This window comes from Microcoleus sp. CAWBG58 (genome assembly GCF_020883045.1).
Classification (GTDB): domain Bacteria; phylum Cyanobacteriota; class Cyanobacteriia; order Cyanobacteriales; family Microcoleaceae; genus Microcoleus.
In genome coordinates, this window is the sequence record NZ_JAHRFA010000039.1 from 13,124 (window position 1) to 59,084 (window position 45,961).

A 45,961-nucleotide genomic window follows, 5' to 3' on the forward strand; every position below is an offset into this window, starting at 1 on the left:
AAGAGCGCTGAAGCGCAACTACATACCTCAATGCTAAGAGCGCTGAAGCGCAACTACATACCTCAATGCTAAGAGCGCTGAAGCGCAACTACATACCTCAATGCTAAGAGCGCTGAAGCGCAACTACGTACCTAAGAGCGCTGAAGCGCAACTACGTACCTATTGAACGGGCGGGTTCTCCGGCCCGTTCCTAAAAACCTTATCGCGAGATAAAATGCGCCCAAATATTGCCATCTGGCCCCGCAACTTGATTGATATAGCCATACGGATACATCAACTTTCTTCCCTCAGTATCTCTGTAACCCGTGAGTGCATCTCCCCAAGGATCTTGCACGATATAACCCTCAGAATTGTAGCCAATTAAGGTGATAATGTGACCGGCCGCCGTAAAATCACCCGCCAAAACGATCGGCCGCCGGTTCAGCAATTCCGATCGCACATCAGCCCATTTCCGAGTCGTGTCAAAACTCGTCTTAAATCCGTAAGCCTTAATCAGCGCCGAAAGCACGTTGTGATCGGTTTGAGAACCCTGGCCGGCATAGTCGAAACACCACTGCAACAACTCATCCTCCAACTGTCCCCCATACTTAGAACGAACGCCGTAATAATACAATATCATCGCGATCGCAGTTACATTGCAAGTAGACCAGTCAAAACGCGGATTGTCCCGCTGTGAAAAATACGGCACGTTCAATTCCACATTGTTCGGAACTGGATCGAAAATTTTATCTCCCCGCTTGAACTGCACAAAACTCGGAAAAACATAACCTGTATTGCCAAAATTCGGCAATTCTTCAGTCAGGGAAACTTTCAGGTGATCCGTTTCCAAACCGTAGCTTTCCACGCCGTAAACTCGACCTAAAGGCAGCGTAGTTCTCTCGGTAGCCGTTAGCTTGGCAGCATCTACGGGGCGTTTTTTAAACACAGTTGGTTGCAGCATTGTCATCGTCAAAGCATCCGGATCAAAGGGAACTTCTTTGCCATTTTTCTTGATTTGAACAGATTGCCAATAGATAAATCCCACATTGCCAAAACCGGGAATAGCTTCGGCGAAAGTTACTCTGAAATGACCCAAGATGCAGGCATAACCAGTGATTGCATAGCTACTGCCTAAAGTTAGTTCGGCAATTTGCTTGGCAGGGAGTTTTGATGATTCTTTTGGTTGACCTTTAATCAGAGTTGTTTGAATTACCAACAGTTGAGCGTTACTGTTGCTATTGGGTACGTCTGCTAGGTCAAATTTCAGGACTTTTGTACCTTTGGCAAGCTGAACGTCTGGTTCGTAAAAATAGCCAAAAGTGCCGATCGGCGAAATTGTCGAATCCAGAACCACCTTGAGATGCCCGTCAATAAATCCGTACTTGCTAAGGGCCAAAGTCTGACCTGCTTTGACAAGAACTTTTTGCTGGTTGTTGAGGCGGGAACCATCTACCGGGGCTACCTTAAACCACGTGTCGGAAACTATCTTTAAGCTCAAATCTTTTCCGACAGTCAGCGGATCTGAACTTACGGTAATATAAATTATTTGGCTGGCGGTAACGTTTCCTTTGCTGTCAGTTGCCCGCAATCTCAGCCAGCGAGCTCCCGGTACGCTAAATCCTTTAGGCAAATTCACTTGCCAAGTGCTTGCTTGTTGGTTGAGTGTGACGGTTAGCGGATATTTATCCTCGGCTATTACCTCAACTTTTGCTGCTTCTTGTTTGTCAAAAGTGCCTGAAAGTGCGATCGCCTGATTGACCAAAACTTCTGTCGGGCCTTGATAAGTTAAATTCGGGGCCGGATTGAAAGATTTGCCACCTTTGGCAAATTGCACGAAATCGGGATAAACAAAACCCGTATTCCCAAAGGGCGGCAAATTTTCAGTCAGCGAGACTTTAATGTGTCCTTGTTCGATCGAGAATCCGGAAATTCCGTAAATCATTCCCGCCGGTAAAGTGATTTTTTCTGGGGGTTGCAGCTTGACAGCATCCACCGGCAGCTTTTTAAACGCAGTAGTCTTGACAACAGTCATGGTAACTGCATTTCTGTCAAAGGCAATCCCCTTGCCGTTTTGCAAAATCTGGACGTGTTGCGAGTACATAAATCCCGAATTGCCGAAGTTGGGAATTGGGCGATCGAGAGTGACTCGAAAATGATTTTCCACGCAAGCGTAGCCGAAGATGTTGAAAGTTTCTCCCTGGTCAAATCGGACTTTCTGAGTCGGGCTTAAAATGGTCGAATCTGCGGGGTTGCGCTTTAACCAGGTTTTTTTGTTCACCCACAGCAACTGCATTCCAGGCTGCGGGTTAGGTAGATCGGCGCGATCGAAGATCAGGATTTTTGCGCCTTTGGTGATGACTGCGTGCTTTTCATCAAAAAAGCCTGATTTTCCCACCGGAGAAATTGGATTATTTAGTTGAACATTCAGGTGTCCGTCTTCTAACTCGTAGTCACTAATTTGATAACTTTTACCTGCTGGTATGTCCGCTTTTTGCAGAGAGTTAAGACTGCCAGAAGGCACTGTTCCGGCTTTTAATTGGGTATCTTGGAGCGTAATTAACGTAAAAGAGCGATCGGGTGTGTTAGAAGCAGGATTAACTTTGATGTTAATTGTTTGTTCGCCGATAACTTTGCCTGTTTTATCAGTGGCTTTTACCTGCACCGTGCGAGTACCAGGGCGATCGAATCCTTTCTCTAAACTAATGTTCCAAATGCCTGTCGATAAATTTATCTCGGCCTTCAGGGCATTTGAGCCTTCTGCTGCTGAGATTGCCACCACTTGATTTTTATCAAAACTGCCAACTAAGACAGAGGCTCGATTAGCCTCAACTTCTTGTGGGCCTAAGTAACTCAAAATAGTCTTAGTGCTTGTCATTATGTATCCGCCTACCTACTTAATTATTCAGCTACAGCAAGGATAACTTCTCATTTTATCAAACACAACGATCCGATCCCGGACGAAATCGCTCCAAGACTGAATCTAGGGGCCGTTAATGCGTTTTATACCATTGATTTTTTATTGTTGGCGAGATTTTTGCCAGAAATCTAACACTCCAGCTAGCGCGCACCTGACGAGAATATACCGCTGGTTGAGAGAATTTGTGGCGCAATTTTTGCGATCAAAAATTTAATCGAGTAGGTTATTACCCCCTATACCTTTCACCCCTCACTTAGCTCATTTCAGATTTTAGATTGAGGGATTTTGGCTGTAGGGTGTGTCGCCACGAAAAATTTCAACTACATATCGACAATTTTATAGCGACGCACCCGATCGCAATATTTTTATAAACAAATCGATTGCCATAACAAAAACCGTTCGTAGTGTGGACTTTAGTCCGCAAAATACTGCGGACTAAAGTCCACACTACGAACATTATTACAAAAATAATCCGGTTTCTACGAGAAAATTGCGTATAGCAACGAGATATCTCGGAAGAAACCGGATTTTTAGCGCTTTAGTGCATTCAGGAATGTTAGACTGACGGTGGCTAAACTATGGTGACAAGAATATCTTGAGCGTGAGAGTCAACTTTCATAGTTTCCCCTTCATAAACCTGAATAATTTTGCCAGTACCGTCGATGACAAAAGTAACGCGCTTGGCGTAATCGCCTTTCTCGACATCGTAGGCTTTGGTAATCGCGCCATCAACATCTGCTAATAGCTGGAAAGGCAAACCGTACTTCTCCGTGAACTTTTGGTGCGATTCTTCGTTGTCGCGGCTGACACCGAGAACAACTATATCTTTGCCCTTGTATTCTTCATGGGCTGCTTTGAAGCTTTGAGCTTGTCTGGTGCAGCCGGGGGTGTCGTCTTTGGGGTAGAAATACAAGATGACGGTTTTACCCGTGAAGTCGGAGAGGGAGACGGTTTTGCCGTTTGTGTCTTTGGCGGTGAATTGAGGAGCCGCGCACCCAACTGGTAATGTCATAGTTTTGTGTTTCTGGAGATTTATGATTGTATTTTAATTCATTGTGGGCTGCTGGCGTCAATATTTTGAATTCAAGGTTGGCGGTTGACTGTGGGAAACGGAAAATTCGCGCTTTGAAATAGTTCGGCTGGGTTATTTTATGCCTTGACTTGCGGGCGATCGCGTGTTAGATTGTCGCTGTGTTGTTTTAATATTCATACATCCAAAAATAGAACCGTTTTTATGAAGCTAGACATTTTTAAATATATATACAATCAAGGCTTGCCCAATGAATGGCGAGTAGAAGAATGTCGGTTAAGTCAAATCAACTTAATTGTCGGCAAAAATGCCAGCGGTAAATCCAGAATTGCCAAAGCAATACATCTACTATCTCAGCTATTATCAGTAGGCGATACTCTTGATGCGCGAAACGATGAATGGCATTTATTTTTTGATATCGATCGACCAGAATCCAAAACAGAATATATATTAAAAATAGAGAAAGGTCTTGTCGTCCAAGAAAAGCTAATTATGTATGGTGAGGATAATGAACCGCTTTTGCTAGAACGAGATAGATCGGGTGAAGGTACTATCTTCGCCAAGGAACTCAACCAAAAAATCAAGTTTCAAACTCCTAAAGCAGAACTTACAGCAGTGAAGCGCAGAGACTATATTCAGCATCCCTTTTTAGAAAAATTATATCAGTGGTCTAACTCCCTAAGATTTTATGAGTTTGGAACACCACTAGGTAAGAATTTCATGACTTTGATGTCATACCCTAAGATAAAATTATCAGACAATAAAATGGAACTAAAAAGCTATAACTCGGTAGTTAGTATTTTTCAGGTTGGCAAACAGGAAATTGGGGATATCTTTATCCAAGAAATTATCAGTGACATGAAAGAAATAGGTTATAATTTATCAGAGATAGGTACGAAAATACCATCAGCAATAGAAAGAAATTTTTCCACTTATAACACTCTAGATGGTGAAGGTCTGCCAGAATTTATATATATCAAAGAAGAAGATTTGAATTTTGTCACAGAACAATCAGACATATCGCAAGGAATGTTCCGGGCTTTATCATTGTTTATTCAAATCAATTACTCTTTACTAGCGAGTAAACCTAGTTGTATTGTGATTGATGATATTGGAGAAGGGCTAGATTATCAACGCTCTTCCTCTATAATTAAAATTCTAATAGACAAAGCTCAAACAGGATTAATTCAACTTGTGATGACTACCAATGATGAGTTTATCATGAATGGTGTTCCGATAGAGTATTGGTCATTGATTGAACGAACTCCTGGCAGTGCAAAATTACATAATATTTATAATTCACGCGATAAGATTGAAGAGTTTAAGTTTATTGGACTTAATAACTTTGACTTGTTTACCAGTGAGTTGCTGTTACAAAAAGAAGGTGATGAAGAGGCAGCATAAATTATGACACAAAAGAAAATTGCTTGTTTTGTGGAAGGACAAACAGAACAGATTTTTGTTGAAAAGTTATTTCAAGAAATTGCTGGATATAAAAAAATATCTATTGAAACTTATAAATTTCAAGGCGGTAAAACTAAGCGTACAATTCAACCACTTAAACCGAGTATAGTCGAGGATGCTCGTTTTTTTGTCCTTTTATATGATTGCGGCTGTGATTCTCAGGTAGCTTCTGATATCAGAAAACAGCACGAAAGTCTAACGAAGAATGGTTATGAAAAAATTTTAGGACTTAGGGATTTATACCCAATATCTTTAACTCGAAAGGGAGAAACAGAAAGAGGAATCAGAGGATTTTTGAAGCCTTTGCAGAAAACAGGGATTCCAATTTCTATAAATTTAGCCGTTATGGAAGTAGAAGCATGGTTTTTAGCAGAATGGCATTATTTGTCTCAATTAGATAATCGCTTAAACCCTGATTTTATTCTGCAATAATTAGGCTTAGATTTAAGAAATATTGATGTTGAACAAAGGCCACATCCCAGTCAAGATTTAGATAATATTTATCAGTTAATAGGTTGTAAGTATGACAAAAGTGAAAAAATATCTCAAGAAATTATCAACTATCTAGATTATGAGTTTTTGTACTTGGAGTTAGTTAGTTGTGTCAAACAACTCAAAAGTTTTATTGGTGAGATAGATAGTTTCTTGGTTGAGTAAATCAAGCATGACTTATGTAGGATCTGTATATACAGGTGTACCGAAGTGCACTTATACTATAATTCGTGCCGTGCGTTGAACCACTTTTTAAGTCAGTCCTGATTGAATTGAACTCATTTCACAATTTTGCTAGATGTTTCATAACTCCACTTTGACTGTAAATCTGTAACAATAAAAAATACAGTACCTATTTCCAGTTTCTCTCAATGACTTTTATCCCATCGGAAGCTTTTAAATCTATTAGTTATCCCAGTCGCACTGTCAAAAGAGCCGATCGCGCGATCCGGTGCGCTCCTTTTCAATTACACTTCTTCCAGACCATCCGCGATAACAGCGTTTTCCTAAGCGCGATCGCCTCAAATGCAGGTGTCGAAAGCGGCTACACCCGATCGCCCGTAGCCGAACTAACAGCCGAAAACTCTCTGCTGTGGCTGATTCAAGTCGGCGTGTTGCGGCGCGAAGTAGATGGACAAGGGATTACCGATAGTTTTCGCCTCACGCCGCTGGGCCGCCAACTCGTGGAAAAATGGGAACGGGAAGGAAATCAAGTGCCGGATGCTTCATTGTGCGATCGCCTGGGAAATACAGTTAGCCGAGGATTCGGACTATTTTCGTAAGAGCGTTAAGGCGGTAAGGTGCGCGCCGCGCACCTGCATAATTAGATTTTGATGAGGACTGAAGTCCTCACTACAAACCTCAATTTCTCTCCCCGAATTTTCAGGCAATTAGCCCTGATTCAAAAAGCGGCTAGCCATCGACATGGCGTCAGTAATATCTACGTCGCCGTCTCCATCTCCATCTAAAAACGCATTCAAAACGGGATTTGCGCCCTGGGTTGGATTTTGGGCGTTGCCGCCGCTTTGCAGCAAATTGAGTACCAAGGGCAGTAAAACAGGGATCATCCCTTGCACTGTCTCGTTATTCAAGCCGGTTCTTTGGGCGATATCGGTCACTATTTGCGTCAGTTGGCCGCCTCCAAACAAACTCTGTACCGCTTGTGCATTGGGGTTTGTGCCGCTAAATTGGTTGACAACTTCTTGAGCTTGTGCGTCTCCAGATTGCGATCGCACGTCTTGCAATGCCGATCGCACGTATCCACCCAAAACCGACATCGCTAGCTGAGTCGTACCCGCATCGACGCCGTGGTTGCCGCTCAACTGCTCTACGGCACCCAGAATGTTGCCCAACTGATTGGGACTTGCTTGTTGGTTGGGATTGTCGATCGCGCTCAAAATTTGGTCAAAGAGTCCCATAAATTTCGCTCCGTACAGTGGTTGCTCAACTTTGAATTATAGCAAAGCCTGTTTTTCAAGATTACCGAAAATAGTTTTGAATTGGGTATTTTCACTCATCATACTATTTTTTTTTTATTAGGACGCTCGTTCTTATCCTGCACGAGCAACTTAGTTTATCGTTTCCGTTATCGGATATTTTAGGATGCACTTATACGATTACGATTTTAGATGTTAGATTGAAAAATTGGGAATGACTGATTCCGTAAGGATTTGGAAAACTGGCAAATCAGTTGCATTCTTTTTGGCAACTGGTATGACGTTAATAAACCGTGTTTCTAGGTACTTAAGATATATTTGTTTAAAAAACTATATAGTTCAACTCGCGATCGAATAAATAGGTAGGTAGGTATCAGTAAACCGACAAAGGCGTTCGGGCGGGTGAGTGGAACAATAAATTGTCTGCTAAGCTACAATTGCAGCCTCGGGCGCGATCGCCATGTTTTAGTTGCATCCGCTGGCACTCAAACCCACACTGCATCGAACCCGGAGGACAAGCCGAATCGGAATTTACGCGCGCAGCAGTACGATCGGGCGCTTCAACAGTTCCGAGTTCTGACGAAAATGTAAAAATCAAAACATAACCCTTTTACTTGCCCCTGCCCCATGCCTTTGCCGCGCCTGCTAACATTAATTGCCGCTTTCTGCCTCACCCTGGGGTTGATTATTGGGCTGGTGAGTTCCTTAACTGGGCTTTACAGTCAAGTTGCGTTCTCTGCTTCTCCGCTACTGGCTAATTTGCTAATTTTCCTGATCCTTGTACTTTTAGCAACGCTAATTTTTGCGCTGTTTTATTATCTTAGGCTGCTGCAACGTCCGGGAAAAGTTAAGGGAAAACGGGCGATCGATCCGAAGATTCCTGTTGTCAAAAGCGAAGCTGCTTCGGAAAATCTCAAAGCAATCAGACAGCAAGTCGATCGCATTCAAGACGAAGTAGCACGGCAAGCTTTGCTGTTGAGAGCCCGCGAAATAGAAGCTAGCATGGCCCTCGGCAATGTTCGGATCGTGGTTTTCGGTACCGGTTCTGCGGGCAAAACTTCGGCTGTAAATGCCCTGGTGGGGCGGATGGCGGGACAGGTGGGGGCACCGATGGGAACTACCGAAGTTGGAGAAACTTACACTCTGAAATTGAAAGGAGTCGATCGAGAATTAGCAATTACTGATACCCCAGGCATCTTGGAAGCGGGAGTAGCGGGGACTTACAGAGAGGAATTGGCGCGGCAGTTGGCGGCCCGGGCTGATTTGATCTTATTTGTGTTGGACGGCGATTTACGCAAATCTGAGTATGAACCGCTGCGGACTTTGGCCCAAATTGGCAAAAGGTCGATCGTAGTTTTTAATAAAGTAGACCTTTATCCCGACAGCGACAGAGACGAAATTCTCGATCGACTGCGACAGCGAGTTAAAGGTTTAGTATCAGCAATGGATGTAGTTGCCATTAGCGCCAACCCGCAAAAAGTTGTACTAGAAAGCGGGACAATATTTCAGCCAGACCCCGATATGATGCCATTAATTCGGCGAATCGCAGCAATTTTGCGAGCCGAAGGCGAAGACTTAATTGCAGACAACATTTTGCTACAATCTCAGCATTTAGGAGACCAAGCACGCAAGTTAATTGACGCTCAAAGACGGCGCGCTGCTGATAAAGTAGTAGAGCGCTTTCAGTGGATTGGAGCCGGAGTAATTGCCGTCACGCCTTTGCCAGTTGTAGATTTGTTAGCGACAGCAGCAGTTAACGCTCAAATGGTAGTAGAAATTGCCAAGATTTACGGCTGCGAATTAAATATCGATCGCGCCAAAGAACTAGCCCTGTCTCTCGCCAAAACCCTAGCCAGCTTAGGAATAGTTGAAGGCGTAATTCAAGTAGTCTCAAGGGCGTTGCAGTTAAGTGTAGCCGGATTTGTACTTGGCAAAGCAATTCAAGCAGTCAGCGCCGCCTATTTAACCAGAATTGCCGGGAAAAGTTTTATTGAATATTTCCGACACGACCAAGATTGGGGTGACGGCGGCATCGCCGAAGTCGTGCAAAGGCAGTTTCAGTTAAATCGGAAAGACGAATTTGTCAAAGCTTTTGTCAAAGACGCGATCGCCCGCGTTGTCGAACCTCTAAACATCTACCAGCAAGAAGAATCGGAACCAGAATTAGAAATGTCAGCAGAATTGGAACCCGAACCCTTGTATCAGCACCCAGGCGACGATTGGGAAACCCACAGCAACAAGCGAAACGATGAATGGTAATATTATGTCCCGTCAATGACAGTAATAAAAAACGGTTCGGTTCGTAGTGAGGACTTTAGTCCGCATCCACTAGGCTTGACTAAAGTCCTCACTACAAACCTATCTTATACCAATTTTTAAAATTAATGCAACAGTATATGTCAATACAGTTGACTTAAGAAAAATCTGACTTGCCAAAAATGGCTATATTGCCAGAAAATCGTCAGATGAAATTCATCAAAAGCATTAAGTAAACGGTATTGAAATACAATCCACTCCATCAAGAGAAGAGTTTTGAACCACAGAGGGCGCAGAGGGAAGAGTATTGCGAGGGTTTTGGATGTCGTAAAAAAACCTTTTATCCCTCCCCTCTCTGTGTTCTCTGTGTTCTCTGCGGTAAAATCTTCTTAATATCTACTTCACCTCTTTATAATCCAAAAATCGTCAGATGAAATTCATGAAAAGCGTTAAGTAAACCGTATTGCAGTATATGTAGGGTGTGGAGCCATCGACAATCTCTAAAAAAGAGTGAAAATCTAATAGCGACGAACCTTACACATTGGGTGAACGAAACAAACCCAACAATTTTATTGTAGCAACATTTTTTATAAATGGTATTATTATGGTCATTCACTGTGCATATGTGAAGTCAGACAGGAGTTTTAGCCCCTATCTGACTGCTGCTTTGATATCGGAAAACAGCTTTATTTGAAATTAGTCGATCGCGTCTACCGCTCTTTCAGCAGCTCGTTGAGTTCTGTCAATATCTCGATTTACTTTCGCGCGAACCTTGTCCGAGGCATCTTCAGCGTTGTATTTTACATTTCGCGCTGCATCTTTGACATTTTCTTTGCCTTCGCTGACATTATATCTCAGCGACTCAGTACCCTCAGCAGCTCTTTCTTTTGCTCCCTCGGTGGCTTCTTTAACAATCCCTTTTGCTCCCTTCAAGCCTTCGCGAGTATTTTCCTTAAGATTAGCAAAGCCTTGTTTTGTTTTGTCACCAAACTCATCAGCTTTCTGCTGAGCGGTACGAACATTGTCATTCATCTTCTCGCCAATTTGGTCGAGTTTGTTCGGCGCGTCATCTGCTACCCGCCGGATATTTTCACGCACATTGCTACTAGATTTGGTTTCGATGCGGCCCTGGGCTTCCTCTTTAAGAAGCTTAGCTTTTGCTTCTACTCCTTTAACCATTGGGTTTCTGGGATCGTCATCGCTGTATTGATTCTGGCCGCCTTTGTATACGGAAGTTACAGCCTCTGAAGGCACTTCTTTTCTAATTTGGTCGGCAGTTTTTCCGGCTATGACATCAGATCCCTTGCAGGCAGTGCTCACAAATACTAAAATGCCGGCGAGAAACACTGTTAAAATTTGTACAGCTCGAATTTTTTTCAGAAATGCAGTTAGTCTGTTCATAAAAATGCTCCTTTCTATGGTGACTTATTTTTGGGAATATGTTTAAATGCCTGGTGGTTCTATAGGTGGCTACCATTACAAACATTAAGCACTCAAACACTTGTTTAAATATACGAAGACAAACAGAAGTTTTTCATCTATCTGAAGTTACATTCCTTAAGTCATACTAGAAGCAATAACAAAAGCTTTAGTTATAGTCGCCAGAGCAGCTAAATGGGAGCATCTCATTTTTTCAAACAGCATTTTTCTTTCAGTGCGATCTTAAGAGCTCGCACTACAAATGCAAAACTGAGATGCTCCCAGCTAAATGATAGTAAAAAGCTTTTTTTACCCAAAAGAATTGGTTGAAAGCCTCTCCCTTTAAGGGAGAAATTAAAATCATACTATTGATTGCTCCAATCCTCTGACTTAAGGGTATAGGTTGCTCTCAAACTGTCAACTAAGAGGGCTATAACGGGGACAGTACCCCTACAACTGTCAACTGTTCAAGAGTTCTATTACCGCCGCAAGTCATCTATACATATAGCGGCGATCGCGACAGGAATACTGTAGTTGAACTGTTTTGCGCTTTGGGAGCTAAAAAAACCTTCCGGTCAGGAACCAGAAGGAAATGGGTGTACGATCTCAAGTACAACAAGGTCTTTAATGGCAATTGTCGCCGCACGTGCCGATCGCCCACATCTGTCTAATGGCGGAAAGTATCTGCACAGTTACTAATCATTTTGAATAGCTGTTTTTAGACTCTTGCAGAATTCGCCGATCGCCTCTAAACCCTCTTCTGGAGTTCCTTGGGCCAAGCGTTTGACAAAAGCACTACCAACAATCGCAGCATCTGCACCCCATTCTTTGACTTGACGGGCGTGTTCGGGTTTCGAGATACCAAAGCCGACGCCGATGGGTTTGTCGGTGATGCTGCGGATTTCTTGCAGCAACTCTTTTGCTCGCGTATCTAAGCCTTCCCGCACTCCTGTCACCCCCATCACGCTGACTAAGTAAATAAATCCTTGAGACGCGCGAGCGATCGCTTCTATCCGACTTTTGGGACTTGTGGGAGCAACTAATAAGGTGAGTTCAATCCCTAATTTGTTGGCAGGTTGGATGAGGCTGTCAGCTTCTTCTAAGGGCAAGTCTGGTACAAGCAATCCCTGAACTCCAGCACTTTTGATTTCCTGCAAGAAGGTTTCGATACCTCGGTACAAAATCGGGTTGTAGTATGCGAAAAGAATGATGGGCGATCGCAAATTCGGACTAACTCTCGCTACCATTTCCAGCACCGAATCTAACCGCGTCCCCCGCTGTAGCGCCCTCGTAGCAGCAGCTTGAATCACCGGCCCGTCAGCTAGGGGATCGGAATAAGGTACGCCAAGCTCGATCGCATCTGCACCGTTATCATCCAAAACTTGTAGCGCTTTAGCCGTTGTCTCCAAATCTGGATCGCCAGCAGTAATAAAAGGAATTAATCCACACTGGTTGCTTTTTCGCAACGTTTCAAAACAATGAGAAATAGTCATTAGGCAGTTGGCAGTTGGTTGTTGGCGGTTGATTCTTCGCAGTTGATTCTTCGCAGTTGATTCTTCGCAGTTGATTCTTGGTAGTTGGTTGTTGGCAGTTGATTCTTCGCAGTTGATTCTTCGCAGTTGATTCTTGGTAGTTGGTTGTTGGCAGTTGATTCTTGGCAGTTGGTATTAGCTAATAACAACTAATATCATGTCCGATTGATTAACCATAATATCCCGGTCGGGGCAGGTTTTTGAGATTGTCAATTATTGGCTGGTATTGTTGGCTCACGGGCCCCTACAAAAATCGAGGTCGCTCGACCGGACATGATATGACAACTAACAACTAACAACTAACAACTAACAACTAACCACTGATACCAATTTAATATGAAGTTGCACATATCTCGATCCCCCTCGCATCCCCCGAATCGTTGCGGGGACTTTGATAGGAATCTTGTCCCCCCCTTATCAAGGGGGGTTAGGGGGGATCCGAATTTGGGAGCAGCCTTATAAAAAATTGGTATGACAACTGACAACTGACAACTAACCACTGACTAACTATCTTTTTCCTGCTCAATTTCGGCTTGAAGTTTGGCTAACTCTTCAGGAGTGAGTTCATCGAGGCGCTTCTGCAAAACAGCCTCTTTGTACTCTTGCAGTTGCTGACTGTAAGTCATCTTTTGAGTAAGCGCTCGAAACAAATAAGTCACCAGCCAGCCAATCAAGCCAGCTATCAAAAATAACTGACTCCAAATCCCAGCATTCATGCTGTCGAGTCCGGCGAATTGTAGCACCAAGTAGGCCAACCCACCTGCTACAAAAAAGCCTAGACTGATTCCAATTACGTCAATACGTCGCATTTAGGCTTCTATCTGCCGCCGTTTGGGGCGAAAATTCAAAAAAGGAGCGAGGAGAAACATACCAGGGAAAAAGAAGAACATCAAGAAGTACATGAAGCCACGCTCAAAAGAGGAGGCCACGTACCAGCGACTGTTCAGGTAAGCGTAGGTGCCCGCGGGTACTACCAGGAGGTAAGCTCCTCCCAAGACGGCGTAAAGCAGCAAGGTAATATACATAGATTTGCTTTAAGGGAATAATAACAGGGTAAGTCGGTTGACACGCTCAGCTAGCTGGTTAACTATTGTACCGCTTGGGGAGATACAGCGCGACTTTTGAGAATTTTTCAATTAGGGGTTGCGCTATTTAGGGTTTTGCGTGTAGAATAAAAGGCTGTTGTTGTCAGTGGGTCAAAACCACAGCAGCAGCTTCACGAAAGGGGGTGTGGCGGAATGGTAGACGCTACGGACTTAAAATCCGTTGACCCGAAACGGTCGTGTGGGTTCAAGTCCCTCCACCCCCATTAAATTTAAGTTGAGAAAGCGCGATCGAACCCTCCGGAGCGAACGAGTGCTGTCCCCGCGATCGAGCCTTCGGGAGCAAACAAACACGACGGCGCCACGTGCAATATTAGGCTGCAACTGGCAAAGTAATCACAAATTCCGTACCGTCTCCTATTTGAGAATTCATCTCAATTTTGCCTTGATGCTTGGCAACGATTTGATAGGAAATAGCCAATCCCAATCCAGTGCCTTTGCCGATCGACTTTGTAGTAAAAAACGGGTCAAATATCTGTTGGGCAGTGGCTGCGGTAATTCCCGGCCCATTATCCCGAATCTTGACAGTGATAGCATTATCTGCCGTAACTTCCGTGCAGATCCAAATCGTTGGTGAAAACGCTCTGTCTGCCTTTTTTAGCTCCTCCAGCGCATCAATTGCATTGCCGAGTACGTTCATAAATACTTGATTCAGTTGCGCTCCATAGCACTCAACCGGAGGCAAATTAGCGTATTCTTTAATAACTTCGATACCTTGTTTGAGTCGGTGATTGAGAATTATCAGGGTGCTGTCTATTCCTTCGTGAATGTCCGCAGGTTTCATGTAACCGTCGTCTAAACGGGAAAAGTTACGCATGGATACAACAATTTCGCGAATGCGATCGGCTCCCATTTTCATCGAAGCAAGCGTTTTTGGCAAATCTTTGCTGAGAAAGTCCAATTCAATGTCTTCGATGCAGTCTTTAATTTCATCCGGTGGGTTGGGATAGTATGCTTGATAGAGAGCTACCAAGTCTGCCAAATCTTGGATGTATCTATTAGCATGGTCAATGTTACCACCGATGAAGTTGACGGGATTGTTGATTTCGTGGGCGATCCCTGCCACCATTTGACCGAGAGACGACATTTTTTCAGTCTGAATTAATTGGGATTGAGTTTCTTTTAGTTCTTGTGTATAATCGCTAACTCGCTGAATCAATTCATTGAAAGAAGCCGCTAAAACTCCGATTTCGTCTTCAGTTGTGACTGGTACTTGCAGGTTAAAATTAGATTCGCGGGCTACTTGCTGGGCTACGTTAGTCACGCTTTCGAGGGGTTGGGCAATGGCGCGGCTCGTTTTGTCCGCCAGTAACACGGCGAGGAGTCCGGAAATTACCATACTCCCGAGAATAATTCGGTTTCGCAAACTTTCAGCTTCTTCTAATGCTTCTACCCCTTGCAGTTTTTGAATTTCTACGGTAGCAATTAATTGGGTTAAATGGTCGGAAAGTGTATCTAGTACGATCGCCTCTTCGCCGCTGCGATTTCTCAACAATTGTAGCTGTGCCGACTCGATGCGGTTAGCTTCCAAATGCCACACTTCGGCTTCTTTTAATTGCAGTTTAGTTAGCCGATCGTAATAATCGATCACCATCGCATACCTTGGCAATATTGACTGCAAATCTTTCTCTTGTCTTGCTAGCCAGTCGGGATTTTCGATCGCAAAAACTTGTAATTCCGCAATCAGAATTTTCGCCTGATTGATTTGCTGGACAAACCGATCGTGTTCGTATTGCAGCCACACCGTGTTTCCCAAAACTGCCGGGAATCTCGCTGCGTGCGATCGGGCTTCAAATATGCTATTTTGCAAATTTTGCAACAGTTGCTGTTGTTGTTGAGCAACATTTACCTGAATTAAAGCTTGCTTGCGAAAGTAGTCTCCCACTTTCAGGCCCGCACCCGTTCCCAAAATCGCTATGCCGATAGCCAAAGCATAGCCATAGCTGATTTTTTGGCCGATCCGCAAATGGTTGAATCGTTCCCTTAGCCAGTTTAAATTAATAAATCTATGGTGTAACAATTTTTTCTGAGCAGAGTTTGCTGGCTCTACTTTGCTATCTTGGGGCTGAGTGTCGGTCAATAATAACATCGAAAGTTCCTCCCAAACAAATCAGGAGTAGTTGACATCCTGCACAATTTTTTGCAATATCGAGAAACAGCATAAACCTGTATTTCTCAGTTAATCAGTAGATTTGTTGAAAAATTATAATACTTCGTATTCTACTCCTAAAAAAACGATAGGGAGATACGATAATTTTTCGGATTTTTAACTTTTTCGTTTTCTAGGCTGACAGTTAGTTGAGTACAAAATGTCAAACTAATCTTTCTATTGAATTTGCCAGATCAATTGCTATTTGAGCTGCCAGCCGACGCGATTTACCCCATAACGCCTTAATTATCTCTGTTCTTAGACAAAAGTGTTTGTGATCTGTATCAACAATTTATGTGATTATACGCAACTTTACAAAAATCATAAAAAAAGCTACAGTATTTTCACTTACTTAGTTAAGGATACAAGCTCTAACTACGGGTTCTTCCGGTTTTTTTTGCCAGTTCTAGGTGGGATTTCAGCAATTTTGCGAAAATATCGTCGCTGTCAGTAAATCCATAAGCTTGCATTACATTGGCGATCGACCTTAAAATACAGTTTATAAAGTTAGCTAGTTGTTTCTTCAAAAAACTTATTATAAAATTGAGTAATTCCCCACTGTTTTGGCAACTTTTTTTACTTCGGTACTATAAAATAGTAAAATCGAAACACCATCGCATTTCTCATCCCTAAACATTTTCTCTTTTAATCGTGGAGCACGTGTAATCATGGTAAAGTCTCAGTATGAGGGATATTCCGTCGGCAAAAAACACACTTTCGCACTCAGGGAAAACTTCGGGAATGCCAAAGTGTATGCACAAAATGCACAATCAGTGCTTAACAAAGCTACTGGATTTATCAGTGCTTACGATTTCACGCTAAATCCTTATCGGGGCTGTCAGTACGGATGCAGCTATTGTTATGCTGCTGCTTTCAGCCCGAATTCACAGATGCGAGATGATTGGGGAAATTGGGTAATTATCAAGCAAAATGCAGTGGCAATTATTAAGAAAGAGTTAGAACGTTGGCACAAGAAAAACCCCGATCGCCCACCGACAATTTACATGAGTAGTGTCACAGATCCGTATCAGCCAATTGAATCGAAAGAACAACTAACTCGGCATTTGTTAGAAGTCATGGTTCCCTATCAGCCGACGCTGGTTATCCAAACTCGCAGTCCTATGATAACTAGAGATATCGATATTTTACAGCAATTCCAGCGATTGCGAATCAACATGAGCATTCCAACTGGTAGCGAAAAAGTGCGGAAAGATTTTGAACCAAAATCGCCGAGTATTCCTGCAAGACTTAAAGCTATTGCCAAACTGAAATACAGCTTTCCTTATCAAGAAAATTGCGAAGTCAGATTTTCTATAACTGTGACCCCACTACTACCTACCCTACCAGAAGATGAAGGTAATTTTATTAGCAAGCTAGAAGTTGTCGATCGGGTAGTGATTCAAGATTTTCATGCCAGCAACGAGCGATCGCTAATTGCGTCAACGCGCTCAGAAGCATTAGCTCTTAAACAAAAGTACGCTTGGTGGTACAATAGCGAACAGCAGAGTTATCGCAAGTTTAAAAATAAACTCAAGGCGATGCTCCCGGATGTTGAAATCATGGAAGGCAAAGAGGGATTTGGCTATGAATAATTTGGTAGCTAACTGGTGGCGTTCTCAAAAGTTTAACCAAGCCGTTAAGAGTCAAAATAATCGACTTGCCCAAAAACTGTTAAAAGAAATACAAAATTCAGGGGCAAAATTATCGTGGCAGGAGAAACTATATAAAGAATGGCTACAGCTTGAAAAATTACTGCAACAAAAAAATAACCGCCTCCAAGAAGGCGATCGGCGTTTAGCAGAGTTAGAAATGGAACTGGGGTTCGGAAAAATTGATGCCTTTCCCGGAGATATTGATGACTTAAGCTTATTGACTCCGGATACACAATTTATTGAAGTTATTTCACAAAGTTTCAAGCTTAAAGAATGCGATGCCAGCATGATTCAATGCACAGGGATTTATGAAAAAGTATTTGATAAGTTTGAACAACATTTAGCTGGATTTATCAAAAATGATCTGAATAATTTGAGTCGGCAAAAAACAAATTTTGATTCTTTACTTCAACAAGCTATTGACGATATACAAAAACTCAAAGAAGGACAAGATCCTCAATACAGTTTTGAGCTAAGTCCTCACATCTATTTAATGAGGTATTTCCTAGAGAACGTCTATTGTGCATATCTAGCTTGGTTTCTCATTTACAAAGCAGGATTATTACCAACTAAAGTCAATATCCTTGATATTGCCGCAGGGCCGGGGACAGTTGCCTACGGATTAGGTTTGTTCCTGCAAACTATTAACGACTTTTGTTTAATACCGCCAATGCACATATCCTATTACTCTTTGGAACAGCAAAAAGCTTTTCAATATCGCGGACTCCAATTTTGGCGGCAATATATGGAACCCCACGCGATCAATGCTTACTTTCGGTTTGACACTTCTAGTATCTTTGATGGTGAAAGTCAATCTAAAAAAATTCCTCAAAACTTTTTTGAGTTTATTGTAATTTCTCACTGTTTTTTTAACGATGAGGATAGAAGAGAAAAATCCCATCGAATTTATAAGGATATATTTACGAACTGCCTGACAGATTCTGGTTATGTTTTGCTAATTATTCAAGAAAAAAAGTTGATTAAACCTTACAATATTCGTCAAATTGATGATGACGGACAGGAGTTAAGCGTAGTAAAACAATTTGTTGACGATCTGGGGTTGAACTTAGTTTGGTATAAATATTTAAGTGCAACTGATAGCAGGAAATCCCTTCCTAACTTTGCAAAATTTGCTAGAGAAAGTTTACCTCTCCAGCAATTTATCAGTCCGCTTTTTCGCCAGCATTTTAAGTTACATTATGACTTAAATTATAAACTTGACGACTATGTGATATTGGCAAAAAATAATTTTAAATAAAGAAAACAAGTCTCACAAATCTTGACCAAATAAGTTTCAATTTTAATTTAAATTAGAAAAATCTGTGCTTCTAAATTCGACTGACAAACCTACAAATAAATTTCAAAATGGTTGGCACGGCTGCCTCAATTTAGCCTACGCAAACCGCTCCGGCGCCACTCAAATTATTCACAATCAAATGCAAGCGCCCCTCAAGGTGCAGCGTCCGTTTTATCCTGAAGGGAAAGAGGTTTGTCACAGCGTAATTTTGCACACGGCTGGGGGAGTTGTCGGGGGCGATCGCCTTTCGCTCAATTTCCACCTCCAAGAAAACGCCAAAGCCTTAATCACCACCGCTGCGGCTGGTAAAATTTATCGCAGCAGCGGACAGTTAGCGCAACAAGATATTGACATTCAACTAGATACTGGCGCTCATTTGGAATGGCTTCCCCAGGAAACCATCGTTTTTGACGGCGCAATTTACCGACAAGATTTACGGGTAGAATTAGCACCGCAAGCCAGTATTTTGCTGTGGGAAATTACGCGGTTCGGACGCAGTGCTAGGGGCGAAAAGTTCTTGTCTGGAGAATGGCGATCGCACACCGAAATCTGGCAAAAAAACAGCCCTCTGTGGATTGACAGACAATGGCTCAAAGGTGGGGGCGAAATGCTCGAAAGCGCTCACGGCTTAGCAGGAAAACCCGTAGTTGCTACCCTCGCTTGGATCGGCGAACCAGTCACAGCCCAGATGCTGGAAAAAGTGCGAGCTTTGCGGTGCGAAGATACAATTTATTCCGGATCTGTAGCCGTTAATTCTGCTGCCGGCGTTACTCGCATTCCCAACGGTTTGCTGTGCCGATATCGCGGTTCGTCCACCGCTGCCGCCAGAGACTGGTTTGTCGCCATTTGGCAATTGCTGCGCTTGTCTTTTTCAGGACGCCCTTGCTGTTTGCCCAGAGTTTGGATAAAATAGCATTCTATTTTAGTTTCACCTAGTTTCTGTTTCCGCTGCAACACATCAAATGCAATACCCGCCCCCAGTACCCGACAGACAAATTCTTGCGATTGACATTCGTCATGACAAATATAGCCGATTTAAGTCAGAAATATGCGATCGGCAAAAAGTCGTTTTCGGTTCTTTGCTAAAGTCCAAAAACAAAAGGATAAATCACCTTGACACAAACCAGATGTTAACACTATCTTGAGTCATGGGATGTAATTACCGATGATTTGCCACCGCTGATAGTTGAACTTGAATAAATAATGCGATCGCACTTAAAAGAATAAAAATGCAACTCACCCCCCAAGAAAAAGACAAACTGCTGATTTTCACCGCCGCCCTGCTAGCAGAGCGTCGCAAACAAAGAGGTTTAAAATTAAACTATCCAGAAGCCCTAGCCTACATTTCCGCAGCGATCTTAGAAGGAGCAAGAGATGGTCTCACCGTCGCCGATTTAATGAGTTACGGTACAACTCTCCTGACGCGGGAAGATGTGATGGAAGGCATACCGGAAATGGTGCATGAGGTGCAAGTTGAGGCGACTTTTCCCGACGGAACTAAGTTGGTGACAGTGCACGATCCAATTCGTTAAATAATATTTAAACCCACAGACTCGCAGGAGACAGATATGATTCCGGGAGAAATGATTGTTTCAGACGGTGAAATTGAGCTAAATGCCGATCGCCCAACAGTGCGGTTGCTGGTTGCAAATACGGGTGACAGGCCCATTCAAGTTGGTTCTCACTATCACTTTTACGAAGCGAACGAAGCCTTAGAATTTGAACGAGAACAAGCAAAAGGAATGCGGTTGGATATCCCCGCAGGTACAGCAGTGAGATTTGAGCCGGGAGATGAAAGAGAAATTCAATTAGTACCGTTTGTGGGTAGCCGTCAAGTCTACGGCTTTAATGGAAAAGTGAACGGTCATCTGGAAGGTTAAGTATGAAAGCAGAAAATCGTTTGCAAGTGTTGAATGTTGAATTGGGAATTTGTTAACTTAAAACTCATCCCAGTTAAAATAATGCAACTTTAACCTCGCAATCCCAACCAGGATCGCGCTCGGTCATCCTATGGAAAAGCTAAAATCAAAATGGTATCACTTACCAGAAAGAATTGGTTGAAAGCCTCTCCCCGATCGGGAGAAATTAAAATCAGACTATTCATTACTCCAATTCTCTTCCTTCTAGGTAGAGGTCGCTCTCCTTCGGTCAACTGTCAACTGCCAACTGTCAACTGTTGAACAGCACTACCCCTGGAGAGTGACAAAGCAATGTCAAAAAAATTCTCTGCATAAGTGTATAAATGCCTTTCTTTTGTTAGTGAAACCTCAGACTTTTGAGCGAGTTAAAATCGGCAGTTTGCGATCGATATTGGTATTCAAAACCGCAAACATACACAGCAAAAGCGCATGATGAATCCAAAATTAGTTGACCAGATCAAACAGATGTTGAAGCAGAGTTTGCTTGCAACGTCGAGGCGTATCTGGAGAACCCCGTTAGATCGGCGTACCAGCATCAAATTATTAGATAACAGCATCGTTTACAAACAGCAGCACGAACCTGTCAACATACCTGCATTAACTTCAGTAAATGGAGTACCTTCTCGGTTTTTTACCACAGAAAAAACCGTGTCTTTTGACCCGGATTATGTGTGGAAAATTTCCGTGAATAAACAAGTAGAGGCTCTAACTATTTGTACGTCTGGAAACACGCTGCTAAATCACAAATTGCTGTTAGACCTAGATTTTCGGATTAGCGGCGCGGGTATTCTGGAATGGCCTTATAAACCCCACCAAATTACGTATCCGCTGGTAGTTGCTCCTTGGTCGCATTTGTGGTGCAGTTATTACGATTATGTAATTTTTGTACTGGCAAAACTTTGTAGGATTGAGGAGGCTTTAGGTAAGGAAATTTGGCAAGAAGCCAAAATTTGTTATCCTTTGCGTTATACAGATTTTGAATTAGATTTTCTGACAAAACTCGGTATTCCTAAAAGCTCGCTAATCGACTCTCGGGCTGGAGATACAGCATATCATGCAGAAAGTTTAGTATTAGGAAACAATCAAGATTGGTATTTCCCCAGTCCTTACGATATAGAGCTTTTGCGGAATAAATTCTGTATTAAGGAAAATGTCAAGCCTTACAGAAAATTGTATCTTTCTAGAAGCGGGCGGCGCCAGGTTAAAAATGAGGCACAAGTACGAGAGGTGTTGAAAGAGTTTGATTTTGAAATTTTGGAAGATATCTCGCGCACTGTGGATGAACAAATTCGCCTGTTTGCAGAAGCAGCGGTGGTTGTTGGCCCTCACGGCGCTGGTTTTACAAATTTGTTGTGGTGTCAGCCTGGAACGAAAGTATTGGAATGCTTTTATGGCGGGTACACGCCGCCGTTTTTCTATTACATTTCCCAGATATTGGGATTAGAATACTCCCGTATGGTTGATAACAGCGACGATTCGGAAGATTGGAGTTTAATTAGCGTGGATATGACGGTGGATGTGGAGGTTTTGAGAAGGGAAGTCAAGAAAATGCTGGAATGAATTTACAAATCGACAAATGGGGCGATCGCACAAATATTGTAAATATTTGCTAACTTAGATTGAGTAACTCTGGGCATAGTATAATTTAAGCGAGCCTCAACTGCCAACTAAAAAATTATTTATATTAGGAGAAAGCATGAGTTACAGAATGGATCGTCGCGCTTACGCGGAAACCTTCGGGCCGACAACGGGCGATCGCGTGCGGTTAGCTGATACTGAGTTATTCATAGAAGTTGAGCAAGATTTCACAACCTACGGGGATGAAGTTAAGTTTGGCGGCGGTAAAGTCATTCGCGATGGCATGGGACAGTCGCCTATTTCTAATGCTGATGGTGCTGTTGATACGGTAATTACTAATGCCTTGATATTGGATTGGTGGGGTATTGTCAAGGCAGATATTGGGATTAAAGATGGCAAAATTTTTAAAATTGGGAAAGCCGGAAATCCTTACATTCAAGATAGGATAGATATTATTATCGGGCCCGGAACGGAAGTAATTGCTGGTGAGGGAATGATTCTGACGGCGGGGGGAGTTGATACTCACATTCATTTTATTTGCCCGCAACAAATCGAAGTGGCGATCGCCTCTGGAGTCACTACCATGATCGGCGGCGGCACTGGCCCAGCAACGGGTACAAACGCTACAACTTGCACTCCGGGGCCTTGGCATATGTACAGAATGCTGCAAGCCGCCGATGCTTTCCCGGTGAATCTGGGATTTTTAGGTAAGGGAAATAGCAGTCAACCTCAAGGTTTAGTCGAGCAAGTTTTGGCCGGTGCAATGGGTTTGAAGCTTCATGAAGATTGGGGAACTACGCCAGCAACGATCGACAATTGTTTGAATGTAGCTGAGGAGTACGACGTGCAGGTGGCAATTCACACAGATACTCTGAATGAAGCGGGATTTGTGGAAGCTACAATTGCTGCGTTTAAAAATCGGGCTATTCACACTTACCACACAGAAGGTGCTGGCGGCGGACACGCACCGGATATTATTAAAGTGTGCGGCCAAGCTAATGTTTTGCCTTCGTCTACTAATCCGACTCGCCCTTATACTGTCAACACTTTGGAAGAACATTTAGATATGTTGATGGTTTGCCACCATTTGGATCGGGGGATTCCTGAGGATGTGGCTTTTGCTGAGTCGAGAATTAGAAGGGAAACTATTGCTGCTGAGGATATTTTGCACGATTTGGGTGCTTTTAGTATGATTTCTTCTGATTCTCAGGCCATGGGAAGAGTTGGAGAAGTGATTATTCGGACTTGGCAAACGGCGCATAAGATGAAGGTGCAAAGGGGGAATTTACCCCCCCTAGCCCCCCCTTACCAAGGGGGGAATTTACCCCCCCTAACCCCCCCTTACCAAGGGGGGGGAATAGAGGGAGGAAATGATAATTTTCGGGCGAAGCGGTATATTGCAAAATATACAATTAATCCGGCGATTACTCACGGAATTAGTCAGTATGTGGGTTCGGTGGAAGAGGGTAAGTTGGCGGATTTGTGTTTGTGGCGGCCGGCGTTTTTTGGGGTGAAACCGGAGTTGGTAATTAAGGGTGGTGCGATCGCCTACGGGCAGATGGGAGACGCTAATGCGAGCATTCCGACGCCGCAGCCGGTGCATATGCGGCCGATGTTTGGCAGCTTTGGGGGGGCAATTGGGGCGACTTGTTTGACGTTTGTTTCGCAGGTGGCGCGCGATCGAGACATTGCAGCACAGCTCGGTTTACAAAAGCCAACTGTAGCAGTTTCCGGGACACGGCAGATTAGTAAAAGAGATATGAAACTCAACGATTATTTGCCGCACGTGGAAGTCGATCCAGAAACCTATGAAGTGAGGGCGGATGGACAATTGTTGACTTGCGAACCGGCAACTGTTTTGCCAATGGCGCAGAGATATTTTCTGTTTTGATTGGTTGTCCAGCCTCATCAAAACAATTCCAAAATCCCGTAGGGGCGGCTTCACCAACCATCTATGAAATCCACAAACAATCTCATAAACCCGCCCCAGCCCCGCGATTATTTACATGAACATTTCGCAATAAATGATGGTAGATTTGTATTGTGGGTGGCGCGGGGGCGGGTTTATGAAATTATTCATTTTTACCGTAAATTGTTGGTGAACCCGCCCCTACAAATTTGGTTTCAATAGCCTCATCAAAACAATTCCAAAATCCCGTAGGGGCGGCTTCACCAACCATCTATGAAATCCACAAACAATCTCATAAACCCGCCCCATCCCCGCGATTATTTAGATGAACATTTCGCAATAAATGATGGTAGATTTGTATTGTGGGTGGCGCGGGGGCGGGTTTATGAAATTATTCATTTTTACCGTAAATTGTTGGTGAACCCGCCCCTACAAATTTGGTTTAATAAGATAACAAATTGTTCTAACACGGCAAATTATGAATTACCAATTACAATTACCAATTACCAATTAAGCTTATGCTATATTTAGCCCAAATACAAAAAAAGGAAATTTCAGATGAGATAAGTCTGCAATTGCTGGCTTGTCAAAATTCTGATGAGACATGGGCTATGGTTTTTCAAGAAGCTGTCTTGACGCTACCGCCAGATTGCGATCGCAATGTTTTAAATGAAGGGATGCTAGTATTAGCAGATATTGGCGAAAATAGCAAGATTTTGTTGCATATTCAAACGGCTACAAACTGGGTGCTAGAATTAGTTCAGAAGTATTTAACAACAGGCTTTACTCCCGATTTTTTGCAACAAGAAGCCCAGAAGGCGGAAGGGTGGCGGCAATCTCTCACCTTGCAAAGTCAAGAGTTGTCTCGCCGCTTTATCGAAGTTGAAGCCCGCCGCGAACAAATTCAAAATTTAGAGGCCAAACTACAACAGGAAAAGGAATTGCTCGAAAGTACGATCGCCCAATTGAAGGCAGACAATTGAACACAAAATTTGAAAATTAGAGCCCGCCGAATATAATTCGGGGCTATACAAACAAAGTCCGCCTACGCGGACTAAGATCGAAGGAATATGATTGAGCTAAAGCACTTTGGACTTGATCCAAGCGGCGGGGAGACACAGCAGTTTCTGAGAATTGGTAACGTAGGCCCGCTTCTGAAACACATCATACTGATTGCGCTCGATCGCATTTAAGATCTTACTGTACAGCATTGTCGCAGCCCAAACTGTCCAGCGGATATCGGGACTCAGCACTTTAATTCCCGGTTCGGCGCTGGCGTATAATTTGCGAGCTCGCTGAATTTGAAAGCGCATCAATTCCCGCCAGCGGTTGTCAATTACACCGTTGAATAAGTCTTCCTCAGTGTAGTTAAACAGCGCTAAGTCTTCTAAGGGAATGTAAATGCGGCCGCGGCGGGCGTCTTCTCCCACATCGCGCAGAATATTCGTCAACTGCTTGGCTATACCGAGGGCGACGGCTTCTTCTTTGGGAATTCTATTCCCCCAGTGCCAATTCCAATTAGCAGCGGAGTTGGATTCGTCTACGCCCATCACAGACATCGACATCAGCCCGACAGTGCCGGCTACTCGGTAACAGTAAAGATTGAGCTCTTCAAAAGTTTCGTAGCGACTGCGGTACAAGTCCATTTGCTGGCCCGCAATCATCTCTCGAAACGGCTGAATGTCGATCGGGAAACGAGACAGCGTATCCACCAAAGCCACGTCATAATCATCGTGGGGATGGCCCGCAAACACAGATTCTAGGCGTTTTTCCCACAAATTTAGCGTTTCAGGGGTCGTAGCCTCAGAACCAGGCCCGTCTACGAGTTCGTCGGTGCGGCGGCACCAGACGTAAATCGCCCAGATTGCCCGACGCTTGGCTTCGGGCATGAGTTGAGTGCCTAAATAAAAATTTTTGGCATAACTCGCTGTGACTTGGCGGCACAGTTCGTAGGATTCATCCAAAGAGGCCAGAGTTCTCATGCACTGGAGTTTTGACAGTTGCAGCATCCGAGAATAAGAAATTTAAAGATTAGAACTGACATTCCCCCGTTGAGACAACAGGAGATTCTTTTACGTCTTGAGGACTTACGCATCTGAACAAAGAAACTGGGTTTTTGAACCGAGATTGAGGGTTTTAAGCAAATATTTTGGCTAAAAACCCGGTTTCTGGTCGCCCGTGCGTCAGCCCCAGTCTTTATGAAAAATTCTTAATTTTTCATTTTTTATTGGCAGTTGAAATAGCCTGCGCTGTCAGCTTACCAGAAAGCACGGCACCTTCCATACTCGCAAGATAACGCTGCATTGTATAATCCCCCGTTAGATAGAAATTGCTAATCGGAGTTGTTTGCGAGGGACGGCATTCCTGGCGTCCGGGGGTGGCTTTGTAGACGGAACGTGGGGTTTTGACTACGTGATATTTGAGCACCTTGGCGGGTTCTGGGATTTGGTCGGGAAAGAGTTTTTCTAACTCGACCATTGTGGCTGCGACGATATCTTCGTCGGATTTGCCTATCCAGTCCTTTGCCGGTGCGAGTACCAATTCCAGCATGGATTTGTCTGGGTTGGCATATTCGCGGCAGGTGTTGCTCATGTCGGCGTAGACGCTCAGCAAGGGCGATCGCGAGAACAGCAAATGGTCGATATCTGTCAGCTTGCGATCGAACCACAAGTGTACATTAATCACCGGTACTCCCTCCAAACCTTCGAGCTTTTTGAAATAAGCCATTTCGCCCCAAGGTTTTGGCATCATCAGCTTCAGCGGGTCAACCGGCATCGCCGAAACGTAAGTATCGGCCGTCAGAATTTCTGACTGTGCCCCCTTGACGCCGCCAATCTGGAAACCGCGCACCGTGTTGTCATCATTGAGCAAAAACTCTCTGATGGGTGCATTCAGCCGGACTTCGCCACCGCGTTCAGTTATGTAGTCTACCATCGGCTGGCACAACCTCTCCGTAGGGGAACCGTCTAAAAAGGCCATTTTCGAGCCTTTTGTCTCTTGCAAGAAGCGGTTGAGGGCTGTCAGCAGAATGGTTGCAGATATTTCGTGGGGATCGATGAAGTTGAGCGCCTTGGACATGGCGATGAATACTTCTTTTTCGACTCTGGGGGGGACATTTTGCTTTTTCAGCCAGTCTGAAAAAGAGTATTTGTCCATTTCTTCGACGTATTTCTGGCCTTGAAGTATCGCCGGAATCAAACCAATGCCGAAACTGATTTTTTCGGCCCAGGTGAGCATATCGTTGTTTCTGAGGATAGCCACAAGGCCATTCAACGGAGCCGGAATATTGGGAAAATCAAAGCGAGAATAGGTTCCGGGAGTTTCTGGCTGATTGAAAATCATGGAATGTTCTTTCCATTGCAGCCTGTCTTCAATGTCAAGTTCTTTGAAGAGTTTCAGCATATTTGGGTATGCACCGAAGAAGATGTGGAGGCCGGTTTCGTACCAGTCGCCGTCTGCATCTTTCCAGGCGGCTACTTTACCGCCGAGTACGTCCCGACTTTCTAGGAGGATGGGGGTGTGACCCGCATCGGTAAGATATTTAGCGCAGGAAAGTCCTGCTAAGCCTGCTCCGGCGATCGCAACTCGCATTTGATACTACTTGGCCTCTGTGTTCGCTTCGTTTTCATTATACTTTACAACTCGTTACAATATTTTGGGGAAATCTATAGGGAAACGGCACTGCCGTGTCCGGTGCGGGGACTCAGAAACCGGGTTTTTGCCAGAAAACTTGGTAACACAATCCAAAAACCCCAAACAACCCGGTTTCTTTGGTATGTGTGCGTAATTCGCGATCGACGAAAATTTAGTAAGTTTTGTTATTATAAACTAAGAATGAATTTTGATAAATCAATTAAGTTTATGGTACAAACAATTCAAGCTCGAAATGTCACGATGTACGACTTGAGAACAAAATTTGGAATTAAATTAGTCAGAGATGACCAATTCTTTCGCGAGTGGCAGGATAATTTGCCAGAAATCTCAGAAGCTGAGAAACAGCGATTAGACAGAGTGCAAGCCAGTTACACAAATTTGCTAGAATATCCCCCGCTTCTAGAAAATACAGTCAAAATGGTAGTATTGTCTCCATTATTAGACTTGGCTGATTTTTATCTTGCTCCTTTTCACGTTACTTCAGAAAAGTCTGTAGAAATTATTGACGAAGATGAAGGAATGATTGTCAGGGGACAGTTGGATGTTTTAGCCTTGTTTCAGGAGTTTTGGGTAGTAGTTATCGAGTCCAAGAAAGCCGCGTTCTCTTTGGAAGTAGGGATTCCGCAGTTGCTAGCTTATATGTTAGCTAATCTGAAGAGCGATCGACCTACTTACGGATTGTTAATGAATGGGGCAGATTTTCTATTTGTCAAATTAGTTAAGGGGGAAACACCGCAGTACGCTTTTTCTCGGAAGTTTTGCCTTTTAAATCCAGGGAACGAGTTGTACACCGTGCTGAGTATTTTGAAGCGCCTCGGCGAGTTGAATGTGGGTAATCTGGCTTAGTCGGGGAATCAGAAACCGGGTTTTTTTCCGAAAGTCTTTGGTTTTCACCCACAGATTCAGTAAAAAACCCGGTTTCTTTGGTTGGAGTGCATAAGTCTTGAAATGGATGATTTCAGGAGGTTCCCCAGTTATACCGCAAAGGTGCGATAGGCCGCTAATGCTGCATCTTTCACGGTTTCTGGCACAATGGGAAAAGTAGTCAAAATATACGCAAATTCGGCTTCGGTTAATCCGTAAAGGTGGGCGATGATGCCATCTAATTCCGCTCGCAATTGATAGCGTTTTGTTTCATCGGTAACACCTTCTCGGTGGGAGTTTAAGCCGACTTCTCGGGCTAATTCGTCAAATTCTGGGGTGGTGCAGATCAGTTTGGCGGCGCGCTGTACGATGTCGGTGAAGTATTTGTCACCTGATGTTAATCTTGGGACAGGCATTTGATAAATGAAGAAAAAGGTAAGATTTGTCGTTACTCGCTGTCTAAAAGCACAATCAATTACATAGCTATTCATCACTGACATAAAAAATAGTTCAGCTTGACAATCAGGTTGTAACTGTTCGCTATATCTGATGACCGCTGTTGGCAACTTATGATTGCAAAAAACTTCTCTTGGCAACATAGTCATAATCATTGTTCGAGAATCGGTGTTTCTAGCAATATCTCTAAATGCCAGACGATAAGTTTGATAATCTAGCTTTTGTCCTATGTCTGTTTCATTACGTTTCAATAATGCTTTGCGTCCTTCATCCTCATCTATCCAATACTTAGGTTTACCCCATAGATGAGTAAACTGATGAATCATCTTACCTTCATAAAGTGGCAGTCTCCCTTTCCCTGGTTCTTGCTTGAATAAATGACTGTCATTAGTCATGTGAAATTCGGCAGTTAACCGCAGATTCCATTTCCCCTCAATCTGTTCGCCAAGTAACGGGAATTGGAGCATTTTCTCAGCAATCCGAATATCTCCCTCATTTTTAAACTCCATCACCGACAGAGAATCAGGAGATAATTTCCGCACTAATTCAATACTAATTTGCAAGCTATCACCACTAGGAAACCTTTGCAGTTCATCCACATCAAGTCGCATAAAAGCAGACGGAAACTCAGTGGTTATCCCATCCTTCTCAAAAGTAAGGACAACTATTTTGAAACTCTTATGAACTCCTTCAAAAATTGTTTTACGATTTTCTAAACAAAATAACCCCGTGACTTGTGTTTGACTAAATAACATTTCCCGCAGTTGCTTCGTACCCAAGTCAGTGTAAATGCCGCTGGGAATCACAATCCCGCACTCGCCACCTCTGCGTAAGAGATTAAAACATTGCTCTACAAAAAGTTTGTAGAGATTAATATCCGTACCTGCTTTTTTACCATTGACAATTGAAATCTGATTTTTATACTGTTCTGCTGAACGATAGTAAGCACTAATGTGGGGAAAATTGCTCTGATATTCCAACCAAGCATTAGCAACTTCAGAATCTTGCAAGAGTTTCTTTTGCTCTTTTTCAAAGCTCTTAATATCCATCTTCTTTTTCGTTACTAAATTGCTATGATTAGCAAAAAACTCCTTAGCATCTGGCTTGAAAATTTCCCAAGGTGGATTAGCAATAATCGCATCAAAACCTCCCCGTTCTAAAATTCTATCGAAGTGATATCCCCAGTGAAACGGTTGCAATTTTGCAATATCATCAATACTTAAAACTCGTTTCTGCGGTTTCCCCGCTAACTGCACTTCTTCATACTTAATTTTCAGCCTGGTAAACTCATCAAACAATAACTGATTTAACTTGACTTGCGACTCCTGGTTTAACTTTTCAATATGCTGCCGCAAATTCAATAATCGCGATTCTTGAGAAGTTCCTTCCTGTTTCCCGGACTGAAAAGCGTGTTTTTTATACAAATCAATCGACTTATTCTTGTCTGCTAAAATTTTTTTGTAATTAGCAGAAGCTAAAATTTGCAGCAAATTACCTTGGCGCGAATTTCCTACAGAATCAAATCGTTCTTCATCCACCCGAATCAATCCAATTAATGAATTCCCCGCCATGATGTTAAAATCAATATTCGGCAATGGTTCCAATTCGCTAACATCGTGGGCGGCCGAAACTAAGGCTAAAAATAGTCGCAATTTCGCAATTTCCACTGCTTCGGGCATGATATCCACGCCGTAGAGATTGTCGCTAATAATCCGTTTTTTGATATAATAGTTGAGTGATGAATGCTCTGTTTCGATGGTTTTGAGTAAATCATTGAGATAATGGTCGGTTAAAAACTTGCTTGTACCGATGATAGTTGAATAGATGTAAATCAGCGTTTTCATCGCTGCGACTAAAAACGCGCCGGAACCGCAGGCTGGGTCTAATAATGTGAGGTTTGGGAGGATTTCTTCTAGCAGGCGGCGGCAGAGATTTGCGTCGAGATTGGTGAGGAGTTCGGTGATGGTTTCAAATTTATGAGAAGAACCCCCCCGGCCCCCCTTGCTAAGGGGGGAGAAAGAGGGGGAGGGGGAGGAAGAGTTGGAGGAGTTGAGGGATTGGTTGACTTTATCGAGGATTAGTTTGTTGATAGTGCGATCGCACAAATACTCTGTAATCTCCGGCCTGGTATAATAAGCACCAAAGGCTTTTTGGTTAATGTATTTCTCAAAGATGTATCCCAAAACCGCCGGATTAATCTCGTTTTCCTTCCCGCCCACCGTATCGTCGAGATTCCAAGAATAGCGCGCAAATAAATCTAAGATTTTCTCAAAAGCAACATCAGGTATAGAAATATTCGGATAATTCTGTTCGATAGAATGTTCCAGAAACAGTCCGCCATTCAAGTATTTAACATCGCCGATTAATTCTGTAACGCCTTCCGCCCGTAAATCCAGAGGCTTAGCAAATCCCTCAAAAAACAGTGTTGTCAAGAATTTCGAGTAAAATAAATCCGTTCCCCGCTGCTTGCTTTCGGCTAACTTTTCCTGCAAATACATCAATCTGTCATTGTCGATAAACCCTTTGCGCTGCAAAAAATAAACAAACATCAAACGGTTGAGTAAAACCGAAGTATACCAGCGCCTATCTGTTTCTTTGTCAATGCCGCGAATCGCATTCAAAAATTCAACGTGTTGCTGTTTAAACTCTTCAAAAAACTTCTTAGTAACTCCTTCGACATCCAAGCCAACCTGCAATCTTTGGAGGACACCAGTCAACCGCAGCGTTTCTAATTCTGCTAAATCAACTTTTAAAGCTGTCACCTTACTCAACAACAAATCGCAAGGTTCCCGTTTCACATATACATGATCGCGAGGATAAAGTTTTGTACCTTCGCGCTTCACCCAATACCAGAGAGATTTAGTGCGGTTTTGGTCAATAAAAATTAATAAGTTTTCGGCAGAGATTTGGACAATTTCGCGATAAATTGTCAGTCTTTTGGCTGCATTGGGAATGTTACCGATAGCGGTGGTAATTTCATATACAACTACTCCTAAAAGTTGGGCGATTTGTTTTCGGGAATAAGTCTCGCCTTCTATTTCTGCGGGTATGGTTTTGGGGGATGATGGATTATCCCAACCGAGTTTTTGGACGAATAGTTTGTTGAATTCAAAGTCTTGGAGAAGTTGACGGGATTGTTCGAGTGTTTGTGGCATGGTTAAGAAAGTTCGGCAACGGATTTTGTAGCGGATGTAACGGATGTTATGGGAATTGGGGGCGGGTGGTTAGAAACCGGGTTTTTGCGAGAATACTGGTTTATAATCCTTAATCTCGGAAAAAACCCGGTTTCTTGGCGTAGTCGATAAATCAGAAAGACGGAATTAATTAACTTGTAAAAAACTAAAAATATCTTCAACTCGTAATTGCCAATCGCCTAACACATTCAGAACTGGTATAATATCAGTGTCATATTTCACTTCTGGTAACTGATTTGGTTGAAATACCATCACAGAACGATCGTTAGGATCTATAAATAAACCTAATTTAGTTTGGTGCTGAATCGAAAAAATAATCTTATTAATTACACGATTAGGAGACTGTTCTGGTGACAAGATTTCAATCACCCAATCGGGATGACTTTCAAATCGATTTGCAATTTCTCCATTTTCATCAACAGGGATGCGAGGCCATTCAAAAACAGCAATGTCTGGTACTAAGGAACGTCCTCCAAATGTGCAGCGTAACTCAGTCAAAGCTAAGGCTAGTTTTCTGGGTTTACCCTGTTGATTAATCGTTGAGGCAAATTCAGTTTGAATCAGACTATGTTTTCCTTGAGGCATCGGTTTTTGATAAATTTGACCGTTGATGTATTCACTCGCAGGTTCGGTTTCTGATAAATTCAAGAATGCTGCCAGAGAAAGCTTGGATTTAGGCTCAATTGATAGCGTCATAATTTTAAAATAAAGCTATTATTCATTGTACATCTTATTTGTTCTGGAACAGGTGGTATGGTGCGTCGCTCGATAATATTTGTCAGCAGCGAGAATTGTTCCCGGCGACGCACCCTACTTTAATTATATCTCCTGAAACAAGCCTAAAGAACAAATAATCATCGGTTCCCGTTTGTCTCCATCTTCACTAACTATACAAAAACGGTCATCCATTCTCAATCCTACAACTAATTCTGCTAATGCCCGATCGCCTATACCGCTTTTTAACTGCCGGTTCAACGTGTCAATTGCCGACTGACGCAGGGGATAGCGGTAAATTTCATCGATCGCTTTTGACAACTCATCCGATGCGAATATTGTACCACGCATGGACTGCGCGTAATTTTTTAAACGTTCGTAGGTTCGGAACCGAGCACCGGAGGATCTCCCTAATTGTCCGCCCGCAGTTAATTCTTCTTCTGCTATCAACTCAGCACCTTTTTTGACTAATTCGTGATGCTGTTTGTCTCTCGGAATCGCCGGAGTCGCTTCGTCGCAGGCGGCAATTCTTAATATGGCGAGTTGCGATTGCGTGACGCTGTTTCCATTGCGATCGACCCAAATCAACGAATCATTCCCCTCGGTGGTTTTCATGTACAATAAAACTCCTTCTGGCTGCAATGGTGCGGGTGTATGAGCGCGAGTTGAGTAAACTACATTTGGCATTGACTCAATGGTTTTCTTCAAAGTCGGATTATTGTCAGTCGCATTTTTCCAAATTTGAAAAGCTTCGGATGTTAGGTCAACTTCGGCATCTTCTTCGCCATCTAAAATCCCGGATTTTTCATTGTAAATATCCAGAATGACTTGCGGTGAATCATCCTCAAAAAAAGTCTCGTCGGTGCCGACAACTTCGGCATTTTCCTGTAATCGCCGGCGCAGTCTTTCCCGCAGGTTGATAATCCGTTCCACTCCTTCCTCTGGCAAAAATGAATAGCACAAAATGCGATCGGCTGTTTGCCCGATTCTATCTACTCTGCCCGCCCGCTGAATCAACCGAATGATTGCCCAAGGTAAGTCATAATTAATGATAATTGCACTATCTTGTAAGTTATGACCTTCACTCAGAATATCAGTGGTAATTAAAACCCGCAATTCTTGTTCTGGTGAGATTTTATCCCGCTTACCGTTGCTAGTTGGACTAAACCGAAATGTGAGTTCTGTGGGGTCTTTTGATTTGCCTGTTACCGATGCAACGCCTGCAATTTCGAGCTTGGTTAAGTTGTCAGTTATATAACGGACTGTATCGGCAAATTGAGTAAAAATTAGTATCTTCTCATGCGGATGAGTTTCTGCAATCAATGTCACCAAAGCTGCTAACTTTTGATCTGGTTGAGAATGCCATACACTACAAGTTTGCAATACTTCAATTAAAGAACGGGCATCGGCTAGCAAATCCCGTTTTAGCTTCTTGCTATCAAAAAAGTCTGACTTCAGCCATTTAAACCTGCGCTGGTAGCGTGTTTGATATTCTCCATAAACTACTTCTGCGCGCTGTTTAAAACTTTTTTCGCCTAACAGCAATTCCGCTTCGATATCTAAAAGTTCTCCCGAATCATCTTCGGTTTCTTCGGTATCAAAACTGCTCATTACAACTGAATCAGCATCTTCATCGCTGTTGCGGGTATCCAACAATTCTGCATCCTGAGTGCCGATCGGGATATCGGAGTTTTGCCCGATCGCATATAAGTAGATAAAATTCCGCAGGATGTGCCGTTCGATCGACTGAATAAAGGCACTGCCGCTGCTTTCTAGCCGTTTAAACAGATTTGTCCGCGAAAATCCCATCAACCGACGACCGCCACGAAATAGGGCATTTAACTGTCGCTGTTCTGCTTCAGTCGGCTGTTGTTTGGGCTTTTTGGCGATGTAATTTCCCAGCCCGTAACGGGGCAGATTTAGGGCGTTGATGACTTCGACAATTTCCGGGAAGTCAAGCTGGGCATTGGTTGTGGAAGTTTCGGATGAAAATTTAATGGTTCTGGGAAGGCGATCGGGAAAATAGGAACGAGTGCGATTGGCAAATTCTAGATATTTGCGATCGTTTTCTGCATCATTTTCCGCATAATTTTCTTTAATAAACGAGCGAGTTCGCCTCACCATATAGCGCTTCATTAAATCTCGCCAATCATCCGGATGTTCGCTCTTTTCAAAAGCAGCTAAAGAGCGCACTGAACATTGATGTCGCTTCATAAATTCTAACTCTCCTTGACTGCCGCCACCCAATTGATTGAGCAAAGCTTCCGGCCGCAATCCTAAATTTTGGTCTTCGGGAATAAACAGCCGTAACTGAGAAGATAAATCTAAATAGGTTTTGTTGTAAGGAGTTGCCGAAAGCAGAATACATTTACTTTCATTGATGGTGATATATTCTTGAATTGCTCGATATCGCTTGCCTTCTCGGTTTCTGAGGTTGTGACTTTCATCAATTAACACAACTCGATAGCGCCGCAATTCTGGCAATTCTTGCTGCACCCGACTGATCGATAAGACTTTGGCCAGCAGGCGATATTTGTCTGCATATTCTTGCCACATTTTGACCAAGTTTTTCGGACAAATAATTAAGGTTTCCAAGAGACAGTCTTCTTGGAGAATTTTGGCAATCGCCGTACCGACTAAAGTTTTGCCCAAACCTACCACATCGCCAATAATCACGCCTCCCCGTTTGGTAATGTGACGGGCGGCTAACTTAACGGCTTCTTCTTGAAACTGAAATAAATTATTAAAATCGCGGGGAATCTGAAATTCGGCAATACCTGCGATCGCCTCGCGGGACAAATGATAGATCATGTTGAGATAGATGTGATAGGGTGGAATTGGTTCCGATCGCGCCCAACTGCGATCGAGAATTTCTGCAAGTTCTTGAGAAATATCAATACAACCGTATTCTTCCCAGCGATTTTCAAACCATTTTTGTAATTTATCACAAGCATCTTGATCGAGAATATCAATATTCAATTCTCCTTGTTTTGAGAGTCCCGATAAAGTCAGATTACTGCTACCCAAAAAGCCAACTATCGGACTGTTTGGATCGTGACGGTGAACGAGATATAGCTTAGCGTGTAGATGATAAGCTAAAAATAATTTAACAATGACTTTTCCGGTTTTAATCTGATAGCTCAACCTGCGTAATCCCTGCTCGTCGATATCACTGGGAGCGCCTATTGTCAACTGCTGGCGAAATTCCTCTGCTATCCGTTTTTTGAGTCGAATAATGGCACTATTGTCAATCCCCCGGTGATGGGAAATCAGACTAAAACTAGCATTCAATTCATCGGATGGCAAACTTTGCATTCCCACCAAAAGGCGGCAGCAGGCTCCCCGATTTCCCATATATGCTTCGATTAAATCGCCAATGCTTCGCCATCCCCGGAGGTTGAAATAGCCAACGCAAAAATCGGCCCGGTAGGAGAGTTTGATGGTTTCTCGTAATACTGGTAGGAGAGATAGTTCGATGTTGTCAAAAATGCGCGGCACTTAGTTTATTCTCTATAGGTTAGTTGTAAATAAAAAGTTTGTAGTAAGGACTTCAGTCCTTGATAATTAAGATAGAAGGACTAAAGTCCTCACTACGAACCTGTTTATAATTGCGGTTCGATTCCGGCCGATCGCAATTGAGCGCGTAATTGCTCTAACTGGTCTTCGGCGCGATCGGCTCTTTCCCGCTCTTCTTCGGCTCTTTGGGCCCCCGATAACAACAGATTACCTGCACTATCCCACCAGCGCAGCCAAGGTAATTCAACATTTTGATAACTACCTTGCCAAATTCCCAATTCTACTCCTAACTGTGCGATCGGATAATGACCGCGCTCATTTGCAGCAACTAATTCATACCTACCTTGGCTGAGATAATACACTTCAACACTAGCCTTGTTGACTTCATAGATTCCATAAAATGCGGGACGAATCACATTTTCATAAATCCAGAATTTCCCCGGTTTAGTTTCCTGTTTACCCGATCGCAATAAAGGCGTTCTATCCCGTTCTTCCGACCCATTACCGATACAAACTCTAACACGATTAATGGTGCTACAAACTCTTGCCACATCACGTAAGAACGCCGATATTTACCGTCTAGTGTTGGCGGGACATTGGGAACGTAAAACCAGTCAGGCGCTTCTGCACCCTTTTCTAACGGGTCAGCTAATCGCCAATAAATACCACTATCTTGACCGATGCAATAGTTACCATCAGCGTGAATTGTTTCTAAAACGGGAGTTATGGAATCGGTTAGTAAAATGCTTTGGGGATGTTCTTGAAAGTTCTTCACAAAAGTACCGTCTGATTCGGGTAGTTGAGTATGATCCGGCCAGCCAGTGGGATTGTTTTCTACATCTAAGCTGAATTTCATAGTTTTATGGTGATTGGAGGTGTTTGTGCGATCCTCTTCGAGGGCTGCGCTAACGGCTTTTAATTTTGATGTTGATGATAGGATAACTTTTGCTCTCCATTCTAATCAATTTGCTCCTCAGTCTCTGCGCCAAAGCCATATGGAAAAAAGGTCGATCGCACCCAACCAACCCCAACCGCTACCCCGAAGTGAGATAACCCCCCGCAGCCCCGTGGCTCGACGCGGTACAATAAATGCGATCGAACTTAACGCTTATATTGAAAAAGCTACACACAACGCCACAGGAGACAACGGACGTATGGGAAAAGTAGTTGGCATTGACCTCGGAACGACAAACTCAGTAGTAGCCGTCATGGAAGGCGGCAAACCGGTTGTGATTGCCAACGCAGAAGGGATGCGGACAACTCCTTCGGTGGTTGCTTTCACCAAGGAAGGGGAACGCCTTGTCGGACAAATGGCCAGACGCCAAAATGTTCTCAACCCCCAAAACACCTTTTACGCCGTCAAACGGTACATCGGGCGCAAATATACCGAACTGACTCCAGAAGCAAAGCGCGTCCCTTACACAACTCGCCGCGACGAAAACGGAAACATCAAAATCAAATGCCCTCGCCTGAAAAAAGATTTCGCCCCAGAGGAAATTTCGGCGATGGTGTTGCGGAAGTTGGCCGATGAAGCCAGCCGCTATCTGGGACAAGAAGTTACGGGGGCTGTAATCACTGTTCCGGCTTATTTCAACGACTCGCAGCGACAGGCGACGCGGGATGCTGGTAGAATTGCCGGACTTGATGTGAAGCGGATTTTAAATGAGCCGACTGCGGCTTCTTTGGCCTACGGTTTGGAAAGGCGAGAAAGTCAAACAATCTTAGTTTTTGATTTGGGCGGCGGTACTTTTGATGTATCTATCTTAGATGTTGGAGATGGAGTATTTGAAGTTAAAGCAACTAGCGGCGATACTCAGTTGGGTGGCAATGATTTTGACTCCAAAATTGTTGATTGGTTGGCTGAACAATTCTTAGAAAAAGAAGGCGTGGATTTACGCAAAAACCGCCAAGCTTTGCAGCGCTTGATCGAAGCGGCAGAAAAAGCAAAAATAGAGCTGTCGGGAGTTGGCGTTACTGAGATTAATTTGCCGTTTATTGATGCAAATGAAGATGGGCCTTTGCATTTGGAAACGCGCTTGACTCGCGGTCAATTTGAGGGGCTGTGCAGCGATTTGGTGCAGCGGATGCGCCGTCCGGTGAAACAAGCTTTGGCTGATGCCAATATGAGTCCTTCTCGGATTGATGAAGTTGTGTTGGTGGGCGGTTCGACTCGCATTCCTTTGGTGCAGGAAATTGTGCGGAGTTTGATCGATCGCGAACCGAATCAAAATGTCAATCCCGATGAGGTTGTGGCGGTGGGTGCTGCTATTCAGGCGGGGATTTTGGGCGGGGATGTCCGGGACGTGCTGCTGTTGGATGTGACGCCCCTGTCCCTGGGCTTGGAAACCATCGGCGGGGTGATGAAAAAACTGATTCCGCGCAATACTACTATTCCAGTTAGGCGATCGGATATTTTTTCGACTGCTGAAAACAACCAAACTGTGGTAGAAGTTCACATCATCCAAGGGGAACGGGAATTAGGTAGAGATAATAAGTCTTTGGGACGGTTTAAATTAACGGGAATTCCGCCGGCACCGCGAGGGATTCCGCAGGTACAAGTGGCTTTTGATATTGATGCTAACGGGATGCTGTTGGTGACTGCTTTGGACAAAACTACCGGCAGGGAACAAAGCATTACTGTGCAAGGTGCTTCGACGCTGAGCCAGCAGGAAGTGAATCAAATGATTCGCGATGCGGAACAGTTTGCTCAAGCTGATAAGTTGCAGCGGGAAAAGGTGGAAAAACGCAATCGCGCTGAGGCTTTGGCTTATCAAGCTGAGCGACAGTTGCGGGAAGTTGCACTCGATCGCGGAATGCAGTTTGCCCAAAGAAGCCGCCAGCGAATTGAAACTTTAATTCGGGAATTGCGAGACAGTTTGGAACGTAAGGATGAGCGGGGGGTTGACCAAGTTGGCTCGGATTTGCAGGATGCTCTTTACGATCTGAGTCGCGAAGTTGCAGCTTTTGCAATGGATGATGATGATGATGATTTCTTTGAGTCTGTGAAGCGGACTTTTACAGGCGATAGTACCAAGCGGCGCAGCGATGACAGCAGCTATTATCAAAATGCTAAGCCCTACAGGCGATCGACTGTCGATCCAATGCCCGATCGCCCTTACGATCGCTCTTACGATCGCGATCGGATGCCAGATCGCGATCGTATGGGCGATCGATCCTACGATCGCGATCGATCCTACGATCGCACACCCGATCGCAGAACCAGCAATAACCGCCCAACTCGCCCCTATCAAAACCAAAGCGACGACTGGGATGACGACGATGATTGGTTGTAATTGAAGGAAGAAGGAAGAAGGAAGAAGGAAGAAGGAAGAAGGAAGAAGGAAGAAGTAAGAAGTAAGAAGGAAGAAGGAAAATAGCGGATTGTTAGCAGAGAATATGTGACCGCCCTTTTTCCACTTCTTCTGGACTTCTTTTTTCTCTCTTCTACTACACTAGACTTCTTGGAAATAGATAGAGATTACTACAATCAGCAAGGAGAAAACTATGTTATATGTCCCATAGAGAACAATACATCTGGCAGCGGGGTATTTATCTTTGTCAACTTTGCTACGAATTAACCAAATCATTTCATCCATCTGAACTTTATGGTATTACCAGTCAAATTCGCTGTGCATCTGTATCAATACCAGCTAACATTGCTGAGGGATATGGACGTGTTACCCGACAAGAGTATATTAGATATTTGCGAATAGCTCTCGGTTCGCTCAGAGAACTGGATACTCATCTAGTGATTTCTGAAAAAGTGGGGTTTGCCGCACTATAAAAAATCTCACCCGTTGTCAAACAAGTAGATGAACTCACACGACTAATGGTCAGCAATATCAATAAACTTCACACAGAATAAAAAATTTTCATTCTTCCCTCTTCCTTCTTCCCTCTTCCGACTTCCATCGGACTTACATCGGACTTACATCCGTTACATCCGTTACATCCGCTACAAAATCCGTTGCCGAACTTCCTTCTTCCTTCCCAAATTATGCAAAACTTTCGTAATTACTATCAAATACTGGGAGTACCCAGAGATGCTACGGCTGACGAGATTAAAAAAGCCTATCGACGACTGGCGAGACAGTTGCACCCTGACGTAAATCCGGGAGATAAATCTGCTGAAGATAGGTTTAAAGATATTAATGAAGCTTACGATATTCTGTCCGATCTCGAAAAGCGCGCTCAATACGACCAGTTTAGTAAATTCTGGAAGCAAAAGGGATTTCAAGGCAAACAAGGCGTAAAAATTCCCAATTTTACAAGTTGGGGAAATAACAAAAATAATCGCAGAAAACCAGCGGAAGATATCGATTTTAGCGATTACTCAGATTTTAATAAATTTCTCGATCAAGTGCTCGGAAGGCGCCGGGAAGTGAGGATGGCGACAGAGAATGATGCACCGCGAGTTCCCACTTCAGAACCGTGGAATACGGCTTCTAAGAAAACGAGTTATGTTGCTAATTCTCGGGAAGAGAGAAGGGATTTGGACGATCGCGAAATTCGACGCGAAACCAGGGAAATAGACGATCGCGAAATCAGAAGAGACATTGATGCGAGGCTAACTCTGCCTTTGGAAAGAGCTTATTCGGGCGGTACCGAGCGCATCCGCTTGGACGACGGGCGGTGGATCGAGGTAAATATGCCGGGGGCGATGGTATCGGGCCAGCGAATTCGCCTGCGAAATCAAGGTATTGGCGGTGGCGATTTGTACTTAAAAATCACGGTTTCTCCCCATCCATTTTTCCGCTTGGAAATGTCGGATATTTGCTGCGAATTGCCGCTGACACCCTGCGAAGCGGTACTTGGTGGAGACATTGAAGTGCCGACTCTAGACGGCTTGGTGAAGATGAAACTGCCACCTGGAGTCACGTCTGGGAAGCGGTTGCGGCTGGCGAATAAGGGTTATCCGACTGGAAATGGCGATCGGGGAGATCAGCTAGTAGAAATTCAGGTGTTAATTCCCAAGGAAATTAGCGACGAAGAAAGAGAATTGTACGAAAAGTTGCGGCAAATTGAGACTTTTAAACCGCGTCAAGATTTGTCGGTTTAATTTTGTAGATGGGAGCATCTCATTTTTGCAAGAAGCATTTTTTATTGTAGAGCTATCCTAAATGATTCATCAAGATTGGTAGGGGTAGTGCCCCGTGCCTACCCCCTATCTATCGGGGCAACCGGATCTTAAAGAACCCCCTACAAGAACTATGAAAATGATGCGAGTATTGCTATATATAAATGAAAAACTGATATGCTCCCCTGTGGGTGCGCGCTGCACGCGGGAAATCTTGTTTGTATAATATAGATAGTAGAGTGCGCCTCCCGCACCTGAAACCTCAACCATTACAAATTCACCGATTATCTATATGTTCACATTCATCAATCCTAAAACTGATTTCGCATTCAAAAAAATCTTCGGTTCACAAAATAGCAAAGACATTCTCAAGAGTTTTTTGAATGCCTTGTTGTATGACAATCAGCCCACCATCGAATATTTGCAAATCCTCGATCCTCATTCATTACCGCTAATCCGAGGGCTGAAGGATACTTACGTAGATATTAGAGCGAAATTAAATGACGGCACAGAGGTAATTATCGAGATGCAGGTTTTGAACGTAGAGGCTTTTGAAAAGCGGATTTTGTACAATGCAGCCAAAGCTTATTCAACGCAATTAGAAACAGCAGAACAATATGTAATGTTGAATCCAGTGATTGCCTTGACCATCACTGATTTTGAGATGTTTGAGGATTTTAGGAAAGTAATTTCGCGGTTTGTGCTAAAAGAAAGAGAGTTCTTAAGCGATTATCCTATTTTCGATTTTGAATTAGTTTTTGTTGAGTTACCCAAGTTCCAAAAAAGTTTGAACGAGTTAGAAACATTAACCGATAAGTGGATATATTTTCTCAAAACTGCTAGGGACTTAAACTCAGTACCTGCAACAATGGAAGAGGTGCCAGAGATTAGTCAAGCATTTACAATAGCGACCAAAGCTAATTTGAGCTATGACGAATTAAGCGAGTTGCAAAAACAGGAAATTTACATCCAAGACCGTCGGGGAGCAATCACTAAAGCGGTCAGTATAGCAACAGAAAAAGGCAGACAACAAGGCAAACAAGAAGGCAGACAAGAAGGAATTAAGGAAGGACAATTCGCACTAATTATCCGTTTGTTAGAACGTCGTGTAGGTGCGATCGCTCCCGAAGTTCAAAATCAAATTCAGGAATTGTCGATCGCGAAATTAGAAAATTTAGCAGAAGCTTTGCTCAATTTTACCCAAATCTCGGATTTAACAGCTTGGCTGGAAACACAAGATTTACCCGCCCGATAGCCGACTCTGTAGGGTGCGTCAGCGATTAGCCTAATTTTCAGATGTTCCGTCAGAAGTGGCTGACGCACCCTACTACAAATGTGAGTGTCATGTGTACAAAAATGAGATGCTCCCGATCGCACTCGATAACATAAGTAAAATTACTGTTGCAATTCTTCAGGAACTAGCCGAAAATTAACCTCAAGCTAATTTTTCCACAATACAGGAGCATTCCGCCACAATGACTCAAATGCCGCCTCAATGCAAAAATCTGCAAGAGCAAGTTGACTCTCTACTCCAACTGCTGCGTCAAGAATCGTCTCTGCGACAACAAGATATCACGGCGGTACAATCTTCTCTGAAAAAGGCAATTTCTCCTGAGTTTGAGATTGTGTTTGCGGGCGCTTTTAGTGCGGGAAAATCAATGCTGATCAATGCTTTGCTGGAGCGAGAATTGCTCTACAGCGCTGAAGGACACGCAACCGGTACTGAATGCTATATCGCCTACGCTGAATCGGCCCAAAAAGAGCGTGTTGTTCTCACTTTTTCGAGCGAAGTTGAGATTCGCCAGCAAGCCTATGCTCTGTGCGAGCAGTTAAATTTAACGACTGAAATCGATATTAATCTCACAGATGTAGTTAAAATTTTAGCTCAGGGATGCAGCATAATTATCGAAAAGGAAGGCGGAGAAAATAAATCGGAGCGAGCTAAACAAGCAAAGGCTCTTACTTTGCTATTAGAAGGGTTTGAAGCGAATCGCGATCGCATCCAAACTATCGAAAACGCTACTTATTCGATGGAACAGTTTAATTTTTCCAATCTCAAGGAAGCTGCAAGTTACGCGCGGCGCGGTAGCAACAGTGCTGTACTCAAGCGAGTTGAATATTACTGTTACCACCCGCTGCTGCAAGATGGGAATATTATTATTGATACGCCGGGAATTGATGCGCCTGTCAAACAGGATGCGGCATTGACCTATGATAAGATTGAAAGCCCGGATACTTCGGCGGTTGTTTGCGTATTGAAGGCTGCGTCGTCTGGAGAAATGACGACGGAAGAGACGGAGTTGATGGAAAAAACGCGATCGAATCCCGGAATTCGCGATCGCCTGTTTTACATTTTCAACCGCATCGACGAAACTTGGTACAACGCGCAACTGCGTCAGCGCTTGGAAAATCTGATTAATTCCGACTTTCGCGACACCGCCAGAGTCTATAAAACCAGCGGGTTGCTGGGATTTTACGGAAGTTTGATTAAAGGGACAACCGGGCGCGATCGTTTTGGTTTGGATAGCATTTTTGTCGAAAATCGCGATCGACTTCATGCAGATATCAATGCGGCTAGTAAAAGCGAAAACAGTGAAGAAACACCGCAATTTGTCAGCGAATTTAACCGCTACTGCGCGAATTCCGGCAAACTATCTCCCAGCAAATTTCGGATTTCAGTTAACAGCTACGAAACGCCCAGTCAAAACTACGTGCGGATTCTGGCGGAACAAGGTCAACCGTTAATTATGCAATTAATTCAAGATAGCGGCATCGAAGATTTTCGCACAGCCATCACCGACTATCTCACCAAAGAAAAGCGCCCGCAACTCTTCAGAAATCTCGCTGACGATTTAGAGGATTTGTGCATTCAACTGCGGAAACAATACCAAACAATTCAGCGGAATTTGGACAGCCAGCCCCGCGAAATTGAAGCGATGAAAGCCCAAGAACTTTTACGCCTAAATCAAGAATTGCAGCAAGTCGGACAGGAATTTCGAGAACATATCGCGACAGAAATCAATGAAATGATTATGAATAAATGCGATATTTTCGATACAGATTTTCGCCAACTGCAATCTCGGATGATTCGCCGCTTGGATGAATTGTTAGATGGGTTTTCGGTTGAGGCGGCTTACGGACGCACTTTGATGACTCATCCGCGCAATGCTACTGCACCTTTAATTGCGGTTTTAGTGGAAGCGCTTTACTATTTAGCGAATCAGTTGGAAGATATTTTAGTAGAGGCTACTAAGTCACTGGTTGAGAATTATTTCCAGTATTTGAAAGACAGCATTCGCAAGTCAGAATACTATCGATTACTTTATCGGTTGTTGGGGAATGACGGGGGAATTGAACAGCAGTTAGAGGAGTTGTCACAGCGGGTTTCTCGTGCTTTGGTGAATGCGGCGGGCGTGGAGTGCGATCGCTACGTGCGAGAAAGTCCCCGTTTTTACGACGAAGGCACGTTTTCGATTTACCAATTCCGGGAAACATTGCAGCAAACATCCCAAGGTTTTGACTGCGAAAATATGGTAGACGCGCAACCAGCAATTAGACAATTATTGAGGCTAGATTTTGAGCCGAAAGTATCGAAAACCATTCGGCAAACTTTCCGCCAAACTGTGAATCAAACGCTGAAAGAGCATTTGTTACCGATGGCGGAACAGCAAGCTGATGATATTTTGCAGAAATACAGTCAAGCCCGCGATTATTTGGAGCAAACTTTGGCGCAGGAAGCTGAGGAGAAAATTGCTAAGAATCTGCGGTTGCAAGCTGAGAATGAAGAGAAAATTCAAGAGTACGATCGGGCGGTTTCGGGAATTAATAGTTGTTTGCAAGCAATGAAGTTGCACGAGCATTTGTTGCCTATAATTGGAGATAATAATAGCGTTGTTGTGGATTGTGAATGATTGAAATTAAGGCGATTGGAAACCGGGGAGATTGAAATTAAGGCGATTGGAAATCCGGGCGATTGAAATTAAGGCGATTGGAAACCGCCGCGATTGGAAACCGGGCGATTGGAAACCGGGTGATTGGAAACCGCCGCGATTGGAAACCGGGCGATTGGAAACCGGGCGATTGGAAACCGGGCGATTGGAAATCGGGCGATTGGAAATCGCGGCTACACAGACAAAACCCGCCTCCGCGGGTTGAAGACATTCTTAATTCTTAGTCCGCGGAGGCGGACATCGTTTGTATAGCCGCGAATTCTATTCGCCGGGATTATTGCTAAAAGAGCATCAATTACGGCGATTGGAAATCGCGGCTACACAGACAAAACCCGCCTCCGCGGGTTGAAGACATTCTTAATTCTTAGTCCGCGGAGGCGGACATCGTTTGTATAGCCGCGAAT

At 43.7% G+C, this 45,961-nt stretch carries 35 protein-coding genes, 1 tRNA gene and 1 pseudogene; 22 read left to right on the plus strand and 15 right to left on the minus strand.

What is annotated here, in order from left to right; translation table 11 throughout:
• Positions 1–199: 199 nt before the first annotated feature.
• Positions 200–2,854, minus strand: a complete 2,655-nt coding sequence (locus QZ918_RS18265) for a C39 family peptidase (protein ID WP_293337393.1) — start codon at positions 2,852–2,854, stop codon at positions 200–202.
• Between the two features lie 613 nt (positions 2,855–3,467).
• Entirely contained in the window at positions 3,468–3,908 is a 441-nt protein-coding gene (locus tag QZ918_RS18270; protein WP_293157736.1) for a peroxiredoxin, read from the minus strand.
• A gap of 222 nt (positions 3,909–4,130) precedes the next feature.
• On the opposite strand from QZ918_RS18270, the gene QZ918_RS18275 reads away from it, so the two are divergent.
• From QZ918_RS18275 to QZ918_RS18285, 3 genes are all read left to right on the plus strand, one after another.
• Positions 4,131–5,330 carry an ATP-binding protein gene (locus QZ918_RS18275; RefSeq protein WP_293337395.1) on the plus strand — a complete coding sequence of 400 codons (1,200 nt, stop codon included), beginning with the start codon at positions 4,131–4,133 and terminating at the stop codon, positions 5,328–5,330.
• A 3-nt stretch (positions 5,331–5,333) separates the two neighbouring features.
• Positions 5,334–5,822: a hypothetical protein gene (locus tag QZ918_RS18280; RefSeq protein WP_293337397.1), complete on the plus strand. Its 489-nt coding sequence runs from the start codon at positions 5,334–5,336 to the stop codon at positions 5,820–5,822.
• 431 nt (positions 5,823–6,253) lie between these two features.
• Positions 6,254–6,664, plus strand: coding sequence for an Npun_F0494 family protein (locus QZ918_RS18285; protein ID WP_293337399.1), 411 nt, complete (start codon positions 6,254–6,256; stop codon positions 6,662–6,664).
• 108 nt (positions 6,665–6,772) lie between these two features.
• Here QZ918_RS18285 and QZ918_RS18290 read toward each other — a convergent pair whose 3' ends face one another.
• On the minus strand, positions 6,773–7,300 hold the full coding sequence (locus QZ918_RS18290) for a DUF937 domain-containing protein (protein ID WP_293157714.1): 528 nt from the start codon (positions 7,298–7,300) through the stop codon (positions 6,773–6,775).
• A gap of 437 nt (positions 7,301–7,737) precedes the next feature.
• Between QZ918_RS18290 and QZ918_RS18295 the strand changes: the two genes are divergently transcribed.
• Together QZ918_RS18295 and QZ918_RS18300 are read left to right on the plus strand one after the other, a co-directional pair.
• Positions 7,738–7,923, plus strand: coding sequence for a hypothetical protein (locus QZ918_RS18295; RefSeq protein WP_293337401.1), 186 nt, complete (start codon positions 7,738–7,740; stop codon positions 7,921–7,923).
• A gap of 22 nt (positions 7,924–7,945) precedes the next feature.
• The gene (locus QZ918_RS18300; RefSeq protein WP_293337403.1) at positions 7,946–9,577 is read left to right on the plus strand and encodes a YcjF family protein; all 1,632 of its coding nucleotides are present in this window, start codon (positions 7,946–7,948) and stop codon (positions 9,575–9,577) included.
• Positions 9,578–10,270: 693 nt separating this feature from the next.
• Here QZ918_RS18300 and QZ918_RS18305 read toward each other — a convergent pair.
• The 5 genes from QZ918_RS18305 to ndhL all read right to left on the minus strand — a co-directional run bounded on the left by QZ918_RS18305 (position 10,271) and on the right by ndhL (position 13,550).
• Complete coding sequence (locus QZ918_RS18305) at positions 10,271–10,975, minus strand: DUF6658 family protein (RefSeq protein ID WP_293337405.1); 705 nt, start codon at positions 10,973–10,975, stop codon at positions 10,271–10,273.
• 713 nt (positions 10,976–11,688) lie between these two features.
• Positions 11,689–12,486 (minus strand): tryptophan synthase subunit alpha, encoded by a 798-nt coding sequence (gene trpA / locus QZ918_RS18310; RefSeq protein ID WP_293153118.1) that lies wholly within the window; start codon positions 12,484–12,486, stop codon positions 11,689–11,691.
• Positions 12,486–12,674, minus strand: a complete 189-nt coding sequence (locus QZ918_RS18315; RefSeq protein WP_293337407.1) for a hypothetical protein — start codon at positions 12,672–12,674, stop codon at positions 12,486–12,488. The genes trpA and QZ918_RS18315 overlap by 1 nt, the downstream gene beginning before the upstream one ends.
• A 354-nt stretch (positions 12,675–13,028) precedes the next feature.
• A complete protein-coding gene (locus QZ918_RS18320) occupies positions 13,029–13,334 on the minus strand; it encodes a DUF3007 family protein (protein WP_293153124.1) in 306 nt (101 codons plus the stop codon).
• Positions 13,335–13,550 (minus strand): NAD(P)H-quinone oxidoreductase subunit L, encoded by a 216-nt coding sequence (gene ndhL, locus QZ918_RS18325; RefSeq protein WP_293153127.1) that lies wholly within the window; start codon positions 13,548–13,550, stop codon positions 13,335–13,337.
• A gap of 199 nt (positions 13,551–13,749) precedes the next feature.
• Here ndhL and QZ918_RS18330 point away from each other — a divergent pair.
• Positions 13,750–13,834: transfer RNA gene (locus QZ918_RS18330), tRNA-Leu, on the plus strand.
• Between the two features lie 107 nt (positions 13,835–13,941).
• Here the strand turns inward: QZ918_RS18330 and QZ918_RS18335 are convergent.
• Positions 13,942–15,717 carry a sensor histidine kinase gene (locus tag QZ918_RS18335; RefSeq protein ID WP_293337409.1) on the minus strand — a complete coding sequence of 592 codons (1,776 nt, stop codon included), beginning with the start codon at positions 15,715–15,717 and terminating at the stop codon, positions 13,942–13,944.
• A 728-nt stretch (positions 15,718–16,445) separates the two neighbouring features.
• On the opposite strand from QZ918_RS18335, the gene QZ918_RS18340 reads away from it, so the two are divergent.
• The 9 genes from QZ918_RS18340 (at position 16,446) to QZ918_RS18380 (ending at position 25,115) form a co-directional block, all read left to right on the plus strand.
• The gene (locus QZ918_RS18340; protein ID WP_293337411.1) at positions 16,446–17,369 is read left to right on the plus strand and encodes an SPL family radical SAM protein; all 924 of its coding nucleotides are present in this window, start codon (positions 16,446–16,448) and stop codon (positions 17,367–17,369) included.
• The gene (locus QZ918_RS18345) at positions 17,362–18,687 is read left to right on the plus strand and encodes a photosystem II assembly protein (RefSeq protein WP_293337413.1); all 1,326 of its coding nucleotides are present in this window, start codon (positions 17,362–17,364) and stop codon (positions 18,685–18,687) included. Before QZ918_RS18340 ends, QZ918_RS18345 begins: the two co-directional genes overlap by 8 nt.
• 64 nt (positions 18,688–18,751) lie before the next feature.
• Positions 18,752–19,639 (plus strand): urease accessory protein UreD, encoded by an 888-nt coding sequence (locus QZ918_RS18350; protein WP_293153139.1) that lies wholly within the window; start codon positions 18,752–18,754, stop codon positions 19,637–19,639.
• Positions 19,640–19,955: 316 nt separating this feature from the next.
• Positions 19,956–20,258, plus strand: coding sequence for an urease subunit gamma (gene ureA / locus QZ918_RS18355; RefSeq protein WP_293255018.1), 303 nt, complete (start codon positions 19,956–19,958; stop codon positions 20,256–20,258).
• 36 nt (positions 20,259–20,294) lie between these two features.
• The gene (locus tag QZ918_RS18360; protein WP_293153145.1) at positions 20,295–20,606 is read left to right on the plus strand and encodes an urease subunit beta; all 312 of its coding nucleotides are present in this window, start codon (positions 20,295–20,297) and stop codon (positions 20,604–20,606) included.
• 150 nt (positions 20,607–20,756) lie between these two features.
• Positions 20,757–20,906: a hypothetical protein gene (locus tag QZ918_RS18365; protein WP_293337415.1), complete on the plus strand. Its 150-nt coding sequence runs from the start codon at positions 20,757–20,759 to the stop codon at positions 20,904–20,906.
• A gap of 168 nt (positions 20,907–21,074) precedes the next feature.
• Complete coding sequence (locus QZ918_RS18370) at positions 21,075–22,205, plus strand: glycosyltransferase family 61 protein (RefSeq protein WP_293153148.1); 1,131 nt, start codon at positions 21,075–21,077, stop codon at positions 22,203–22,205.
• 136 nt (positions 22,206–22,341) lie between these two features.
• Complete coding sequence (ureC, locus tag QZ918_RS18375; protein ID WP_293153151.1) at positions 22,342–24,114, plus strand: urease subunit alpha; 1,773 nt, start codon at positions 22,342–22,344, stop codon at positions 24,112–24,114.
• A gap of 536 nt (positions 24,115–24,650) precedes the next feature.
• A complete protein-coding gene (locus tag QZ918_RS18380) occupies positions 24,651–25,115 on the plus strand; it encodes an HmpF-related protein (RefSeq protein ID WP_293337417.1) in 465 nt (154 codons plus the stop codon).
• Between the two features lie 96 nt (positions 25,116–25,211).
• Here the strand turns inward: QZ918_RS18380 and crtB are convergent, their stop codons facing one another.
• Together crtB and pds are read right to left on the minus strand one after the other, a co-directional pair.
• Positions 25,212–26,141, minus strand: coding sequence for a 15-cis-phytoene synthase CrtB (gene crtB / locus QZ918_RS18385; protein WP_293337419.1), 930 nt, complete (start codon positions 26,139–26,141; stop codon positions 25,212–25,214).
• 208 nt (positions 26,142–26,349) lie between these two features.
• Positions 26,350–27,723, minus strand: a complete 1,374-nt coding sequence (pds, locus tag QZ918_RS18390) for a 15-cis-phytoene desaturase (RefSeq protein WP_293337421.1) — start codon at positions 27,721–27,723, stop codon at positions 26,350–26,352.
• 270 nt (positions 27,724–27,993) lie between these two features.
• Between pds and QZ918_RS18395 the strand changes: the two genes are divergently transcribed.
• Positions 27,994–28,632, plus strand: coding sequence for a restriction endonuclease subunit R (locus tag QZ918_RS18395; protein ID WP_293153163.1), 639 nt, complete (start codon positions 27,994–27,996; stop codon positions 28,630–28,632).
• Between the two features lie 128 nt (positions 28,633–28,760).
• On the opposite strand, the gene QZ918_RS18400 is transcribed toward QZ918_RS18395, so the two are convergent.
• The 4 genes and pseudogenes from QZ918_RS18400 to QZ918_RS18415 all read right to left on the minus strand — a co-directional run bounded on the left by QZ918_RS18400 (position 28,761) and on the right by QZ918_RS18415 (position 37,386).
• Positions 28,761–32,261 (minus strand): Eco57I restriction-modification methylase domain-containing protein, encoded by a 3,501-nt coding sequence (locus QZ918_RS18400; RefSeq protein ID WP_293337423.1) that lies wholly within the window; start codon positions 32,259–32,261, stop codon positions 28,761–28,763.
• Between the two features lie 165 nt (positions 32,262–32,426).
• Positions 32,427–32,996 carry a Uma2 family endonuclease gene (locus QZ918_RS18405; protein WP_293153169.1) on the minus strand — a complete coding sequence of 190 codons (570 nt, stop codon included), beginning with the start codon at positions 32,994–32,996 and terminating at the stop codon, positions 32,427–32,429.
• Between the two features lie 123 nt (positions 32,997–33,119).
• Positions 33,120–36,512: a DEAD/DEAH box helicase family protein gene (locus QZ918_RS18410; RefSeq protein ID WP_293337425.1), complete on the minus strand. Its 3,393-nt coding sequence runs from the start codon at positions 36,510–36,512 to the stop codon at positions 33,120–33,122.
• Positions 36,513–36,616: 104 nt separating this feature from the next.
• A pseudogene (locus QZ918_RS18415) lies at positions 36,617–37,386 on the minus strand (Uma2 family endonuclease).
• A gap of 298 nt (positions 37,387–37,684) precedes the next feature.
• Here QZ918_RS18415 and dnaK point away from each other — a divergent pair.
• The 6 genes from dnaK to QZ918_RS18445 all read left to right on the plus strand — a co-directional run bounded on the left by dnaK (position 37,685) and on the right by QZ918_RS18445 (position 45,762).
• Positions 37,685–39,823, plus strand: coding sequence for a molecular chaperone DnaK (gene dnaK, locus QZ918_RS18420; protein ID WP_293153226.1), 2,139 nt, complete (start codon positions 37,685–37,687; stop codon positions 39,821–39,823).
• A 218-nt stretch (positions 39,824–40,041) separates the two neighbouring features.
• Entirely contained in the window at positions 40,042–40,314 is a 273-nt protein-coding gene (locus QZ918_RS18425; protein ID WP_293337427.1) for a four helix bundle protein, read from the plus strand.
• A gap of 213 nt (positions 40,315–40,527) precedes the next feature.
• Complete coding sequence (locus QZ918_RS18430; protein WP_293337429.1) at positions 40,528–41,589, plus strand: DnaJ C-terminal domain-containing protein; 1,062 nt, start codon at positions 40,528–40,530, stop codon at positions 41,587–41,589.
• 310 nt (positions 41,590–41,899) lie between these two features.
• Positions 41,900–42,862 (plus strand): Rpn family recombination-promoting nuclease/putative transposase, encoded by a 963-nt coding sequence (locus tag QZ918_RS18435; RefSeq protein ID WP_293337431.1) that lies wholly within the window; start codon positions 41,900–41,902, stop codon positions 42,860–42,862.
• A 220-nt stretch (positions 42,863–43,082) separates the two neighbouring features.
• Positions 43,083–45,518 carry a dynamin family protein gene (locus QZ918_RS18440; RefSeq protein ID WP_293337433.1) on the plus strand — a complete coding sequence of 812 codons (2,436 nt, stop codon included), beginning with the start codon at positions 43,083–43,085 and terminating at the stop codon, positions 45,516–45,518.
• A gap of 31 nt (positions 45,519–45,549) precedes the next feature.
• Entirely contained in the window at positions 45,550–45,762 is a 213-nt protein-coding gene (locus QZ918_RS18445) for a hypothetical protein (protein WP_293153182.1), read from the plus strand.
• Positions 45,763–45,961 lie beyond the last annotated feature (199 nt).

Bases quoted from the DNA above. Each gene is read 5' to 3' on its own strand.
- QZ918_RS18275 (WP_293337395.1), top strand. From the start codon at position 4,131: ATGAAGCTAGACATTTTTAAATATATATACAATCAAGGCTTGCCCAAT.
- QZ918_RS18335 (WP_293337409.1), bottom strand. From the start codon at position 15,717: ATGTTATTATTGACCGACACTCAGCCCCAAGATAGCAAAGTAGAGCCA.
- QZ918_RS18365 (WP_293337415.1), top strand. From the start codon at position 20,757: ATGGTATCACTTACCAGAAAGAATTGGTTGAAAGCCTCTCCCCGATCG.
- QZ918_RS18425 (WP_293337427.1), top strand. From the start codon at position 40,042: ATGTCCCATAGAGAACAATACATCTGGCAGCGGGGTATTTATCTTTGT.
- QZ918_RS18440 (WP_293337433.1), top strand. From the start codon at position 43,083: ATGACTCAAATGCCGCCTCAATGCAAAAATCTGCAAGAGCAAGTTGAC.
- QZ918_RS18395 (WP_293153163.1), top strand. From the start codon at position 27,994: ATGGTACAAACAATTCAAGCTCGAAATGTCACGATGTACGACTTGAGA.
- QZ918_RS18285 (WP_293337399.1), top strand. From the start codon at position 6,254: ATGACTTTTATCCCATCGGAAGCTTTTAAATCTATTAGTTATCCCAGT.
- QZ918_RS18265 (WP_293337393.1), bottom strand. From the start codon at position 2,854: ATGACAAGCACTAAGACTATTTTGAGTTACTTAGGCCCACAAGAAGTT.
- QZ918_RS18380 (WP_293337417.1), top strand. From the start codon at position 24,651: ATGCTATATTTAGCCCAAATACAAAAAAAGGAAATTTCAGATGAGATA.
- QZ918_RS18400 (WP_293337423.1), bottom strand. From the start codon at position 32,261: ATGCCACAAACACTCGAACAATCCCGTCAACTTCTCCAAGACTTTGAA.
- ureC (WP_293153151.1), top strand. From the start codon at position 22,342: ATGAGTTACAGAATGGATCGTCGCGCTTACGCGGAAACCTTCGGGCCG.
- crtB (WP_293337419.1), bottom strand. From the start codon at position 26,141: ATGCTGCAACTGTCAAAACTCCAGTGCATGAGAACTCTGGCCTCTTTG.
- pds (WP_293337421.1), bottom strand. From the start codon at position 27,723: ATGCGAGTTGCGATCGCCGGAGCAGGCTTAGCAGGACTTTCCTGCGCT.
- ureA (WP_293255018.1), top strand. From the start codon at position 19,956: ATGCAACTCACCCCCCAAGAAAAAGACAAACTGCTGATTTTCACCGCC.
- dnaK (WP_293153226.1), top strand. From the start codon at position 37,685: ATGGGAAAAGTAGTTGGCATTGACCTCGGAACGACAAACTCAGTAGTA.
- QZ918_RS18305 (WP_293337405.1), bottom strand. From the start codon at position 10,975: ATGAACAGACTAACTGCATTTCTGAAAAAAATTCGAGCTGTACAAATT.
- QZ918_RS18345 (WP_293337413.1), top strand. From the start codon at position 17,362: ATGAATAATTTGGTAGCTAACTGGTGGCGTTCTCAAAAGTTTAACCAA.
- ndhL (WP_293153127.1), bottom strand. From the start codon at position 13,550: ATGTATATTACCTTGCTGCTTTACGCCGTCTTGGGAGGAGCTTACCTC.
- QZ918_RS18405 (WP_293153169.1), bottom strand. From the start codon at position 32,996: ATGACGCTATCAATTGAGCCTAAATCCAAGCTTTCTCTGGCAGCATTC.
- QZ918_RS18300 (WP_293337403.1), top strand. From the start codon at position 7,946: ATGCCTTTGCCGCGCCTGCTAACATTAATTGCCGCTTTCTGCCTCACC.
- QZ918_RS18435 (WP_293337431.1), top strand. From the start codon at position 41,900: ATGTTCACATTCATCAATCCTAAAACTGATTTCGCATTCAAAAAAATC.
- QZ918_RS18430 (WP_293337429.1), top strand. From the start codon at position 40,528: ATGCAAAACTTTCGTAATTACTATCAAATACTGGGAGTACCCAGAGAT.
- QZ918_RS18360 (WP_293153145.1), top strand. From the start codon at position 20,295: ATGATTCCGGGAGAAATGATTGTTTCAGACGGTGAAATTGAGCTAAAT.
- QZ918_RS18370 (WP_293153148.1), top strand. From the start codon at position 21,075: ATGATGAATCCAAAATTAGTTGACCAGATCAAACAGATGTTGAAGCAG.
- QZ918_RS18340 (WP_293337411.1), top strand. From the start codon at position 16,446: ATGGTAAAGTCTCAGTATGAGGGATATTCCGTCGGCAAAAAACACACT.
- QZ918_RS18270 (WP_293157736.1), bottom strand. From the start codon at position 3,908: ATGACATTACCAGTTGGGTGCGCGGCTCCTCAATTCACCGCCAAAGAC.
- QZ918_RS18290 (WP_293157714.1), bottom strand. From the start codon at position 7,300: ATGGGACTCTTTGACCAAATTTTGAGCGCGATCGACAATCCCAACCAA.
- trpA (WP_293153118.1), bottom strand. From the start codon at position 12,486: ATGACTATTTCTCATTGTTTTGAAACGTTGCGAAAAAGCAACCAGTGT.
- QZ918_RS18280 (WP_293337397.1), top strand. From the start codon at position 5,334: ATGACACAAAAGAAAATTGCTTGTTTTGTGGAAGGACAAACAGAACAG.
- QZ918_RS18320 (WP_293153124.1), bottom strand. From the start codon at position 13,334: ATGCGACGTATTGACGTAATTGGAATCAGTCTAGGCTTTTTTGTAGCA.